Raw genomic sequence first — 57671 nt, 5'->3', positions numbered from 1 at the left:
TCAAAGTCAACTTCAAAGTCAAAGGCTTTCGCTCCCCCGGAGCGACCTACTTTCTTTTCCCCGAAAAGAAAGTAGGCAAAGAAAGCGGGCTGCCTGGCCGGCAGGGGCAGAGCCGAACAGTGTTGCTGGTTGTTGGTGGTTTCGTGGTGGGGGTGGTGGTTCTGCTGGGGTTCTGCCGGTACCGGTTTTGGTGGTCGCGTTCTCTCGGGTGGTGTTCGATTCGTGGTGGCGCTGCATGATGGCGGTGGCCCAGGCCCTTCGGGCTGCTGCCGCGACCGGGGCGGAGAGGATCGTCGTAGGGGCGGTGCTGGTTTCGTGGTGGGCGTGGTGGCCCCCATTCGATCTCAGTGCCAAACGGTTTTGACTTGAGAGGCAATCCGATTCAAAGCAACCCCGCGCCCCCGCGCCGGGTCCACCACGCCCACCACGAAACCAGTGCCGATGCTATGTCGTGGCCGCCCGAGTCGGTGGCGGCAGATGTCCGAACCAGCAGTGCGCTCGCCATCATAGGTCTGACACCGAAACCCATACCGCCAGCCAGATCGTGGCCAGCCGAACCGGTACCGGCAGGATGCCAGCAGAACTACAGGCCCCACCACGAAACCAACAACAACAAGAAACCCCAACGTTTCTGCCCCTGCCGGCCAGGCAGCCCGCTTTCTTTGCCTACTTTCTTTTCGGGGAAAAGAAAGTAGGTCGCTCCGGGGGAGCGAAAGCCTTTGACTTTGAAGTTGACTTTGACTTTGAAGTTGACGTTGACTTTGACTTCGAAGTTGATTTTGACGTGGATTCTGAAGTTGAATTTGAAGCTTGAAATAACCTCCAACAACCCATCCCCTACGCCGCACACCCCATCATCTGCCGCTGCCGGTATTCCCCTGGCGCCACGCCAGTCCATTTCTTGAACGCCCGGTGAAACGTGCTCGGCTCCGAAAACCCCACCCTTAACGCCACCTGCTGCAACGGCAGGTCGGTATGTTCGAGAAAGCCGATGGCGGCGTCGCGCCGCAGGCTGTCCTTGATGCTCTGGTAGCCGCGGCCTTCGTCGCGCAGGCGGCGGCGCAGCGTCTGTGGGGTCAGGCGCAGGGTTTCGGCCATCTGTTCGAGCGAGGGGAGTTCGCCGTCGAGGTGGCCGCGCAGGTGGCGGCGGATGCGCTCGGCGAGGCAGGAGTCGTCGCGGTAGCGGGTCAGCAGGTTGCGCGGGGTGTCGCGCAGGAAGGCTTGCAGGCTGGCGGCGTCCTGCACCACGGGCAGGCGCAGCCAGGCGGCGTCGAAATGCAGCGCGGTGTGCGGCTGGCCGTAGCGGACCTGGGTGTTGAAGACGCGCTCGGTGTCGCTGCGCCGCGCGCTGCCGCGTGGCGCGGGCGGCGGCGCGGCGAGGTCGACGCCGGCCAGCGGGATGCGCCGGGCGGCGAGCCAGTTGGCCACGCCGTAGGCCTGGAAGGCGAAGGTGGATTCGGCGTAGAGGCGGCATGGCGTGGCGGGCGCGCGCGGCAGCAGCAGCAGGGTGGCGCGGCCGTCGTGCTGCTGCAGGCGGGGCACGAAGTCGTGCAGGTGCAGCCGGTATTGCTGCAGGCCGACGCGCAGCGCGTCTTCGAGCGTGGCGCAGTGGATCAGCGCGCGGCAGGCCTGGGCGAACACGCCGGGCGCCAGCGGCCGGTTCAGCAGGCCCCAGAACTCGTCGCGCGTGACGCGGCGCATGGCGCGCATCAGCGCGGCGAACTGGTCTTCGCTCACGCGCGCGCTGGGCGATTGCAGCAGCGCGGCGGGGATGCCGGCGCGGCGCAGCAGGGCGTCGATGTCGCAGCCGAGGCGGCGCGGGCCCAGCAGAATCTGCTCGACCTGGAGCACGGCGATGGTGTGGCGGGCCGACGGGCCGTGCGGCGCCGCCCGCAGCGGGCGGGAAGCGGCCGGCACCGCTGGCGGCACGGACGCGCCCGCGCCGGAAGCGACGATATGCATGGTCTCCTCGTCCTCGTTGCCGCTGCCCTGGTGGCCGGATGCTGCGGCGCGGCATGAGCGCGCGGGCTGGCGGGTCTGGCGGGATGCCGGGTCTGCGCCGGCTTATGGTGGCTTATGGCGGCTCATGGTGAGCCTGTCGCGCCAGTTAGCCCGATGCGCCGGCGCCGCGCAATCCGGATTTACCAAAGGCAGGCTTTTCCCTGAGCGATTCGGCCAATCATTTTGGGCCGAATGGTCATTGTCCACGCAGCGCAGCATCGCGCAATCTCGTTGCCTGGGCATGGGACCGGGGGAGGGAGCGGGATGCAGGCTGATCGTCGCAGGATCTTGTCGTGGCTGGGTGCGGCGCCGCTGGCGGCCGGCGGCATCGGGCCGTGCGGCCCGGCGCTGGCGCAGGGCGCGGGCGGCAACTGGCCGGGCCGGCCGGTGCGGTTGGTGGTGCCTTACCCGGCCGGTGGCGCCACCGACGTGCTGGCGCGCGCGCTCGCCGAGCCGCTGGGCAGGGCGTGGGGCAAGCCCGTGGTGGTGGAGAACCGCCCGGGCGCGAGCGGCATGATCGGCGCCGACGCGGTGGCCAAGGCCGAGCCCGACGGCCACACCGCGCTGCTGACCATCACCACGCTGGTCCAGGCGCCGAGCCTGTACGCGAAGGCGCCGTTCGACCCGGTGCGCGATTTCGCGCCGGTGTCGCAGCTCGGCACCACCAGCCTGGTGTTCGCGGTGCACAACTCGGTGCCCGCGGCCACGCTGGCGGAGTTCATCGCGCTGGTGAGGTCCCGGCCGCGCCAGTTCAGCTACGGCTCGTTCGGCACCGGCTCGAGCGGGCATCTGTACGGCGAGGTCTTCAACGACGCGGCCGGGCTCGACCTGACCCATGTCTCGTACAAGGGCGAGGCGCCGGAGCTCAACGACCTGCTCGGCGGGCAGGTACCGGCGGCCGTGATTTCCGTGATGGGCGCGCGCCCGCACGTGGCCAGCGGCCGGCTGCGCGCGCTGGCCGTGACCGGCCCGGTGCGCGCGCCGCAGTTGCCGGACGTACCGACCTTCCGCGAAGGCGGCATCGCGGGCATGGATTCGATGGGCTGGTTCGGCCTGCTGCTGCCCGCCGCGGCGCCACGCGCGGTGGTGGAGAAGTTTTCCGCCGACGTCAACCGCGTGCTGGCCGCGCCGGCCGTGCGCGGGCGCATGAGCGAGATGGGCGTGGTGCTTTCGGGCAGCACGCCGGACGCCTTCGCCGACACCATGCGCAGCGACTACGCGCGCTGGGGCCAGGTGATCCGCACCCGCAACATCCGCCTCGACTGATGCCGCGCCGGCGGCGGCCGGCGCCTTTTTCTCCTACCTGTGTTGCCATGATGCAAGCCGATTCCTCTTCCATGCCTCCCTGCCGCTCGCCGTTCTGGCCACCGGGCCTGCCGGCGCAGATCCAGGTGCCGCGCACCAGCCTGGCCTACAACGTGGAAGTCGCCGCGCGGCGCTACCCGGACAAGACCGCGATCCGGTTCTTCGGCAACGCCATCAGCTACGCCAGCCTGCAGGCGCAGATCGGGCGCATGGCGGGCTACCTGCAGCAGGCGTGCGGCGTGGCGCCGGGCGACCGCGTGCTGCTGTTCAGCCAGAACTGCCCGCAGTTCATCGTGGCCTACTACGCCATCCTGCGCGCCGGGGCGGTGGTGGTGCCGGCCAATCCGATGTGGCTGACCGCGGAGCTCGAGCATGTGGTGGCGGACAGCGGCGCGGTGGCGGCCTTTGTCGCCGCCGAGCTGTACGCGCGCATCGCGCCGCTGCACGGCGCGCGGCTGCCGCACGTGATCGCGCACCAGTACGGCGACATGCTCGCCGCCGCCGACCGTGCCGACCGCGCCGACCGGACCGACGCCGGGGTGCCGGCGTGGCTGCACGAGCGCGCGCCGCTGCCCGCCGGCGCGCCGGCCGGCGCCACGCTCGTGCCGTGGACGCAGGCCGACGCCGCCGGCCTGAGCCCCGGCCCCGACGAGGCCGGCTACGACACCTTGTGCATGCTGGCCTACACCTCCGGCACCACCGGCCATCCGAAGGGCTGCATGCATACGCACGGCACGCTGATGAGCGCGGCGGTGGGTTCGCAGCGCTGGCGCGGCGCCCTGCCGGACAGCGTGACCTTGTCGGTGGCGCCGATGTTCCACCTGCTCGGCATGCAGAACGGCATCCACGCGCCGCTCTACCTGGGCGCCACCATCGTGCTGCTGCCGCGCTGGGACCGCGCGCTGGCAGCAGACCTGATCGAGCGCTACCAGGTGACCACCTGGGGCGCGCCGCCGGCGATGCTGGTGGATTTCTTTTCCCAGCCCGGCATCGCCGGGCGCGACCTCTCCAGCCTGTCCTACCTCGGCGGCGGCGGCGCGGCCATGCCGGACGCGGTGGCGTCGATGCTGCAGGAGCGCTTCGGCCTGCCTTACGTGGAGGCCTACGGCCTGACCGAGAGCGCGGCCTTCCTGCTGTCCAACCCGCGCCACCGGCCCAAGCGCGAGTGCCTGGGCATCGCCACCTTCGGCGTGGACGCGCGCGTGATCGACCCGCACACGCTGGCCGGGCTGCCGCAGGGCGAGCTGGGCGAGATCGTCACGCACGGCGCGCAGATCATGCTGGGCTACTGGCGCAATCCGCAGGCCGACGCCGAGGCGTTCGTCGAGATCGACGGCAAGCGCTTCCTGCGCACCGGCGATCTGGGCTTCATGGACGAGGAAGGCTATTTCTTCATGCGCGACCGCCTCAAACGCATGATCAACGCCTCCGGCTTCAAGGTCTGGCCCGCCGAGGTGGAGAACCTGCTGTACGGCCATCCGGCCATCCACGAAGCCTGCGTGATCGCCGCGCGCGACGCGCGCCGCGGCGAGACCGTCAAGGCGGTGGTGGCGCTCAAGCCCGCCGCGCGCGGCACGCCCGAGGCCGGCGCCGAGCAGATCATGGCGTGGTGCCGCGAGCGGCTGGCGGCCTACAAGGTGCCGCGCATCGTCAGCTTCGTCGACGCGCTGCCCAAGTCGGCCACCGGGAAGATCCAGTGGCGGGCGCTGCAGGAGCAGGAACAGGCGGCGCCGGTCCGGCCGGCGGACTGAGACGCGCGGCAGGACAACGCACCGGAAAGCACACCAGAGCACACCAAGCGAATGGGGGAGACAACGATGAAGACAACGCGGCGAGCCTGGCTGGGCCAGGCGGCGGCACTCGGCGGCGGCGTGCTGCTGGGCGGCTGGCGGCGGCCGGCGCGGGCGCAGGGCGGCTATCCCGCCAGGCCCATCCGCATGGTGGTGCCGTACCCGGCCGGCGGCGGCACCGATACCGTGGCGCGCATGATCGGCCAGCGCCTGGCCGAGGCCTGGGGCCAGCCCGTGGTGGTGGACAACAAGCCCGGCGCCAGCGGCATGCTCGGCAACGACATCGTCGCCAAGGCGGCGCCGGACGGCTACACGGTGCTGCTCGGCATCACCGCCATGATCCAGTCGCCAAGCCTGTACAAGCGCATTCCTTACGACGTGGCGCGCGATTTCCAGCCGGTCTCGCTGCTGGCGCGCTCGTCCGACCTGTTCGTGGTGCCCAACCGGGTGCCGGCCGCCACGCTCGCCGAGTTCGTGGCGCTGGCCAGGGCCAGCCCCGGCAGGTTCAGCTACGGCTCCTACGGCAACGGCACGTCCTCGCACCTGCACGGCGAGCTGCTCAAGATGCAGGCCGGGCTGGACCTGGCGCACATCCCGTACAAGGGCGCCGCGCCGCTGATGAGCGACGTGCTGGGCGGGCAGGTGGACTCGGCCTTCGTCGATGTGACGTCCGCGAACAGCTATTTAAATAGCGGGAAATTCCGCATTCTCGCCATCACCGGAGCGCAGCGCTACAAGTCGATCGCCGCGGTGCCCACGTTCGCCGAGGCGGGTTTTCCCGGCTTCGAGCCGAGCGGCTGGTTCGCCGCGTTCCTGCCGGCGCGCACGCCGCGCGAGGTGGTGGCGCGGATGTCGGCCGAGGTCGGGCGCATCGTGCGCCAGCCGGACATCGCGCAGAAGCTGGCGGCGATGGGCCTGCAGCCGGTAGGGTCGTCGGCCGAGGAACTGGCCGCCGTCATCGCCACCGACACGCCGAAGTGGGCCCGCATCGTCCAGGACGCGCACATCCAGCTGGACTGAGCGCCGGCGCCTGCGTCAAAGAGCATCAATCGATACATCGCAGCTGCCGTGCTTCCTGCCGCGGCCGAACCCCGGCGCCGCGGGTGTTGCGGCGCAGCACCGGCGGCTTCCGCCCCGACGACATTTCCCGGAGAACACCAAGATGAAGAGCACGGACAAGAACATGGCGATGGCGGCCCGCAAGGTGCCCTGGATGAACGAGGAACTGACCCTGTTCCAGGACACCGTGCGCCGCTTCGTCGAGCGCGAGCTGGTGCCGCACGAAGCGCGCTGGGCCGAGCGCGGCTACATCGACCGCGAGGTCTGGAACCGCGCCGGCGAGGTCGGCCTGCTGTGCGCGAGCATCCCCGAAGCGTACGGCGGCGGCGGCGGGAACTTCGCGCACGAGGCCGTGATCTGTAACGAAATGGCGCGCGCCATCGCCACCAGCCTCGGCAATGGCGTGCACAGCGGCATCGTGGCCCATTACTTGCTCAACTACGGCACCGAGGCGCAGAAGCGCAAATGGCTGCCGCAGATGGCTTCCGGCGCGATGGTAGGCGCGATCGCCATGTCGGAGCCCGGCGCGGGCTCGGACCTCAAGTCGGTACGCACCCGCGCGGTGCGTGAAAAGAACCAGAACGGAGACGTCTATCGCATCAACGGTGCAAAGACCTTCATTACCAACGGCTACCACGCCGACCTGGTCTGCGTGGTGGCCAAGACCGATCCCGGGGCCGGCGCGCGCGGGGTCTCGCTCATCATGGTCGAGACCCGCGACCTGCCGGGCTTCCGGCGCGGCCGCATCCTGGAAAAAATCGGGCAGAAAGGGCAGGACACTGCCGAGCTGTTCTTTGACGACGTGTGCGTGCCGGCGGAAAACCTGCTTGGCGCCGAGGAGGGACAAGGCTTCTATCAGCTGATGCAGCAGTTGCCGCAGGAACGCATGATCATCGCGCTGGGCGCGGTGGCGAGCATGCAGCGCGCCATCGAGCTCACCACGGACTACGTGCGCGAGCGCCAGGTGTTCGGCAAACCGCTGATCGATATGCAGAACACGCGCTTCAAGCTCGCCGAGTGCAAGACCGAGGCAACCATCGCCGCGACCTTCGTCGACGACTGCATGATGCGCCTGCTCGCGGGCGAGCTCGATGCCCCCACCGCGGCGATGGCCAAGTGGTGGTGCGCGCAGAAGAACTGCGACATCATCGACGAATGCCTGCAGCTGCATGGCGGCTACGGCTACATGCTCGAATACCCGATCGCGCGGATGTACGCCAACGCCCGCGTGAGCAAGATCTACGGCGGCTCCAACGAGATCATGAAGGAGCTGGTGGCGCGCACGCTGTAGGGCGTGCGCCGCCGCGCGGATGCGTGCCGGATGCGCAGCGCGCGGCGGCCCCTCATGCCGACGCCTTAGGACGTTGGCGGTAGTGCTGTCCGCAATGCCGCGCGGGGCGTGCGTTGCAAAACCGCAAGCGTGGTTGTGGTTACAAAACCATCTATGCACGCGGCGCGGGAAAGGTGTAATGTGTGTCACAAGACATGGTCCAAATGCCCGTCGCGAGTGGGGCCTGGAGCAGCAGTACGGAGACCTGCCTGTCGTCGCGCGGTTGCACGCGCATCTGCAAGACACAGGCGTGAAGTTGGTCAACCGGCTCTTAGCCTTCGCCGTTATTTGACTATGATGAAGTAAAGGCCTCGCAACATGGCCAGCACCGCCAAGCCGGGGTGGCGGAGTTGCAAACGCTGGCGCGGGATCTTTTGATGCAGCAGATGTGCCTTCGCCTCGGACGGGAATCTGACGGGAGTGAGGTATGGACATTTTCGGCCACTACGCCACACGCTTCGAAGCTCGCAAGGAAGAGGAATACAGCATCCAGGAGTACCTGGATATCTGCAAGAAGGACCCCTCCGCCTACGCGACCGCCGCCGAGCGCATGCTCGCCGCCATCGGTCAGCCCGAACTGGTGGATACCCACCACGATCCACGGCTGTCCCGCCTGTTCTTCAACAAGGTCATCAGGATCTATCCGGCCTTCCGCGAGTTCTACGGCATGGAGGACACGATCGAGCAGATCGTCTCGTTCTTCAAGCATGCCGCGCAGGGACTCGAGGAACGCAAGCAGATCCTCTATCTGCTCGGGCCTCCCGGCGGCGGAAAGTCCTCGCTGGCGGAGAAACTCAAGGTGCTGATGGAGCAGATCCCCATCTACGCCCTGAAGGGCTCGCCCATCCACGAATCTCCGCTCGGGCTGTTCTCGCCCGAGGAAGACGGCAAGATCCTGGAAGAGGACTACGGCATCCCGGTGCGCTACATCAACACCATCGCCTCGCCGTGGGCGGTGAAGCGCCTGCACGAGTTCAACGGCGACATCACGCGCTTCCGCGTGGTCAAGCTGCGCCCCTCGGTGCTGTCGCAGATCGCCATCTCCAAGACGGAGCCGGGCGACGAGAACAACCAGGACATCTCCTCGCTGGTCGGCAAGGTCGATATCCGCAAGCTCGAGGATTTCCCGCAGGATGACCCGGACGCCTACTCGTATTCCGGCGGGCTGTGCCTGGCCAACCGCGGCCTGCTCGAGTTCGTGGAAATGTTCAAGGCGCCGATCAAGGTCCTGCACCCGCTGCTGACCGCGACGCAGGAAGGCAACTACAAGGGCACCGAGGGCTTCGGCGCGATCCCGTTCGACGGCGTCATCCTGGCGCACTCGAACGAGGCCGAGTGGCAGACCTTCAAGGCCGACAAGAACAACGAGGCTTTCCTCGACCGCATCTACATCGTCAAGGTGCCGTACTGCCTGCGCGTGTCGGACGAGGTGAAGATCTACGACAAGCTGCTGCGCAGCAGCTCGCTGGCGGCCGCGCCGTGCGCGCCCAACACGCTGAAGATGATGGCGCAGTTCGCCGTGCTCACGCGCATCAAGGAGCCGGAGAACTCGAACATCTTCTCCAAGATGCGGGTGTATGACGGCGAGAGCCTCAAGGACGTCGACCCGAAGGCCAAGTCGTACCAGGAATACCGCGACTACGCCGGCATTGACGAAGGCATGAACGGGCTGTCCACGCGCTTCGCCTTCAAAGTGCTGTCCAAGGTCTTCAACTTCGACAACACCGAGGTGGCGGCCAACCCGGTGCACCTGCTCTACGTGCTCGAGCAGCAGATCGAGCGCGAGCAGTTCCCGCCGGAGCAGGAAGCCAAGCTGCTGTCGTACATCAAGGAGTACCTGACCACGCCGTTCGTGGAGTTCATCGGCAAGGAGATCCAGACCGCCTACCTGGAGTCCTATTCCGAATATGGACAGAACATCTTCGACCGCTACGTGGTGTTTGCCGACCTGTGGATACAGGACCAGGAATATCGCGACCCGAATACCGGCGAGATTCTCGACCGCAACGCGCTCAACGACGAACTCGAGAAGGTGGAAAAGCCCGCGGGCATCTCCAACCCCAAGGACTTCCGCAACGAGATCGTCAACTTCGTGCTGCGCGCGCGGGCCAACAACGCGGGCAAGAACCCCGCGTGGACCAGCTACGAGAAGCTGCGCATGGTGATCGAGAAGCGCATGTTCTCCACCACCGAAGACCTGCTGCCCGTGATCTCGTTCAACGCCAAGTCCTCCCGCGAGGACCAGGACAAGCACGCGAACTTCGTCAACCGCATGGTTGAGAAGGGCTACACGGCGAAGCAGGTCCGCCTACTTGTGGAGTGGTACTTGCGCGTCAGAAAATCATCGTAACGGCGCCTGGACGAGGCCTCTCCAAGAGGGCAAGCATATGGCCACGGTCATCGATCGGCGCGAGAACGGCGGCAACAAGAGTGCCGTCAACCAGCAACGCTTCATCAAGCGCTACCGCGAACAGATACGCCAGGCGGTAGCGAAGGCGGTGTCCGGCCGGAAGATCATGGACATCGAGCAGAGCGGGCAGGTGTCCATTCCGGTCAAGGACATCTCCGAGCCAGCCTTCCACCACGGCCAGGGCGGCCGGCGGGAGTGGATCCACCCGGGCAACAAGAAGTTCGTGCGCGGGGACAGCTTCGACCGCCAGCAGCAGGGCGCGGGCGGAGGCGGCTCGAAGGCCAGCGACTCGGGCGAGGGCGAGGACGATTTCGTCTTCACGCTGTCGCGCGAGGATTTCCTCAATTTCTTCTTCGAGGACATGGCGCTGCCCGACATGGCCAAGCGCCACCTTGCCAAGATCGCCGAGGTCCGCAAGGTGCGCGCCGGCTTTTCCATCGACGGCACGCCTTCCAACCTTTCCATCCTGCGCACCATGCGCAGCTCGCTCGGGCGCCGCATCGCGCTGTCCAGCCCGTACCAGAAGAAGCTCACCGTGCTCGAGAAGGAGTACGGCGAGGTGCTGGAGCAGGACGGCCCGTATTCCGCGCGCGCGCTGGAACTGATGAAGGAGATGCGCCACCTGCGCGCCTGCGTGGAGCGCGTGCCCTTCATCGAGAAGCTCGACCTGCGCTACAACAACCGCGTGCTCAAGAAGCGCCCGCAGGCGCAGGCGGTGATGTTCTGCCTGATGGACGTCTCCGGCTCGATGGACGAGAGCCGCAAGGATCTCGCCAAGCGCTTCTTCATGCTCTTGTACCTGTTCCTCAAGCGCAACTACGAGCGCATCGACGTGGTGTTCATCCGCCATCACACGGTGGCCAAGGAAGTCAACGAGGAGGACTTCTTCCATTCGCGCGAGTCCGGTGGTACGGTTGTGTCCAGCGCGCTCAAGCTGATGGTCGAGGTGATCCACGACCGCTATCCCGCCAGCCAGTGGAACATCTACTGCGCGCAGGCGTCGGACGGCGACAACTGGGCGGGCGATTCGGAGTTGTGCGGGCGCCTGCTGCGCGAGTCCATCCTGCCGCTGGTGCAGTACTACGCCTACGTCGAGGTGGCCTCCGAGGAGCCGCAGAATCTCTGGGAAGAGTATCTGTTGGTAAGGGACCGGCATGAGAACTTCGCCATGCAGCGCATCATCGGCGCGGAGGAAATCTATCCCGTGCTGCATGACCTGTTCCAGAAGAAGGCGGCCTGGCCGGCGGGCGTGCGCTGAAGCGCGCGCGCCGTCGTTGCCACTGCCCGCGCGGGAGAGGCGCGCCGCGCGAGGGTTGATGAGGTCGATGAGGCTGACAAGGCCGGCAAGGCCGACGAAGCCGACAGGCAGGTTTTCGTTTCACCCGCAACGGGGGTCGTAAATGGCTTATCTCTCCACCGGCTCGGAGTGGACCTTCGAGCTGATCAACCGCTATGACCGCGAAATCGCCCGCATTGCCGGCGACTTCGGCCTCGACACCTATCCCAACCAGATCGAGATCATCACCGCCGAGCAGATGCTCGATGCCTACGCATCGTCCGGGCTGCCGGTAGGCTACAACCACTGGTCCTACGGCAAGCACTTCCTGGCCTCGGAGCGCAGCTACCAGCGCGGCCACATGGGGCTGGCCTACGAGATCGTCATCAACTCGAACCCCTGCATCGCCTACCTGATGGAGGAGAACACCATGCCCATGCAGGCGCTGACCATCGCGCACGCCTGCTACGGCCACAACTCCTTCTTCAAGGGCAACTACCTGTTCCGCACCTGGACCAACGCGGACGCCATCATCGACTACCTGCTGTTCGCCAAGAACTATGTGGCCGAATGCGAGCAGCGCTACGGCGAGCAGGAAGTGGAGCTGCTGCTCGACTCCTGCCACGCCTTGCAGAACTACGGCGTGGACCGCTACAAGCGGCCCAAGAAGCTCTCCATCGCCGAGGAGCAGGCGCGCCAGACCGAGCGCGAGAACTACCTCCAGATGCAGGTCAACGACCTGTGGCGCACGCTGCCCAAGCACCGCGCCCACGCGCTCGAGGACGACGAGGGGTTCGAGCGCGAATCGGCCTTCCCGCCCGAGCCGCAGGAAAACCTGCTGTACTTCATCGAGAAGAACGCGCCCAAGCTCGCGCCGTGGCAGCGCGAGATCGTGCGCATCGTGCGCAAGATCGCGCAGTACTTCTATCCGCAGCGCCAGACCAAGGTCATGAACGAAGGCTGGGCCACGTTCTGGCACTACACCATCCTGCACCAGCTCTACGAGGAAGGCCTGGTCAACGACGCCTTCATGATGGAGTTGCTGCAGGCGCACACCAACGTGATCTACCAGCCGCCGTACAACAGCCCGTACTACAGCGGCCTGAACCCGTACACGGTCGGGTTCCTGATGTTCCAGGACCTGCGCCGCATGTGCGAGAACCCGACCGAGGAAGACTACCGCTGGGCGCCCGAATTCGCCGGCAGCGACTGGCGCAAGACGCTCGACTTCGCCATGCGCAACTTCAAGGACGAGAGCTTCCTGCTGCAGTTCCTGTCGCCGCGCGTGATCCGCGAGCTCAAGCTGTTCTCGGTGCTCGACGATGACCGCGAAGGCAAGCTGCGCGTGACCGCGATCCACGACGACGAGGGCTACCGCAACATCCGGCAGTTGCTGGCCAACCAGTACGACCTGTCGAACATGGAGCCCAACATCCAGATCACCAACGTGGACGTCGGCGGCGACCGCTCGCTGACCTTGCGGCACCTCCAGAACGAGCGCCGCCCGCTGGCGCAGAACTTCGACGAGGTGATCCGCCACGTCACGCGGCTGTGGGGCTTCACGGTGCGGCTGGAGGTGGCCTACGAGGACGGCCGGCGCGAATCCAAGTTCGAGTGCAAGCCGGAGCGCCGGCACCGCAAGGCGGCCTGAGAAGTCGTTTCAAAAAGATCCTGGCGTCGTTGCGCGGCACGGCAAGTACTACTTGTACTGTCTGCGGCCGCGCGCCTAGCCAGGACCGCTTCGCTTCATGTTGAAACAACGTCTAAAGCGGTTTGAGATGGTGGCGGCGCCCGGGACGGATGGTCAGAACTGGTAATTGACCGACAGGTCCGCCGAGAACGTGGTGGGCCGCTGCACGACCGGGCTGTCGGCGGCGGCGCCGACCAGTTGCGAGATGCTCGCGTCGGCGGTGATGAACCAGTGCTTGTGCAGGAACCACATCGCGCTCAGCCCCGCGCCGTAGGACTTGATGCCGGCGCCGACATGGTGCTGCGCGAAGCCCGAGCGCGCCGACTGCGCCGCGCTCACGCCGAACCACGTGTCCATGTAGCGCGAATCCGCGAAGCTCACGCTGGGCCCGGCGAACCAGTAGAAGTGCTCCGAACTGCCCGGCAGCGGCAGGTAGGCGCCGAGATCGCCGATCCAGCCGTCGGACCCGCCCAGCGCGCGCCGCGCGTTGGCGCGGATCACCAGCGGGAATTCCTTCGAGACCACGTAGTCGACGAACAGCTTGGCCTCGGGCGCGAAGTTGATGTTGCCCATGCCGTGCAGGTGGGCGTGGTCGTCGGCCTCGCGCCGCCCGAGGTTGTAGGTGATGGCCAGGCCGGCGCGCAGGTGCGGCGTGCTGACCGCGTTGACGCCGATGCCCTCGCCGGTGGAGGCGAAGAACAGGTCGCGGTAGCGCACGTCGAGCGTGGCGCCCGCGAGCACGTGGTAGCTGGAGGCGCCATCGTAGCGCGGCCGGTAGATGGCCGCCGCGCCGACGCGCACGGCCCATTCCGGTATCTCGGGCTCGAACATCTTCTCCAGCGGGATGCCGGCCGAGTACTGCCACTCGGGCGCGGGCGAGGGCGTCTGCGCCCGCGCGCCGGCTGCCAGGACGGCCAGCGCCAGCAGCAGGAGGAGCAGCAGGAGGGTTCGCCGCCATGCCGCGGCACGCGCGGGCGTTGCTCGAAATGTTGACACATCAGCCTCCGTATCCCGGCCAGCGGGAGACACCGAATCCGTGGATGGGCCGCAACGGCGGCGCCGGCGCCAGGCGGCAATCAGCGCGGTGGTGAATACGCCAATGATATGCCGCCAGCCCATCCTTTCATCGTCCGGAGGCCTGCAAAATCGCCTCGAATCCCACGCGCGTGTAGGAGGAAAGCTGATTCGCACGCCGGCCCACGCCCGGACCGCGCGGTCCGGGCGTGGGCCGGGCGTGGGCTGGCGCGTCGCTACGCCACTACGCCACTACGCCGCCTCCCCGCTCCAGCGCCGCGCCAGCGCGACCGCGCCGTCGGCGGGCCCGGCGCAGACGGCTTCGCCCACCACCCGCCCCCAGTAGGTCTCGGAGCCGTCCGCCAGCCGCCACGCATGCAGGCGGCGCGTGTAGAGCTGCAGGTCGTATTCCGCGGTGATGCCGATGGCGCCGTGCACCGCGTGCGCGATGGCCGTCACCGGCGTGACCGCCTCGCTGGCGTTGAGCTTGCCGATGGCCGCGCGCAGCGGGTCCGGCTGCCAGGCGTTGAAGCGGCCGCCGCCGGCGCAGGCCAGCTGCGCGGCCATGCGCGCGGCGGCGACGTGCTCGGCCATCACGCTGATCTGGTGCTGGATCGCCTGGAACTTGCCGATGGCGCGGCCGAACTGCTGGCGGTCGTTGGCGTATTGCAGTGTGAGCTCGAACACCCGGGACATGGCGCCGGCCATCTGCGCGGCGTGCACGCAGGCGCCGATCTCGCGCAGCGCGCCGGCCGGCAGCGCGAACGCGCCGGGGCCGTCCGGCGCCGGGCGCGCCAGCGCGACGGTCAGGTCGGCCGGCACGCCGGTGGCGGACACGCGCGCCTGCGCGCGCGGCAGCAGCACGCAGCGCGTGCCGTCCTGCACCAGGAACCATGCCGCGTGCGCGCCGCCGGCGGCCAGCGCGGTTTCGGCGCCGTCGTCGAAGGCGGCCAGCGCGACCGGCTCGGCCGGCACGGCGTGGCCGGCGGCGTGCAGCAGCGCGCGCGCGAACATGGTCTGGCCCAGCGGCAGCGGCAGCGCATGGCGGCCGAGCGCGAACAGCACCGGCGCCAGCTCGGCCAGCGGCAGGCCGGCGCCGCCGGCTTCCTCGGGCAGCAGGCAGTCGGCGAAGCCGCTGTCCCGCAGGGCCTGCCACAGCGGCAGGGGATCGCCGCCGTGCTCCACGGCGCGCACCACGGCGGGCGTGCAGCAGTCGCGCAGCAGGGTGTCGAGCGCGTCGGAATAAGCGTTGTGCATGGAGGGCTCCGTGTCAGCGCAGGCCGAGGCCGCGCGCGATCATGCCGCGCAGGATCTCGCGCGTGCCGCCGCGCAGCGAATAGGACGGCGCCACCTGGCTGACGTAGGCCAGGGTGCGGTACAGCGCGCCGTCGGCGGCGAGGTGGGCGTCGTCGCCCAGCGCGGCCTCCGCCAGCGCGGGGATGGACTGCTCGAATTCGGTGCCGAGGTCCTTGACCAGCGCGGCCTCCACCACCGGGCTCTCGCCCGCGGCCAGCCGCGCCGTGACCGCCAGCGACATGGTGCGCAGCACCGCCAGCCGCGCGGCCAGCCGGCCGATGGTGGCGGTGTCGCGCCGCGCCGCCGGCGCGCGCCGCAGCGCGGCGATCCAGGCGTCGAGCAGCACCACGCTGGAGTACAGGCGCTCCGGCCCGCTGCGCTCGAAGGCCAGCTCGGCGTTGACCTGTTCCCAGCCGCTGCCCTCCTTGCCCACCAGCGCGTCGGCCGGCAGCAGCACGTCCTCGAAGCTGACCTCGGAGAAATGCGCGTCGCCGGCGAGGTCGTGGATCGGGCGCACCGTCACGCCCGGCGCGGACAGGTCCACGATCACCTGCGACAGGCCGCGCTGGCGGTCCTCGGCGGCGCCGGAGGTGCGCACCAGCGCCAGCATGTAGTGGCAGCGGTCGGCGTTGGTGGTCCAGATCTTGCGCCCGTTCAGGCGCCAGCCGCCGTCGGGCTGCGGCACCGCGCGCGTGGCCACGCTGGCCAGGTCCGAGCCGGAATTGGGCTCGCTCATGCCGATGCAGAAGAAGGCCTCGCCGCGGCAGATGCGCGGCAGGTAGAAGGTTTTCTGCGCGTCGCTGCCGTAGCGCAGGATCAGCGGCCCGCTCTGTCGGTCGGCGATCCAGTGCGCCGACACCGGCGCGCCGCAGGCCAGCAATTCCTCCACCAGCACGAAGCGCGAGAACGGATCGAGCCCGGCGCCGCCATACTGCGCTGGCAAGGTGATGCCGACCCAGCCGCGCCGCGCCAGCGCGCGGCTGAAGCCGGCGTCGAAGCCCATCCACGAGCGTGCCCGCCGCTCGGGCGGCAGCGGCGGCAGGTACTCGGCCAGGAACGCTTGCACCTCGCGCCGGAAAGCCGCCGCCCCGGGGGGCAGGGCGGTGAGCTCAAAGGTATCGATCAGGGAAGTCAAGGTCGGTCTCCGTGGATGCGCGAAGGCGGCGCCGCGCTCAGTCGAGCGTCACGCCGGAGTCCTTCACCACCTTCTGCCAGCGCTGGATCTCCTGCGCCAGGTAGCGGCCGTAGGCGTCCGCGCTGCTGCCGCGCGGCTCGGCGCCCTGCGCCGCCAGGCTGGCGCGCACGTCGGGCGCGGCCAGCGCCTTCTGCGCGGCGGCGTTGAGCTTGTGGATCACCTCGGGCGGGGTCTTGGCCGGCACCAGCATGCCTTGCCACGCGCCCACCTCGAAGCCGGGCATGACGGTCTCGGCCACGGTCGGCACGTCCGGCAACTGCGAGCTGCGCGACATGCTGGTGACGGCCAGCGCCTTCATGCGCTTGTCGCGGATGAACGGCAGCGAGGAATTGATGGTGTCGGTCATGAACTGCACCTGGCCGCCGGCGAGGTCGGTCAGCGCCGGCGCGCTGCCCTTGTACGGCGCGTGCACCGCCGACAGCCCGTTGGCCTGCAGGAACAGGAAGGCCGCCAGGTGCGTGACGTTGCCGTTGCCGGCCGAGCCGTAGGTCAGCTTGCCCGGGTTGGCCTTGAGGTAGCGGATGAACTCGTCGAGGCTGGCCGCCGGCACCTGCGCGTTGACCTCCAGCACCAGCGGCACCATCGCCGTCATCGCCACCGGCGCGAAGTCGCGCTTCACGTCGTAGGACAGCTTCTTGTACAGCGCCGGGCTCAGCGCGATCGACGAGGTGTTGTACAGCACCGTGTAGCCGTCCGCCGGCGACTTGGCCACCAGCTCGGCGGCGATGTTGCCGTTGGCGCCGGGGCGGTTGTCCACCAGCACCTGCTGGCCGAGCTCCTCCGACATCTTGCGGGCGATCACGCGCGACACCAGGTCGGTCGGCCCGCCCGGCGGGAACGGCACCACCAGCCTGACCGGGTGCGCGGGATAGCCGTCCGCCGCCCCGGCCGCGTTCGCCGCGCCGGCGGCCATGCCGAGCGCCAGCAGCGCGGCCGCCAGCGGCAGCGCCAGGCGCGCCAGCCGGTTGCGGCGCTTGTCGTGGTGGGTCTTGTGGTCTTGTTGTTGTGATTTCATCTGTCTCCTCCGGTGCGGCCGCTACCGCCCGGCCAGCAGGCGCCGGGCGGTATAGGTCATGACGCGCTCGTTGCGCTGGTTGAATACCTCGATGGTCGAGTCCACCACCGCGCGGCCGTTGCGCGAGGTGGGGCGGATGCCGTCCACGGTGACGGTGGCCCAGATCGTGTCGCCCACCACCACCGGCGCCAGGATCTTCTGCGTGAGCTCGAGCATGGCCAGCCCGGTGCCCTGGATCATGGTCTGCAGGATGAAGCCCTCGATCAGCGTGTAGGTCAGCGCGGCCGGCACGGGCCGGCCCTGGATGGCGCCGCCCTCGTAGCCTTTCTCGATGAAGATGGCCTCCAGCATGCCCGTGACCGAGACGAAGTTGACCAGGTCGGTCTCCGTCAAGGTGCGGCGGAAGGTCTGGAAGGCCTGGCCTTCCTTGATGTCCTGCCAGTAAAAGCCCTGGCCCAGGCGGGGGAGTTGGGTATGCGGCACGGCGTCTCCTGGTGATGGCCGGCGCGTATGGCCGGCATGCCTAATGTTAGAAGTGGCTGGTGTGGAAAGCAGGCAGGCGCCGTCCGGGCGGCGCCGCGGGTCCGGCGCCGGGGCGCGCCACGGCATTCACGTCCCGGTGCCCGGCGCGCAGTAGGCCGCGCCGGCCTGCGCGAGCGCGTCGATCTGCGCGTCGTCGAGGCCCGCCTCGGCCAGCAGGCCGCGCGTATGCTCGCCCAGGCGCGGCGGCATGGCCGGCCGCGCGCGCTCGCCGTCGAAGCGCACCGGCGCGCCGGCAAAGCGCAGCGTGCCCATGACCGGGTCGTCCAGCGTGGCGAAGAAGCCGGTGGCGCGCAGGTGCGGGTCGTCGACGAGGTCGGCCAGCTCGTTGACGCGCGCCACCGGGATCTGCAGCGTCTCGCACAGCGCCAGCCAGTCCTCGGTGGTGCGCGCGCGCACGATCTCGCCGGTCAACTCGTAGAGCGTCTCGATATGCCGCGTGCGCGCGGCGATGCCGTCGAAGCGCGCGTCCGCCGCCAGGTCCGGGCGGCCGGCGGCGCGGAAGAAGTCGCGCCAGTGCGCATCGGTGTACGGCATCATGCAGACGTGGCCGTTGGCGGTCTGGTAGGGCCGGCGCAGCGGCGCCAGCACGCGCGGGTAGCCGGTCGGGCCGCGCGGCGGCTCGAACTGCTGGCCGTACAGGTGCTCGACCAGGTTGAAGGCCGCCATCGACTCGAACATCGGCACTTCCACCAGCGCGCCCTTGCCGCCGTTGCGCTCGCGCCCGGCCAGCGCCGCCGCGATCGACAGCGCCGCCACCAGCCCGCTGGTCTTGTCGGCGGCGATGGTGGGGAAATAGCGCATGGTGCCGGTCTGCGCGGCCATCAGCGCGGCATTGCCGGACAGGCCCTGGATGATGTCGTCGTAGGCCGGGCGGCCGCCGTAGGGGCCGTCCTCGGCGAAGCCGAGCAGGCTCACGTAGACCAGGCGCGGATGGCGCGCCATCACGGCGGCGGGGTCCAGCCCCAGCCCGGCCAGTTTCTGCGGGCGCATGCTGTGCACCAGCACGTCGGCGCCGGCCAGCAGCCGCTCCAGCGCGGCCTGCGCGGCGGGCTGCTTGAGGTTGAGCGCCACGCTCTTCTTGCTGCGGTTGACGCCGAGGAAGATGGCCGACATGCCGTCCTCGGCGGCCGGCCCCGTGCGCCGCGTGGAGTCGCCCTCGGGCGGCTCCACCTTGATCACTTCGGCCCCGAGGTCGGCCAGCCACTGGCTGGCGTAGGGGCCCATCACGACCGTGGAAAGGTCGATCACGCGCACGCCTGAAAGGGGCAACATGCTGGGCGGTCTCCTGATCTGTCTTGTTCTGTTCTTGTATTCGCGCCGCCGGGGCGGGCCGGCAGCGGATGGCACAGAGTAGATCAGCGGGGCCTTTGCGTCTAATATTAGATTTTTAGTATCCGATATTCAGAACATATCAACGTGGATCTCCGCCAGCTACAGCAGTTCGTTGCCCTCGCCGAGACCGGCAACTTCCACCGCGCGGCCGAGCGCCTGCACATGGCGCAGCCGCCCCTGTCGATCTCGATCCGCAAGCTGGAGGATTCGCTCGGCACGCCGCTGTTCGTGCGCACCTCGCGCGGCGTGCGCCTCACGCAGGCCGGCGAGGCCGCGCTGCACGACGCGCGCCGCGCGCTGTTCCATGCCGCGCAGGCGCGCGCCGCGGCGGTGGCCGCGGCCCACGGCGAGCGCGGCGCGCTGCGCGTGGGCTTCGTCGGCTCGGCCACCTACGCGCTGCTGCCCCGACTGATTCCCGCCTTCCGCGCGGCCCATCCCGGCATCGAGCTGATCCTGCACGAGTCCACCTCGGCGTCGATCCTGGACCGGCTCGAGCGCCACCAGCTCGACGCCGGGCTGGTGCGCTTCCCGATCCTGAACGCGGGCGGCTACGCGCTGATGCCGCTGGAGACCGACGAGTTCGTCGCCGCGGTGCCGGCCGACAGCCGCTTCGCGCAGCACGACGCCATCGCCCTCAAGGCGCTGGCCGGCGAGCCCTTCATCATGCATCCGAGCGCGGACGTGCCCAACCTGCAGGCCATCGCCATGCTGCTGTGCCAGCAGGCCGGCTTCGTGCCGCGCGTGACGCAGGAGGCGGTGCAGGTGCAGACCATCATCAGCCTGGTGGAAAGCGGGCTGGGCGTGGCCCTGGTGCCCAGCGTGGCGGCACGCTACGTCAACCGCCGCGTGCGCTTCCTGCGCCTGAGCAGCCCGCGCCCGGCCGCGCGCATCGGCATCGCGCTGGCCACGCCGGCCGACAGCGACGACCGCCAGGTGCAGCGGCTGATGGCGGTGGCGCGGGAGACGGCGGGGGCGGGGACAGGAACCGGAACCGGGACAGGAATGGGCGCAGGGGCGGGCGCGGCGGCCTAGGACTGCCGCACGACCCGCTCCAGCGCCACGCCCGGCAGCAGGTGCAGCAGCCGCACCAGTTCGCTCTGGCGATGCGTGCCGGTCTTGCGCAGGATGTCGCGGATGTGCACGCGCACGGTGTGGGGCGAGACGAACTCGCGCTCGGCGATCTCGTTGAGGGTCGCGCCGGCGGCCAGCCGGATGGCGACCAGGCTCTCCTTGCGCGACAGGCCGAACAGCGAGGTCAGCACCGCGCTGTCGAGCACCGAGCGCGACTCGGAATTGCCCATCAGCACCATCGCGAACGGCAGTTGCCACGGCCCTTCCACCGGCTGGCGCGAGACCAGCGGCAGCACGATGATGGGCACCGGCTGGCCGCCCGAGGTGATGTGCATCCACGAGCCCGCCGCCGGCCCGCCGCCGTGGGGCTGCATGGCGCGCTCGAGCAGCCTGCCCAGCGTGGCGTGCAGCGCCGGCTCGCGCGCGTGGAACACGCCGTTGTCCAGCGCCAGGTGGCTGTCCGCCTGCACCAGCGCCTCGGCCCAGACGTTGGCGTAGCGCACGCGCATGTCGGCCTGCAGCACCATCACGCCGAAGTCGAGCGTGTCGAGCCCGGCCAGCCCGAGCGCGGCCAGGCCGCTGAGCTCCATGTTGCGCTGCTGCATGCGCGCCGCGCGCGCCCAGTGCGGCAGCACCCGCGCGAGGCGGCTGCGGCGGCGCGCGGCGCCGTCGGCGCTGTCGAAGCGTCCGTCCGGGCGCGGGCCGGCGCCGGCGCCGCCCATCAGCACGCACACCTCGCTGGTGTCGAGCAGCCGCACGCCGCGCTCGAGGTCGGCGCCGTGGGCGGGCACGTAGCACGACGCGCCCTGCGCGCCGCAGGCATGCGCGTCCGCGAGCGCGCGCGCGGGCCGGCTGGCCAGCACGCGCAGCGGCTCGGGCACGTAGGCGCCCTGCGCCGAGAAGCAGCCGTGCGGGGTCACGCCGAGGCGCGCCTGCCCGGCAAGCTTGTCCCAGACCAGGTAGTGCGGGCTTTCGGTGCCGGTATAGCGCGAGAACAGGCCGAGCGCCGCCGGCATGGCCGTGACGTCGAGCGCGGACTCGTAGATCGAATCGATCAGGCGGTGGAAATCCTCATCCGCCGACGGCTGTTCTCCCATGTTGTTCTCCCCGGTGGCTATTGCCAATGCGACGGATGCGTCCTGGCGCTTTATTTTTGGTTCTCCGGCAGGGCTGGCTCGTGCTGGCCGGCTCCGGTGCAATGCGGGTTGCCCGGACGGGTGCGGCCCGTTTCGCCCCGGGGTTTTCGTCCCGGGCGAAGGCTGGGCAGCCCCGCGTTACCGCGTTGCGGCATTATGCGCATCGGTGCATGACTTCGCAAACGGCGACTGTTGTTTCCCGATGCGCGGCGTGGATTTTCAGCGCTGAAATGTATCCCCGGGCGAACATCGGCGCCGCCGGCCGGGGCCATGCGTACCCGTTTCTGCGTGCCCGCGCCGGCGCGCTTCAGCCCGGCCCGGGCGCGCCCGCCGCTTCCGCTGCCCCCGCCACCACGCCCGCCGCCCCTGCCGCCCCTGCCGCGCCGGCCTGCGCGGCCCCGGCGCCGTCCGCCGGCGCGCCGCCTTCGACCTGCACCGTCACGCGCTGCGTCGCCATACTGATGCCGTTCTGGTCGAACTTGCGTTTGAGGCGCAGGTTGAACGCGCGCGTGATGTCGGCCTGCATCAGCGGCCGCGTCTTGAACTGCGCCAGCACCACCGAGCCGTTCGGGTCGAAGCGGTCCAGGCCGAGCACGTCGAGCCCGGACAGCAGGTTGCGCGCATGGCGGAAATCGCGCGCAATCTCGTTGCCGGTCTCGCGGATCAGCTCCAGCGCGCGGTCGAGATCGCTGCCGTAGGCCACGCCGATGCTGAACACCGCGTAGGCGTAGCCGCGCGACAGGTTCTTGATGGCCTTGATCTGGCTGTATGGCAGCGTGTGCAGCGCGCCCTTGCCGTCGCGCAGCTTGACGGTGCGGATGGTCATGGCTTCCACCGTGCCGGCGTGGTCGGGCAGCTCCACCGAGTCGCCGATGGCGATGGAGTCCTCGATCACGATGAACAGGCCGGTGATCAGGTCCTGCACCAGGCTTTGCGCGCCGAAGCCGATCGCCAGGCCGACCACGCCGGCGCCGGCCAGCAGCGGCGTCACGTTGACGCCGAGGTTGGCCAGCACCACGATCAGCGTGAGCACCAGCAGCGTCACGAACAGCGCGTTGCGCACCAGCGGCAGGATGGTCTTGGCGCGCAGGCTCGGCTGCGCGCCGCGGCCGTGCGCCGGCGCCAGCGTCTGTGTGATGGCGGTATCGATGATCAGCCACAGCAGCCACGCCAGTAGCACCGTGGCGGTCACGCTGAACACCGCCTCGCCGATGCGCCGGCCCAGCGGCGACGACTCCGCGATCGCCAGCAGCGAGGTGCCCCAGATGCGGCTGCCGAGCTCGAAGTACGCCACCCAGATCAGCACCCGCACCACCGCGGTGGCAAAGCGCCAGAAGCGCGCGATGTAGGCCGAGCGCTGGCGGTCGCGCAGGCGCGGCGCGCGCCGCGAGGCCTTGGGCGAGCGCCCGCTCACCAGCGTCAGCAGCAGCGCCGCCACGAACAGCGCGACCGAGGCCACGGTGCGGCGCAGGAACACGTCGGCGTTGCCGGTGGCCATGATGGTGCCTGCCACCGAGGCCAGCACCACCGCCAGCACCGGCAGGTGCCAGGTCGCGCCCACCACGCGCAGCAGGTCCATCACCGTGGGGTGCGCCTGGCGGAAGACCAGCGGCCGGTTGGCGATGATCTGCCCGACCTGGCGCCGGAAGCGCAACGCGAAGCAGCCGATCAGCAGCGCCGCGGCGATGTTGGCCACGGTGGAGACCAGCGCCGACAGGTTGGTGCCGAGCGCGCCGACCACGCGCGCGTCGTTGGCCACGTCGCCCAGCGCGGCGAGCGCGCCGGTGGCGAACAGCAGGCCACGCGAATGCCGCAGCAGGTCGCGCACCGCGTGCGCGCGGTGGGCCGAGCTGAACAGCGCGAAGATGACCTGGCACACCGCGCCCAGCACCGCGCCGGCCACCACCGAATAGGCGAGCACCATGCCGGCCACGCTGGCCGGCGAGCGCTTGAAGACGCTGATGGACAGCAGCATGGCCAGGCCGAAGGCCAGCGCCCACGGTATCACCCGGCGCAGCATGTACAGCGCCACGTCGATCCACGACGGCACCGCCGGCAGCTCGGCGCGCGGGGTGTGCTGCGCGAGCCGGTGGCGCACGCGCTTGCCGAGCTCCCACAGCAGCCAGCCGGCCACGAACCACGCGGCCAGCACGGTGGCGAATTCCCCCAGCGACCGCGAGGCCGGCCGGCTGCCGCCCACGGTCAGCGCCGTCCGCCATTCCTCGTCGGCGAAGCCGGCGCGCCAGCGCCAGTAGTGCCACGGGCCCCGGTCCTTGCGCAGCTTGTCGTCGAGATGGTCGACCACCTCGGCCAGCGCGCCCAGCAGGCCCGGCTGCGGCGCCGAGGCCGCGCTGGCCGGCGCCACGCCCTGGCGCAGCACCTGCAGCTGCTCGACCAGCGCCGTGCGGTCCTTGTCGCTCTGCAGCGTGGTGATGACCTGGTCGAGCGACTGCGCGAGCGGCTCGCTGGCCGCCGGCTGGGACGCCGGCGCGGCGGGGGTCGCCACGGCCGCCGCCAGCGCGGCCAGCGCCGGGTTTGCCGCGCCCGCCGCCGGCAGCGGCCAGGCGCACGCCAGCGCCAGCCACAGAGCCGCCAGCAGCCGTGCCGCGAGGGGGATCGACAATCGGTTCGGGAACTTCATCGCCATGGCGTGAAAGCGCATGAAAGCGCGCGGAGGCGCGGGAAGGACGAGCGGCGTTGGGGGAGCGGCGGACATGGCTGACACTGTAGCGCATTGCCCCGCCGGCATGCCTTGCCGCCTGGGCCGCCGGCGTCACACCGGGCCGGCGTCAACGCAAGTGCCGCGCGGGCCGTTGAGTGGGGTATCGCGCATGGCCGGGCCATGCGCCGGACCATGCGCCGGGTTATGGCCGCGTGCCGTCTTCCGTGCAGTCGCCGCTTCGTTGTCCGCTTCGCTGTCGTTTTGCCGTCGTTTCCGCTGTTCCCAATGGCATTGTCATCGCAGGAGCCCGTCATGTCCGCCACGAAAGCCAGGAAGTCCGCCGTCGCCGTTCCCGCCCGCGCAGCGCGGCAAGCGCTGCTCATGCGCCTGGGCCTGCCCATGCTGCTGGCCGCCGCCTTCTGCGTTTCCGTGCCGCTGCTGGCGCGCGCGCAGGCGCCGGCCGGGCAGGCGCCCACCGGCGTGTGCAAGGACGGCAGCAATTATTTCGGCGCCAGCAAGAAGGGCGCCTGCGCCGGCCACGGCGGCGTGAAGGAATGGCACGGCCCGGCTGCCGCCAGCGCGCCGGTGGCGGCAGCGCCCGCGCCGGCCGCCGCGCCCGCGCCTGCGCCCGCACCCGCGCCCGCCGCGGCCAGGCCGGCGCCGCCCGCCGCCGCCGCTCCGGCCGGCGCGGCCGGTCAGGTCTGGGTCAACAAGAGCTCCAAGACCTATCACTGCGCCGGCTCGCGCTGGTACGGCAAGACCAAGAACGGCGCCTACATGAGCGAGTCGCAGGCCACCGCGCAAGGCTTCCACGCCGACCACGGCAAGGCATGCGGCTGACGCCGCGGGAGCCGGGGCCATGCATCTGATCTGGGTCGTCCTGATCGGCTTTCTCGCCGGGCTGGCGGCGCGCATCCTCACGCCCGGGCGCGGGCCGCGCGGCTTCATCCTGACCGCCGTGCTCGGCATCGTCGGCTCGCTTGCCGCGACCCTCCTCGGCCAGGCGCTCGGCTGGTACCGGCCGGGCCAGTCGGCGGGCTTCGTCGGCGCCGTGCTCGGCGCCGTCATCCTGCTCGCGCTCTACCACCTCGCCACCAGGCGCGACTGACGCCGCCGCGAGGCGCGCACCACGCATCTACGCATCCACGCATCCACGCATCCACGCATCCACGCATCCGCGCATTCGTCGCTTCCGACGATGCGTGCGATGCCGTCATCCCCGAATCTCCATACCACGCCGCGCGGGCCGCATCGCCGCTCGCCGGGCCGATGCTTGCGCGCCGCCGCGCAAGCCTTTCGCAGGACAGCAGACAACGTGGAGACGAGATGGAACTCGATGCATCGGTAACGGCAGTGATCACGGGCGGCGCTTCGGGCCTGGGCGAGGCGACCGCGCGCGCGCTGGCCGCGCAGGGCGTGCGCGTGGCGCTGTTCGACCTCAACGCGGAAAAGGGCGAGGCGCTCGCGCGCGAGCTGGGCGGCGTGTTCTGCCAGGTCAACGTGACCTCGGAGTCCGAGGTCGAAGCCGGTTTCGCCAGGGCGCGCGCCGCGCTCGGGCAGGAGCGCATCCTGGTCAACTGCGCCGGCATCGGCAACGCCATCAAGACCGCCTCGCGCGCCAAGGAAGCGCCGGACCAGATCCGGTTTTTTCCGTCCGATGCGTTCGAGCGCATCATCCAGATCAACCTGATCGGCTCGTTCCGCTGCCTGGCGCGCTCGGCCGCCGGCATGCTCACGCTCGACGCACGCGACGGCGACCGCGGCGTCATCATCAACACCGCCTCGGTGGCGGCGCAGGACGGCCAGATGGGGCAGGCCGCGTATTCCGCGTCGAAGGCCGGCGTGGTCGGCATGACGCTGCCCATCGCGCGCGACCTGGCCGGCGAAGGCATCCGCGTCAACACCATCCTGCCCGGCATCTTCAACACGCCGCTGCTGCAAGGCGCGCAGGAGCACGTCAAGGCCGCGCTGGCCGCCTCGGTGCCGTTCCCCAAGCGGCTCGGCCAGCCCGCGGAATTCGCCTCGCTGGCGCTGGAGATGTGCCGCAACAGCTATTTCAACGGCGAGTCGGTCCGGCTCGACGGCGCCATCCGCATGGCGCCGCGCTGAGCGGCCGCGCGCCACGAGAAAAAAACCGGAAGCGCACGCCGCTGGCGGCAACGGCGCGCGCGCCCGGCAAGACCGGGAGAAGGAGACGCCGATGGACTTCAGTCATCTGAGCACCCTGCCGCACGCCGTGCGCCATTTCGCGCGGCGGCGGCCGGACGCGGTGGCCTATGCGTTCGAAGGCCGGCTGACCACCTACGCCGAGTTCGAGCGCCACACCGACAGCGTGGCGCAGGCGCTGATCGCGGCCGGCGTCGTCCCGGGCGAGCGCATCGGCTACGTCGGCAAGAACAGCGACCACTACTTCGAGTTGCTGCTCGGCGCGGCCAAGGCCGGCGCGGTGATGGCGCCGGCGAGCTGGCGCCTGGCGCCGCCCGAGGTGGAATACATCGTCGGCCACGCCGATGCCGTGCTGCTGTTCGTGGGGCCGGAGTCGGCGCCGATGATGCGCCAGCTGCTGCCGTCGCTGCCGCTGGTGCGCGGCGTGATCGCGATGGAAGGCGGCGAGCCCGGCTGGCCGGCCTACCCGGACTGGCGCGACGCGCACGCGCCCGTGCCGGTGGCGCACCGGCCCGCCGCGCACGACGTGGTGCTGCAGCTCTATACCTCAGGCACCACGGGCCGTCCCAAGGGCGCCATGCTGACCCACCGCAACCTCACCTACGGCACCGAGGCCAGCGAGCGCGCCGGCCTCGCGTGGTCATGCTGGACCGACGACGACGTTTCGCTGGTGGCGATGCCGGTGGCGCACATCGGCGGCTCCGGCTGGGGCCTGCGCAACCTGCTCGCGGGCGCGCGCGGCGTGGTGGCGCGCGAGTTCGATCCCGCCGCGGTGCTCGATTTCTTCGAGCGCGAGCGCATCAGCAAGCTGTTCCTGGTGCCCGCCGCGATGCAGTTCGTGCTGCGCGACCCGCGCGCGCGCAGCGTCGACTACGCGCGCCTCAAGACGCTGCTGTACGGCGCCGCGCCGATCCCCGCCGCGCTGCTGCGCGAAGGCATCGCAGTGTTCGGCTGCGGCTTCGCGCAGCAGTACGGCATGACCGAGACCACCGGCACCGTGGTGGCGCTGCCGCCCGAGGACCACACCACCGACGACGTGCCGCGCATGCGCGCCGCCGGCAAGCCGCTGCCCGGCGTGGAAGTGGCGGTGGTGGACTGGGAAGGCCGCCGCCTGCCGCCCGGCGAGGTGGGCGAGCTGATGATCCGCTCGCCGCAGAACATGGCCGGCTACTGGAAGCAGCCCGACGAGACCGCCCGCACCATCGACGCCGACGGCTGGCTGCGCACCGGCGACGCCGGTTATCTCGACGCCGACGGCTACGTCTACATCCACGACCGGGTCAAGGACATGATCATCAGCGGCGGCGAGAACGTCTACCCGGCCGAGGTGGAAAGCGCCATCTACGGCCACCCGCAGGTGGCCGACGTGGCCGTGATCGGCGTGCCCGACGAGAAATGGGGCGAGGCGGTCAAGGCCATCGTCGTGCCGCGCGCGGGCGTGGCGCCCGAGCGCGACAGCATCGTGGCGTGGGCGCGCGAGCGGCTGGCCGGCTTCAAGGTGCCCAAGAGCATCGAGTTCGTCGACGCGCTGCCGCGCAATCCGTCCGGCAAGCTGCTGCGCCGCAAGCTGCGCGAGCCCTACTGGGAAGGCTACAGCCGCCGCGTCAACTGAAGCCGCCGGCGCCGGGAGTGACGTACCGCTCCCATTTCGCGCCGCGCAGACCCGGCATCGGCGGAACACGTTACGTAACGCGTAACGCCGCGCGCGTGCCGGCCGGCCCGTGGCGCCCATGCCGGCGCCGCGCGCCGGATCTCCCCCATCCCCGCAATGCCTTGCCCGTGGCCGCGCGCCGGCCATCCCGCGCGCGCGCCGCGGGGCGCCCGCGCATGGGCCGGCCGTTGGCACACCGCTTGCAGAATCAGCTTCCGGCAGCGCCGCCGCAAATATCGGTTCAACCGGAATGGCCCGCTGCTTTCAACGGAAGCAGATGAAAGCGGAAACCATGATGAGCGGCAATGACCGGGGCGGCATGACCGCCTTGCTGATGGAAGACAACCCGCTGTTGCGGCTGGGCCTGCAGCGCACGCTCGGCAACGTCGCGGCGCTGGGCGAGGTGATCTGCGTCGAGCCGGCGGAGCTCGCGCTGCTGCCCCGGCGGCTCGACGACATCGCGCTGGTGGTGCTGGGCATGCCGCCGGACCCAGAGCGCGCGCACGCGCTGCTCAGGACCGCGCGCGCGGCGGTCTCGGCGCAGCGCCTGCTGCTGCTCGGCGACGGCGCGCTGCCGCGGCAGGCGCCGCCGCCGACGCAGGACTGGGGCATGTGCGGCTGGCTCGCGCGCACGGCCACGCCGGCCGCGGTGGAGGCGGCCGTGAGCCAGATGCTGGCCGGCGTGCCCGGGCCGCCGGCGGCCCGGCCGGAACCATCCGCTGCCGCGGCGCTGCGCCCGGGCTTGCGCGAGGCGCGGCTGCGCGAGGCGCGCATGCTGCACCTCACGCCGCGGCAGTACGAAGTGCTGGTGTTGCTGTCGCGCGGCTATCCGCTCAAGACGGTGGGGCGGCTGCTCGACATCTCGGTGACTACCGTCAAGAGCCACGTGGCGCTGCTGTACCAGCGTCTGCAGGTCAGCAGCAAGGCCGAAGCGATCCACGCCGCGCGCGAGCGCGGCGCCCGCTTCCCGGCCCTGCGGGGCAGAACCGGCCAGGGCCACCGGCCGGCCCATTGAGGAGAGCCGCATGCGCAACCACATCGTCCGGGACGCGGACATCGCCGCCGCCATCGACGCCACCCTGCTGCGCCGCCGCCAGCAGTTCGACGGCCAGCCCGCCGCCTGGCACGTGCTGTGCGAAGCGGCCCACGTCGCCACGCTGGACGAGCGCGCGCGGCGCGCCTTCGTCGCGCGCGTGGCGGCCAGCCGCGGCGCCGACATCGCCCTGCGCCTGCTGATCAAGGCCGAATCGATCCGGGCGGCGGTGATCGACGCGCTGGAGGCCGGCGCCGAGGTGGAGGGCGGCCAGCCCGCCGCGCCGTTCGCCGAATGCGCCGGCTGCACCGACTGCGAAGACCGGCCGGCGCCCGCCGCCGCCACGCACCTGCCGCCGGGCACCGTGCTGCACTGAACGGCGCTGGCCGCCACTCGCGGCGGCCTGTCTTGCCGCACCGCACCACCGCGTTCGCCGCCGGTTTGTTCATCCCTGGTCTGCTGCTGGTTCTGCGCCGGTTCGTCGCTTCCGACGATGCCCGCGCGGCGCGCCTGTCCCGACAATGGCGCAGCCATGCCGTGCCGCGCGGTCCCACCGCGCCGGGCCGGCCGTCACGACAGCCAGGAGGGACAAGCCATGCATCCGTACGTCCACGCGCAGCGCTCGCCGGACAAGCCGGCCGTCATCATGAGCGGCGGCGCCGTGCTCACCTACCGCGAGCTCGACGAGCGCTCCAACCAGGTGGCGCGGCTGTTCCGCGACCACGGCCTGCGGCCCGGCGACCGGGTCGCCTTCCTGCTGGAGAACCACGCGCGCCTGTTCGAGCTGTGCTGGGGCGCGCAGCGCTCCGGCCTGGTCTACGTGTGCATCAGCACCCGGCTCAACGTTGAGGACGCGGCTTACATCGTCAACGACAGCGGCGCGCGCCTGCTGGTCAGCTCGCGCGCGCAGGCCGAGGTGGCGCAGGGCGTGGCGGCGCGGGCCCCGGCGCTCGGCGCGCGCCTGATGATGGACGGCGCCGCGCCCGGCTTCGCCGCCTACGAGACCACGCTGGCGCAATATCCCGGCTGGCGCATCGACGACGAATGCGCCGGCACCGACATGCTGTACTCGTCCGGCACCACCGGCCGCCCCAAGGGCGTGTTCACGCCGCCGGCCGGCCAGCCGATCGACGCGCCGGGCTCGCTGGTGCCGGTGTGCCAGTCGCTCTACGGCTTCGGCCCCGACATGCGCTACCTCTCGCCCGCGCCGCTCTATCACGCCGCGCCGCTGCGCTACAACATGGCCGTGCAGCAGATCGGCGGCACCTCGGTGGTGATGACGCATTTCGACGCGGAGGCGTTCCTCGCGCTGGTGGCCCGGCACCGCATCACCCACACGCAGGTGGTGCCAACCATGTTCTCGCGCCTGCTCAAGCTGCCCGAGGCGGTGCGCCGCGCCCACGACGTCTCGTCGCTGCGCTTCGCCGTGCATGCCGCCGCGCCGTGCCCGGTCGCGGTCAAGGAACAGATGATCGACTGGTGGGGACCCATCATCTGGGAGTACTACGCCGGCACCGAAGGCAACGGCTCCACCGCGGTCGGCTCGCCCGACTGGATCGCCCACAAGGGCACCGTGGGCCGCGCCTCGCTCGGCGAGCTGCGCATCTGCGACGACAGCGGCGCGCTGCTGCCGCCGGGCCAGCCCGGCACCATCTACTTCGCCGGCGGGCGCCGGTTCGTCTATCACAACGACCCCGGCAAGACCGCGCAGTCGCGCCACCCGCAGCACGACGACTGGACCACGCTCGGCGACATCGGTTACGTGGACGAGGAAGGCTATCTCTACCTGACCGACCGCAAGGCCAACATGATCATCTCCGGCGGCGTCAACATCTACCCGCAGGAAGCGGAGAACCTGCTGATGACCCATCCCAAGGTGATGGACGTGGCCGTGATCGGCGTGCCGAACGAGGATTTCGGCGAGGAGGTCAAGGCGGTGGTGCAGCCGCTCGACATGCGCCTGGCCGGCCCGGCGCTGGCCGAGGAACTGATGGCTTTCTGCCGGGAGCACCTGTCGGGCATCAAGTGCCCGCGCTCGGTGGACTTCGCCCATGAACTGCCGCGCCTGCCTACCGGCAAGCTGCTCAAGCGCCTGCTGCGCGAGCGCTATTGGGCGGGGCGGGAGAACAAGCTGGTGTAGCGGTGCAAGCGGAGCCAACGGTGTTGTCCCGCGTAGCGGCCGGAAACGAAGCCGATGGTTTTTTCCGGCACGCCAGCATTCGCAGGCCTCCGCCCTCTCCCCCAACCCCTCTCCCGCAAGCGGGAGAGGGGAGAAAACCCGGGGCGATGAACGAAGCCGCCGGGATGCACCCCCTTTCCCGCAAGCGAGAGAGAGGAGCGCGCGCGTCGGCACGCATGGGCCTTGCCCGCGTTTACGCCATAATCAGCCGTTCGATCCACGGCGCATGCGGCGCCGGCAGCCGGCAACCATAAGCCGGAGCGGATCGCGCGGCGTCCGCCTGCGCGGATGCCGCCGCCAACAGGATGACACGGCGAATGGCCACAATCGAGGAGACCAGCGCGGGGCGGCAAGGCGCGGCCCGTGCCGCCACACTGGTGGCGAAGCTGCGCCCGCCCATGCTGACGCCGTTCCAGGTGGAGCGGCGCATGATCTGCGACGCGGTGTGCGCGGCCGGCTTCGTCAAGCTGGTGCTGGTGCGCGCGCCGGCCGGCTTCGGCAAGACCACCGCCATGCTGCAGTGCCGGGCGCGGCTCGATGCCGACGGCGTCGCCACCGCGTGGCTGACGCTGGACCGCGCCGACAACGACGCCACGCGCTTTCTCGGCTCGCTCGAGGCGGCCTTCGCGCAGGTGCTGCGCAAGCGCGGCGAGGCACCGGCCGGGGCGCCGGCCGCGCCGCGCTCGCCGGGCGAGCACGCGCTGGCGCTGATCGACCGCATGGCCGCGCACGACCGGCCTTTCACGCTGTTCCTGGATGACTTCGAGGCGGTGCAGAACGCCGCCGTGGCGGGGCTGGTGTGGCAGGTGGTGGAGCACCTGCCGCCGGGCGGCCGCCTGGTGATCGGCACGCGCTGGGTGCCCGAGTCCGGCCTGGCGCGGCTGCGCGCGCGCGGCGAGCTGCTGGAGATCGAGCCCGCGCAGCTGCGCTTCACCGCCGAGGAGACCGAGGCCTTCCTGCGCGGCGCGCGCGGGCTGTCGCTGCAGCCGGCGGCGGTGTCCACGCTGCACCGGCGCACCGAGGGCTGGGCCACCGCGCTGTGGCTGGCCTCGGTGGCGCTGGAGCGGCGCGGCCAGCCGGATGCCTTCATCGCCGGCTTCTCGGGCTCCGACGCGGCCATCGCCGACTACCTGGTCGAAGACGTCTACCTGCACCTGCCCGAGGCCGTGCGCGTCTTCCTGCTGCGCACCTCCATCCTCGACCAGCTTGGCGGGCCGCTGTGCGATGCCGTGCGCGGCGCCGCCGACAGCGAGGAGATCCTGGCCTGGCTGGAGCGCGCCAACCTGTTCCTGATGCCGCTCGATGGCGAGCGGCACGGTGAGCGCCACGGCGGCGCGGACGGCGCGGCCCATGCCGGCGCGCGCTGGTATCGCTATCACAGCCTGTTCTCCAGCTTCCTGCGCGCGCAGCTCCAGCAGGCCATGCCGGCCGAGGTGCCGGCGCTGCAGATGGCCGCCTCGCGCTGGTACGAGGCGCAGGGCCGGCCCGTGCCCGCCATCGAGCACGCGCTGGCCGCCGGCGCGGTGGCGCACGCGCTGCCGCTGCTGGCCGCGAGCGTGGACGACCTGCTGGCGCAGGGCCGCATGCGCCTGCTCACGCGCTGGCTGGACGCGGTGCCGCCGGCGGAGATGGCGGCCTGGCCCAAGCTGCAGATCGCCCACGTGTGGGCGCTGTCCTTCACGCGCGGCCCGGCCGACGCCATCGCGCTGCTGCAGACCATCCCGCTGGACGGCGCCGAGGGCGACCTGCGCGCCCACGTGCGCGCGCTGCGCCATATGCTGCTCAACATGATGGACCGCTTCGAGGACGCGCGCGCGGCCAGCCGCGACGACCCGCTGCCGCTGCCGATGGGCTATCCGTTTCCGGATTCCATCCTCGCCACCTCGATGGCGCGCATGGCCGCGGTCACCGGCGACTACCGCGAGGCGAGGCGCCTGCTGGGGCTGGCGCGCCAGGTGGTGCGCCGCCCGGACAGCAACTTCAACAAGATCTTCTCCGAGTCGGTGGAGGGGCTGATCGACCTGCGCCAGGGGCGCCTGCAGCAGGCGCTGGCGCGCTTTCGCATCGCCGCCAGCACCATGTTGCCCAACCGCTACGGCCCCACCAACGGCAACGCGATGGCCTGCATCCTGCTGGCCGACGCGCTCTACGAGACCGACGAGCGCGAGCGCGCCGAGCGCCTGCTCAACGTCTACGTGCCGCTGGCGCGCGACCTGGGCCTGCCGGACCAGATCATCAGCGGCCATGTCGTGCTGGCGCGCATCGCCTGCGAGCGCGGCGACGTCGACGGCGCCCACGAATGGCTGGCCGCGCTGGAGCACCTCGGCCACCACCGCGGCCTGCCGCGCCTGGTGCAGGGCGCCATGCTCGAGCGCGCGCGCATCGCCCTGCTGCAAGGCAACGGCCACGCCGCCGGCGAGGCGATCCAGCATGCCGCCGACCCGGCGCTGTGGCGCAGCCGTCCCGGTGCGGGCACCGTCAGTTCCTTCGCCAACGACGTCGAGGACGTGGCCGTGGGCCGCCTGCGTCTGGCCGCCTTCGCCGAGCCCGCCGCGGCGACGCGCGCGGCCATTGCCGCGGAGCTGGCCGCGGCCGGGCAGGCGCAACTGATGCGGCGCGCGCTCAAGCTGCGCATCCTGCTGGCGCTGGCCTGCCAGCGCGCCGGCGAGGCCGCGCAGGCCCAGCAGGTCATGGCCGAGGCGCTGCGCTTCGGCGCGGCCGAGGGGTTCGTGCGCATCTTCGCCGACGAAGGCGCGCAGGCCCGCCGCCTGGCGGCGGAGACCGCCGCGCGCCTGGGCGGCGCGCTGCCGGCGGCCTACCTGGAGCGGCTGCTGCGCGCCTGCGGCGGCGCGCCCGAGACCGGCGCTGCCGGTCGGCCGGCGCGCGGCGACATCCTCGAGCCGCTCACGCCGAAGGAGCACAAGGTGCTGCAGCTGCTGGCCGAGGGCTTCTCCAACGTGGCGATGGCCGAGCGCCTGTTCGTCTCGGAAACCACGGTGCGCACGCATCTGCGCAACATCAGCGCCAAGCTGCGCGCCAGCAACCGCACGCAGGCGGTGGCCATCGCCCGGCAACTGGGCCTGCTGTAGCGGCTTGCTGCGGCGGCCCGCCGTGGCGGCCCGCTGTCGCGCGCCGGCCTCACCGGGCGACACCCCACTTCGCGGCACGCCACGGCCGCGGCCGGCGCCGTTACACTATGCGGCGCCCCCCCGCGCCGCCCGCTCGCGTCGGTGCCCGGCGGGCCGCGCAGCACGGGGAAGGCTCGTGTACCACCGGCGTGTGGGCGGGCAGCATCCCGGCAGAAAAACAACAGACAAAACAAACAAAACAAAGAAAGGAGAAAGGGATGTCCCCAGACCTCAGCGCGGACGCGCTCGCGGGGCAGGTGCGCACGCCGTTCCTGTCCAAGGAGCGGATCGTCGCCGCCCCCGGCTTCAACCGCTGGCTGGTGCCCCCCGCGGCGCTGGCGATCCACCTCTGCATCGGCATGGCCTACGGCTTCTCGGTGTTCTGGCTGCCGCTGTCGCGCGCCATCGGCATCGCCGAGCCGCTGCGCTGCGGCGCCGACGTCGGCTTCCTGCAGGAACTGTTCGTCACCGGCTGCGACTGGAAGGTCTCCACGCTGGGCTGGATGTACACGCTGTTCTTCGTGCTGCTGGGCAGCTCCGCGGCGATCTGGGGCGGCTGGCTGGAACGCGCCGGCCCGCGCAAGGCCGGCGTGGTCAGCGCGCTGTGCTGGTGCGGCGGCATGCTGATCTCCGCGCTCGGCATCCAGATGCACCAGTTCTGGCTGATGCTGCTGGGCTCGGGCGTGATCGGCGGCATCGGCCTCGGGCTGGGCTACATCTCGCCGGTCAGCACGCTGATCAAATGGTTCCCGGACAAGCGCGGCATGGCCACCGGCATGGCCATCATGGGCTTCGGCGGCGGCGCCATGATCGGCTCGCCGCTGGCGGCCGAGCTGATGGCGAAGTTCGCCTCGCCCACCAGCGTGGGCGTGGCGCAGACCTTCACCGTGATGGCGGTGGTCTACTTCGTGTTCATGATGGGCGGCGCGCTGGCCTACCGCGTGCCGCCCACCGGCTGGACGCCGGCCGGCTGGACCGCGCCGGCCAGCCGCGCCAACGTCATGATCACCCCGCACCACGTGCATGTGAAGCGCGTGTGGGGCATCCCGCAGTTCTGGCTGGTGTGGATGGTGCTGTGCATGAACGTGTCGGCCGGCATCGGCGTGATCGGCATGGCCAGCCCGATGCTGCAGGAAGTCTTCGGTGGCAGCCTGATCGGCGTGTCCGCGCGCTTCGGCGAGCTCGGCAAGAGCCAGCTCGCCGCCATCGCCGTGGTCGCGGCGGGCTTCACCGCGCTGCTGAGCCTGTTCAACATCGGCGGGCGCTTCGTCTGGGCCAGCCTGTCCGACAGGCTCGGCCGCAAGATGACCTACATGGTGTTCTTCGTGCTCGGCGGCCTGCTGTACGCCAGCATCCCGACGCTGGCGGCCAGCGGCCAGAAGCTGCTGTTCGTGGGCGCGGTCTGCGTCATCGTCAGCATGTACGGCGGCGGCTTCGCCACGGTGCCGGCCTACCTGGCCGATCTGTTCGGCACGCAGATGGTCGGCGCCATCCACGGCCGCCTGCTGACCGCGTGGGCCACGGCGGGCATCCTCGGCCCGGTGGTGGTCAACTACATGCGCGACTACCAGCTCGGCCTCGGCCTGCCGCGCGAGCAGGTCTACAACCAGACCATGTACATCCTGGTCGGCATGCTGGCCATCGGCCTGGTGTGCAACCTGCTGGTGCGCCCGGTGGACGCCAGGTACTTCATGACCGAGGCCGAGCTGGCCGAGGAAAAGCGCCTCGCCCATGACCGCGCCGCGGCCGGCAGCGCAACCGCGTCGGCACGCAGCGGCGGCCAGGCTGGCGGTGTCGTGACGTGGCTGGCCTGGGCCGCGGTGTGCGTGCCGCTGGCGTGGGGCATCTACCGCACCGCGCTGAGCGTGGCGACGTTCTTCCATTGAACGGCCGGGCGCGGCGCCTCCGGCAGGGAGCGCCGCGCCGCCGTCAGATCCCCATGAACTGCGCGAACTCGGCCAGCGGCGCGCGCGCCGCGCGCAACCGGTTGGCCGGCGCTTCGGGGTCTTCGTGGCCGATGGCCATGCCGCTGAACAGCATGCGCTGTTCGGGCAGCGAGAGGAATTCGCCGATGGTCCGCGGGTACATCGCCCAGCATTCCTGCGCGCAACTGTGCAGGCCATGCTCGCGCAGCAGCAGCATCACGGTCTGCAGGTACATGCCGAGGTCCGACCACTGCGGCGGGCCCATGCGGCGGTCCACGCTGCAGAACAGCGCCAGCGGCGCGCCGAAGAAGGTGAAGTTGCTGGCGAACTGCGTGATGCGCGCGCGCTTGTCCTCGCGCGGGATGCCGAGGCAGCGGTAGAGGTCTTCGCCGACCTGGAAGCGGCGCTCGCGGTAGGGCGAGACCAGCTCGCGCGGGTAGATGTCGTACTCGGTGCCTTCGCCGCCGGGCTGGCTGGCGATGCGCTCGCGCATGGTGGCCTTGAGCCGCGCGAGCGGCTCGCCGCCCACCACGTGGATATGCCACGGCTGCAGGTTGCCGCCCGAGGGCGCCCGCGCGGCCTGCTCCAGCACCTCGCGGATGATGCCCGGGTCCACCGGCGTGGCAAGGAAGCCGCGCACCGATCTGCGGGTCTGGACTGCGGTACTGACGTTCACGCTGGACTCCCGTGGAATGTGGATGGCGCGCGTGGATGGCGCGCGTGGCGCGTTTCAGATGAAGGGCGGCTCGCTGCCCCAGTCGTAGAAGTCCGGCATGTCGCGCGAGACGCGCTCGGGGAAGCTGGCCGGGCGCTTTTCCAGGAAGGCGTCGACGCCTTCCTTGACGTCGGCCGACTGCCCGCGCGACTGGATCGCGCGGCTGTCGAGCCTGTGCGCTTCCATCGGGTGGCTGGCGCCGGCCATGCGCCAGATCATCTGGCGCGAGATCGCCACCGAGACCGGCGCGGCGTTGTCGGCGATCTCGCGCGCCAGCGCGCGGGCGGCCGGCAGCAGGTCCTCGGGCGCGTGCAGCGAGCGCACCAGCCCGCGCTCGAGCGCTTCCTGCGCGCCGAACACGCGGCCGGTGTAGCACCATTCCAGCGCGGTGGAGATGCCCACCACGCGCGACAGGAACCATGACGAAGCCGCTTCCGGCGTGATGCCGCGGCGCGCGAACACGAAGCCGAAGCGCGCGTCGGTCGAGGCCAGGCGGATGTCCATCGGCAACTGCATGGTCACGCCGATCCCGACCGCCGCGCCGTTGACGGCGGCGATCACCGGCTTGAGGCTGCGAAAGATGCGCAGCGTCACGCGCCCGCCGCCGTCGCGGTGCGCGCTGCCCTTGCCGGTGCCGTAGCGCTTCTCGTAGTCGAAGGTGGCGCCGCCCGAGGCCAGGTCGGCGCCGGCGCAGAAGGCGCGCCCGGAGCCGGTCACGATGACGGCGCGCACGTCGTCGTCGGCGTCGGTGGCGTCGAAGGCGGCGATCAGCTCCTCCATCATCCTGGGGGTGAAGGCGTTGAGCCGGTCGGGGCGGTGCAGGGTGATGGTGGCGACGCCTTGCTCGACGGCGTATTGCAGGGTCTCGAAGCTGGGAACGGGAGTGCTCATGGCTGGCCTTGGCTGCGCCTGGTTGTGCTGGTTGCGCGGAAGGGTTGGTGGAAGTGGCGGGTGAATTGGCTGCTGAACTGGCTGCTGACAAGGTAGTGCAGAATCATGTGCCTGCAATCGTCGCATCCGACGAGGCGGGCCGCGGCCCGGCGCCGTAGACTGGCGCCAGGTCGCCTGGCGGCATCGGCGGCGCACGCATGACGCGCCGGGCCGGACGCCGGCAACGACGGGGAAACAGGAAACGAGAAGGAAGACAGAGACATCATGAAGACGCGCATCACCGAATTGCTGGGCACCCGCTACCCGATCATCCAGGGCGGCATGCAGTGGGTAGGCTACGCCGAAATGGCCGCCGCCGTGTCGAACGCGGGCGGCCTTGGCGTGCTCACCGCGCTGACCCAGCCCACGCCGGAGGCGCTGGCCGCCGAGATCCGCCGCTGCCGCGAGCTGACCGACCAGCCGTTCGGCGTCAACCTGACGCTGCTGCCGTCGATCAACCCGCCGCCGTATGCGCGCTACCTCGACGTGGTGATCGAGAGCGGCGTCAAGGTGCTGGAGACCGCCGGCAACAACCCGAAGGAGCACATCGCGCGGGCCAAGGCGGCGGGCATCAAGGTGATCCACAAGTGCGTGGCGATCCGCCACGCGCTGTCGGCCGAGCGGCTGGGCGTGGACGCGGTGTCGATCGACGGCTTCGAGTGCGCGGGCCATCCCGGCGAGGACGACGTGCCCGGCATGGTGCTGATCCCGCTGGCGGCGCGCCGGCTCGGCATCCCGGTGATCGCCTCGGGCGGCATCGCCGACGGGCGCGGCATGGCGGCGGCGCTGGTGCTGGGCGCCGAGGGCGTGAACATGGGCACGCGCTTCTGCGCCACGCGCGAGGCGCCGATCCACCACAACATCAAGCAGGCCCTGGTGGAGGCGACCGAGAGCGATACCAACCTGATCTTCCGCACGCTGCACAACACCGCGCGCGTGCTCAAGAACGCCGTCTCCGACGAGGTGGTGACGATCGAGCGCCAGCCCGGCGGCGCGCAGTTCGAGGACGTCAGGCACCTGGTGGCGGGGACGCGCGGCAAGGCGGCGCTGGCCGCCGGCGAGACCGACGGCGGCATCATCAGCGCGGGCCAGTGCGTGGGGCTGATCGACGACATCCCGAGCTGCGCCGAGCTGATCGAGCGCATGGTGGCCGAATGCCGCGAGCGGCTCGGCGTGGCGTCGCGCTATTTCACGGCCTGAGCGGGAGCATTCATGGCAGAGGCCAACGAACCCGCCGACGACGATGCGGCAGCGGTGCCGCCCGGCTTTGTCGCATTGCGCGGCGCCAGCGGCTATCTCGAACACTTCGGCCAGATCTACGTGGACCGCGCGCGCCGCGTGGTCGCCGTGCGCATCGGGCCGCAGCACCTGAACCCGCTCGGCATCCCGCACGGCGGCATGCTGGCGACGCTGGCCGACACCGCCATCGGCATGATGATGATGCTCGAGGCCGGGCGCCAGCATCCGGCGGTGACGGCCAGCCTCAGCCTCGACTACTTCGACGCCGCGCGCGTGGGCGACTGGGTGGAGGCGCACGTGACCTTCGACAAGATGGGCTCGCGGCTGCGCTTCGGCAGTTGCCGCCTGCTGGCGGGCGAGCGCTGCCTGCTGCGCGCCACGGCGATCTTTTCGGTGCTGCCGCCGCGCGCCTGACTCCGCGTTCACCGCGTGATCGTCGCGTGATCGCCGCGCAATCGTCGCTTCCGACGACGCCACGCTCCTGCCTCCCGCGCCAGAATCCGCCTCAGGATAAACAGGGTTTGCCTGTAACGACAAGAGGAGAGCACATGGCAGAGGCATACATCGTGGCGGCCGCGCGCACCGCGGGCGGGCGCAAGGGCGGCAGGCTGGCGGGCTGGCATCCGGCGGACCTCGCCGCGCAGGTGCTGGACGCGCTGGTCGCGCGCAGCGGCGCCGATCCCGCGCTGGTCGACGACGTCATCATGGGCTGCGTCGGCCAGGCCGGCGAGCAGTCCGGCAACGTGGCGCGCAACGCCGTGCTGGCCTCGCGCCTGCCCGAGAGCGTGCCCGGCACCTCGGTGGACCGCCAGTGCGGCTCCTCGCAGCAGGCGCTGCACTTCGCCGCGCAGGCGGTGATGTCCGGCGCGATGGACATCGTCATCGCGGCCGGCGTGGAAAGCATGACGCGCGTGCCGATGGGCCTGCCCGGCTCGCTGGCGGCCAAGAACGGTTTCGGCACCTCGATGAGCCCGGCCATGCAGGAGCGCTATCCCGGCGTGAAGTTCAGCCAGTTCACCGGCGCCGAGATGATGTCGCGCAAGTACGGCCTCACGCGCGGCGACCTCGACCGCTACGCGCTGGCAAGCCACCGCCGCGCCATCGCCGCGACCCAGGCCGGCCGCTTCAGCCAGGAGATCGTGCCGGTCGCCGTGCGCGCCGCCGACGGCCGCGCCAGCGGCGAGCTGCACACGGTGGACGAAGGCATCCGCTTCGAGGCCAGCCTGGAGTCGATCGGCAGCGTCAAGCTGATCGAGGAAGGCGGCACCGTCACCGCCGCCAGCGCCAGCCAGATCTGCGACGGCGCCGCCGGCCTGATGGTGGTCAACGAAGCCGGCCTGAAAAAGCTCGGCGCCAGGCCGCTCGCGCGCATTCACCACATGTCGGTGCTGGGGCACGATCCCGTCATCATGCTCGAAGCGCCGCTGCCCGCCACGCTGCGCGCGCTGGAGAAGGCCGGCATGAAGATCGGCGACATCGACCTGTTCGAGATCAACGAGGCGTTCGCGCCGGTGCCGCTGGCATGGCTGCAGGCCACCGGCGCCGATCCGGCGCGCATGAACGTGCACGGCGGCGCGATCGCGCTGGGCCATCCGCTCGGCGGCTCGGGCGCGAAGCTGATGACCACGCTGGTGCATGCGCTGCACGCGCATGGCAAGCGCTATGGCCTGCAGACCATGTGCGAAGGCGGCGGCATGGCCAACGTGACCATCGTCGAGCGGCTGTAGGAGACGCGGCATGGCACGGTGCCCGCGCGGCGCCGTGCGCCGCTACGCGAACGTGATCGCCTGCCGCCGGTCCGCGCGCTCCAGGTGCGGCAGGCTGTTGAAGCTCAGCAGCCGCTGCGTGCCGCGCCCGGCGATGATCTCGCAGAAGGCGGTGTTGCGGAACTGCAGGTTCAGCTCGATGGCGGTCTGCGCCGGCGCGCCGAGCAGGTCCGCCACGGCGCGCCCGATGGCGCCGCCCGAACTCACCACCAGCAGCGCGTCCTCGCGCGTGGCGCCTTCGGTGGCGTGCGCGAGGCCCGCGCGGATGCGCCCGCCGAAATCGCGCCACGACTCGGGCATGCCGGCGAGCTGGTCCAGCGTCCAGGCCTGGTAGGCCGCGCGGAAGGTGCGCCAGTAATCGTTGTAGTCCTCGTTCTGGTGGGCGCGGTGGTCGCGTCCGGCGGTATGGCTGCGGTAGAGCGCCTCGCCGTCGTATTCGTTGAGGCCGGGGTGGGTTTCCACGCGCGCCCTGGGCGCTTCCTCCGCTACCGTGGCTAGCGCTTCGGCGGGTGCCCGCGGCGCGGTGCCGGGCGGCACGCCGGGCGTGCCCATGCCGGCCAGGATTTCCAGCGCGGTGTCCTGCTGGCGCACCAGCGAGCCGGCGATCACGCGCGTGAAGGCGACGCCGCGGTCGCGGAAATACTCGCCGAGCCAGCGCGCCTGCTGGCGGCCGGTGGCGGAGAGGCAGTCGTAGTTGGCGGCGCCGAAGGACGCCTGGCCGTGCCGTACCAGGAAAAGCGTTGCCATGAGATGCGGTGAGTGATGCGGCGAGGCGCAGGTGGGGCGGGAATGGGCACGCGGCGCGCCGGGCGCCGCATGGGTTGCAGCCATTGTATGGACGGGGCCGGCGGCGGCCAAGGCATGCCGCACCGGATTCATAGCGGTCATTTCCGCGCTGCATGCCGCGGCGGCTGCGCCACCGCGCCGGGTTGCCCGCGCCCGCGCGGGGTCAGGCCGGCTGCGCCAGGTAGGCGGCCACCATGCGCGTCATCTCGCCGGGCAGCCGTTCGTCGTCCAGCGACAGCGGGCCGGACTCGTTGAGGATGGCGTTGACCACGATGCTGAACACGGACTGCATGGCGAAACGCACGCGCAGCTCGGCCTGCGCCGGCGGCAGCGGCAGGCGCGGCACCAGCAGCGCCACCATGCGCTCGACCACCGCCTCGCCGCTTTCGCGGTGCGGCAGCCATTCCTCGGGGCGGATCGAGGCGTGCTTGAGCGACGCCCTGATCACGCCGCGGTTGGCGTGGCAGCCCAGCACCACGAAGCGCATCGCCTTTTCCAGCAGCACGTCGGTCGGCACGTCGTCCCAGCGCTCCACGCGCAGATAGCGCGAGATGGACTCGCCGGTCTCCTGCATCACCAGCGTGCGCAGTGACTCGAAGAACGCTTGCTTGTCGCGGAAGCGCCCGTAGAAAGCCCCGACCGACACTTCGCACGCCGAGGCGATCTGCGCCACCGACACGGCGGAGAAGTCGCGCTGCGCGAGCAGTTCGCGGCCGGCTTCGAGCAGGGCCTGCTCGGTCTCGCGGGCGCGGCGCTGGCGCGGCGGATGGAGGATCGAAGGGGTCGCCACGGTGGGGAACGCGGAGGTCCCCTTGGTGGGCTTGCCGGCGGGCGCGGCAGAAGATGACGCGGGCATGATGTCTCCGTTTTCGAATTTGTATTCGGTTTCGTGAACCATATGGGCACCACGGTGTTTCGTCAAGCGTGGAACCGCGCGCGGCAGTTGCTGCCGGTGCCGCGTCCGGCTCGCCGCCCGATACCCCCGGGATCGACCCGTTCGTTGCCGGCGCGGCCATTGCCCCGCGCGCCGGGAGCCTCCCGCCAGCCCTTGTTGTATCCGGCATACGATTGCGGCGCGGGGCCGCCCACGGTGCTGCGCCGCGCACTTGCCGCCGATGGCCGGCCTTCCGCGCCATAGCTCGCGATACGGGCGGCGGGGCAGGCGGCGGGCGCGGGGCGGACGCGCCCGCCGGCCAGGCATCGGTGCACGTGCCGCTGTTCAAGGCGGGGCAATTGCCCTATCGTGACGTCCTTCCCCTGCCGAACCGGCGCGGGTTGCGCCGCCGGGCCGCATGCCAAGCGGTCTTGCATGTTGTGGTCATCCCGTTGCTGCCCCGTTCCGCCCCCGTTGCCTCCATGTTCCGCTCTCTCTCAAGCGTGGCCCGCCGCCTGTGGCCGCTGGTACACGGTTTTCCCGCGCTGCGGCTGGCGCTGGCGGTGATGCTGGCGGCCGTGCCGCGGCCCGCGCAGGCGGCCGCGGAGCAAGGCACGCAGCCAGACGCGCGGCACGGCGCCGCGGCCAAGCGCCCGCGCGTGTGCCTGGTGCTGTCCGGCGGCGGCGCGCGCGGCTACGCGCATATCGGCGCGATCAAGGCGCTCGAGCAGATGCACGTGCCGATCGACTGCCTGGCCGCGACCAGCATGGGCGCGGTGGTGGGCGGGCTGTACGCCAGCGGGCTGCCGGCCGGCGAGCTGGAGGCGCGCCTGTCGCACATCAACCTGAGCGACATCGCCTTCGACCGCAACGAGCGCGCCGAGCTGCCGCAGGCGCAGCGCGAGGACGACCTGCAATACCCGATCGGCATCTCGGCCGGCTACGGCGGCGGCAAGCTCAAGCTGCCCACCGGACTGGTGCAGGGCAACCGCCTGCTGGCGCTGCTGCAGAACTGGACCGCGCAGTTGCCGGCCGACGCTTCGTTCGACAAGCTGCCGACGCCGTTCCGCACCATCGCCACCGACCTCGGCACCGGCAAGCCGGTGATCCTGGACCACGGCTCGCTGCCGCGCGCGATCCGCGCCAGCGTGGCGGTGCCGGGCCTGTTCGCGCCGATCGACGTGGGCGGGCGCGTGCTGGTCGACGGCGGGCTGGTCAGCAACCTGCCGGTGCAACTGGCGCGGGACATGGGCGCGGACGTGATCATCGCGGTCAACGTGGGCTCGCCGCTGGACGATCCCGCCACGCTGGATTCGCCGGCGGCGGTGACGCAGCAGATGGTCACCATCCTGATGAACCAGAACGTGGACGCGCAGAAGGCGCGGCTCAAGCCCGGCGACGTGCTGATCGAGCCGCAACTGGGCGACCTGTCGTTTACGGATTTCTCGCGCGCCAGCGACGGCATCCAGGGCGGCGCGGCGGCGGTGCGCGCGGCGGCGCCCGCGCTGGCGGCGCTGGCGCTGCCCGACGGCGCCTGGCAGACCTACCTGGCGGCGCGCCAGGGCAGCCGCACGGTGGCCGGGCCGGCGCGCATCGACGCCATCCAGATCGACTCGAAGGGCCGCATCCCGGCCAGCTTCGTGCGCAAGTACCTGGGCGTGAAGGAGGGCGACACCTACGACGCGGTGGCGCTCAACCGCGAGATGGCGCAGTTGTCCACCTCGGGCGATTTCGAGAGCGTGACGCAGGAGCTGGTCAGCGAGAACGGCGCCAACGTGCTGAAGGTGCAGGCGCAGCAGAAATCGTGGGGGCCGCAGTTCCTGCTGTTCGGCTTCGGCGTGTCCAACACCTTCAACGGGCAGGGCGGCTTCAACCTGAACCTGGGGCACCGCTATCCGTGGATCACGCCGGGCGGGCTGGAGTGGCGCAACGACATCGTGCTCGGCAGCAACCAGGCCCGGCTGCACACCGAGCTGCGCCAGCCGGTGTTCGACCGGCTCGGCTTCTACGTGGCGCCCTACGCGGAGTATGGCCGCAAGCGTGTGGACCTCTACGGCGACAGCGCGCCCAACCGCAACACCACGCCGCTCACCGCCTACCAGATCGACACCGCGGTGGCGGGGCTGGACCTGGGCGTGCCGCTGGGCCGGCTGGGCGAGTTCCGCACCGGCATCAACTACCAGCAGGTCAACTACTCGGCGGCCTACAACCTGCCGGTGGGCAGCGGGCGGCTGTTCCCGCACGGGCGCGTGCGCCAGCCCACGGTGCGCTCGCAGCTCACCATCGACCAGCTCGACGACCCGCTGTTCCCGCGCACCGGCTATTACCTGCTGGCCACCAACGAGCTGGCCTTCGGCGGCGCCGACAACCGCTTCAACGATGCCCACGCCAAGGCGCTGTGGGCCACCAGCTACGGCCGCCACACGCTGAACCTGGCCGCCGAGGCGGCCACCACCTACGGCGACCACCGCAGCGACAACAGCGTCAGCGGCGGGCTGGGCTTCACGCTGGGCGGCTTCCAGCATCTTTCGGCCTACGCGCAGGACCAGTTCTCCGGCAACTACCTGCTGTACGGCCGCGTGACCTACCTGAACGACCTGCGCGAGTTCATCCTGCCGGGGCTGCGCAGCACGGTGGTGGGCGCGAGCCTGGAGGCCGGCGACGTGTGGCTGCGGCGCAGGAATTTCGGCAACGGGCCGTACAAGTCCAGCGCCAGCCTGTTCATCGGCGGCAACAGCGCGATCGGTCCCCTGTACTTCGGTTTCGCCGCGGCGCCGCAGGGGGTGTGGAACCTGTACCTGCAACTGGGCCGGGTGTTCTAGGCGCGCGGGCCGGCCCGCGCGCCGCGCCGCTCACTGCGCGGCGGCCGGGGCGTCGGCGGCGATCGCGCCGGCGCGGCGGAACGTGACCGCCGCGATGCGGCCGTTGCGCAGGCGCAGGGTCTGCGTGCCGCGGCTGTGGCGCGGCACGCCTTCCATCACCGAGCTGGCCTCCAGGTCGATCTCGACGCTGGCGCCGTCGATGCGCGGCGGCGCGCCGACGGCGACGCGCACGGTCTTGCCCGCGAGCGCGTCGAGCCGGGCGAACATGGCGATCACCGCGTCGCGGTCGTCGTAGCTGCCCGCCAGCGGCGGCTCACCGTGGTGGCGCCAGCGCACGCCGGGCTCGAGCAGCGGGAAGATCGCCTCGAAGTGGCCGCTGGTGAGCGCCTGCAGGTATTCGCCGACCACCGCGGCGACGGCTTCCCCGCTCATCGGCACTTCCACGGTGGCGCGCGCGCGGCGGCGCGCGCGCTCGGGATCGAAGCCGAGGAAGGCCAGCACGCTGGCAACCACCTCTTCGCGGTCGTTGTCGACGCAGATCATGTGGTAGCTGTTCTCCACCACCACCTTGCGCACGTCCGGCACGGTGGCTTCGAGGAAGTCGGCCGAGCGCACGCTGGTGAGCTCGTCCTCGCGCGCGTGCACCACCAGCGTGGGGCAGGCGATGCGGCCGGCGCCGCGCAGCACCCAGCCGCGCAGCCGGTCCACCTGGTGGATGCAGGACAGCGGCACCCAGCGGTAGTGGAAGTTGTCGCCGCGCTCGAACTTGGCCTTGACGATGGCGCGCACCAGGTCGTTCTTGATGCCGAACGGCTCGTCCTCGTCCACGCGCATGCGCGCGGGCAGCATGGGGATGCGGTAGACCACGTGGCGCAGCGCGCGGTACCACGGCGTGGACCAGCCGTCGATGTAGACCGGCGCGGCCAGCATCACCAGGCGGCCCTTGCGGTGCTGGCGGCGCTCGCACACGGCCAGCGCCAGCAGCGCGCCCATGCACATGCCCAGCACGTGGAAGGTCTCGTATTGCGGCGCCAGCTCGTCGTAGGCCTGCGCGACCGCGTCGAGCCATTGCTCGGCGCGCACCGGCACCAGGTCCTCGGGGCTGCCGGCGTGGCCGGGCAGCGTCACGGCGTGGGTCTCCACCCCGGCGCGCCGCAGGGCCTTGTGCATCGGGCCGAGGTCGAACTGGGTGCCGCCCAGGCCGTGGATGAGCAGCGCGCCGGTGCCGCCGCCCGCGGGTGCCGTCATGCTGCGTCGCGCTCCTCGAGCACGTCGGCGGGCTGCAGGCGCCACGCGCCGGCGATCACCGCGACCGACTCGTCGCCGTCGAGCAGCGGGCCGCTCATGTCCAGCACCAGGGTGCTGCTGCCGGCCGGCAGCATCAGCTTGAACAGCATGTCGGTGCGCTGCTCGCCGTCGCTCTCGCGCAGCCAGCGCCCGCGCACCTGCGCGCGGTCGTCGTCGTGCACGTGGGCCAGCACGTCGTCGAGGTTGCGGAAGGCGTCCTCGCGCACGCCCAGCAGGCCGGCGAGGTCGCCGCTCCAGCGCAGCGTGCCGCTGCGCGGGTCGAGGCAGTAGACCAGCTGCGCGCTGGCGGCCAGCGCCAGCTTGACGTCGTTCTGGCTGCGCGCCGATTGCGCCAGCAGCTGCTCGCGGCTGGTGCGCAGCGTGCTGATCAGCAGCGTGAGCAGCGCGGCCACGGCCAGGTAGAGCTGCGCCTCCAGCAGCGAGCGGCCGTGGTTGAGCGAGCGCTCGGCGAACGGGCCGTCGCCCTGGCTGGTGTTGTAGAGCACGAACAGCGCCAGGATGGCCACCGCCACCGAGCCGCCCCGGCCGCCCCACAGCAGCGTCACCACGGCGGCGAGGAACAGCGGGATATAGGTCAGCGCGAAGGCCACGCCGCTTTGGACCGGCAGCAGGATGCGGTGGTCGAAGATGAAGAAGGCGGTCAGCGCCAGCGCCGCGAAGGCGCCCAGGCCGGAGAGGAAGTCGGCGCGGCTCATGCCGCCCGAGCGCGCGGCGCGGAAGCGCGACCAGCCCGCCAGCACCGGCAGCACGATCAGCACGCCGACCAGGTCGGCCGCGGCCCACACGCGCCAGGTGCGCCAGAACGGCACGTCCTGCAGCAGCAGGAACCACGCCGCGCCCACCGCCGCGCTGGCCGCGCTGCTGGCCACGCCGGCGATCAGCAGCGCGCGCACGAACACCAGCCCCTCGAGCGAGAACTGCGCGCGCCGCACCAGCGCCACGCCGAGCGCGGCAAAGCCGATCTCGTCGAGCGAGAACAGGACCAGGCGCAGCGTGTCGCGCCCCTCGACCCAGCCCAGCAGCAGTTGCGCGGCGAAGAAGGCCAGCCCGACCGGCAGCCAGCGCGGCATCGGCCGCAGCATGAACGCGGCCGTGGTCACGCCGGCCGGCAGCCAGATGTAGCCGGTGGCGTAGAACGGCCCGTTGAGCTGGTGCGAGACGTAGCCCGAGCAGAAATAGAGTGCCGCCCACAGGAACAGGATGACGGCGCGGTTGCTTGCATTCACGTTGGCTTTCCTTGGCTTTGGCCCGGGCACCGATGGGGGGATGCCGACAGGGGAGCGGGGCCGGCCGGACTGGCGCCGCCGTGCCCTGCACGGCGGCCTGCCGCTACCTGAACGCGCCAGGCGCGCGGATGGCTGACGCGCCCGCGCATCCGCCGGGCGGTTCATCGGGCCGGAATGCACTGTCGGGACCGGCGGATTGTCATAAAATCGTCACATTAGCGGGCGGGCGCTGCCCGGGAGGGGCGGCGCCCGCCGCGCTTTTTCGCGCCGTTCCGGCGCAGGCACAGGCTGACAGACCGAGGCCGAAATATAAACGAGGAGAAACGACAAAATGGCAAAATTCGCGGCAAAACCACGATTCCTGTCCCATAGGTTGGCGCTGCCTGTTCTACTGCCTGTCCTGCTGGCTGGCGCGCTGGCCGCGGCGCCGGCCGCGGCCGCGTGGCCGGACAAGCCGATCCGGCTGGTGGTGGGCTTCCCGCCCGGCGGGCCGGTCGACACCCATGCCCGCATCCTGGCCGAGAAGCTCCAGCCCATCCTGGGCCAGTCGGTGGTGCTGGACTACAAGGCCGGCGCGGCCGGCAACCTCGGCTCGGACGCCGTGGCCAAGGCGGCGCCGGACGGCTACACGCTGCTGCTGGCCAATACCGGCCAGATGGCCATCAACGGCTCGCTCTACCCGAAGCTGCCCTACGCCATGCCGCGCGACTTCGCCCCGGTGGCGCGCACCGCGCTGATCCCGCTGGTGATGGTGGTCAACAACAACGTGCCGGCGCGCAACCTGAAGGAGTTCATCGCCTACGCGCGCGCCAACCCGGGCAAGCTCAACTTCGCCTCGGGCGGCAACGGCGGCATCTCGCACCTGATGCCGGAGATGTTCAAGCAGGCCTCCGGCACCTTCATCGTCCATATCCCGTACAAGGGCAGCGCGCCGGCGCTGACCGACGTGATGGGCGGCCAGGCGCAGATGATGGCCGACTCGATCCCGCTGTTCACGCCGTACATCAAGGCCGGCAAGGTGCGCGCGCTGGCGGTGACGTCGCGGCAGCGCTCGCCCGCGCTGCCAGACGTGCCGACGATGGACGAGGCCGGCCTGAAGAACTTCGAGGTGGTCGGCTTCTACGGCATGCTGGCGCCGGCCGGCACGCCGAAGGAGGTGGTGGCGAAGATTTCCGGCGCGCTGCAGACCGTGCTGGCCGATGCCGACACCCGCGCCAAGCTCGAGCAGCAGGGCGCGGAGCCGGCCTGGCAGGGGCCGGAAGCCTTCGGCCAGACCATCGCCGCCGAGCAGAAGCGCTGGGGGCAGGCGGTCAAGGCCTCGGGCGCGAAGATCGACTGAGCCGCGTCACCACGCGGCGGCCGCGCTGCCGAGCGCGCCGGCCGGGCGCGCCCAGTGCACCGGGGCGCCCGCCACCGTCACCGGCGGCCGGACGCGCCGCGCCGGGCCCCAGGAGGTGGCTTCCACCTGCCCGGCCATGTCGGCCTCGCTTTCCGGGGCCAGCGGCGCGGTGTCGCGCGCCAGCCCGGCGTTCGACAGCAGCAGTTGGGCGGTGCGCGCCAGCGAGGCGCGCACCTGGCAGCCGGCGCCCGTGGCCAGCCGCCGCGACAGCCCGCGCACGGCCGCGGTGGCCAGCAGGTAGCCGGTGGCATGGTCGATGGCCTGCACCGGCAGCGGGCCCGGGCGGTCCAGGCCGCGCTGGCGCATGCCGGCCTCGGCGATGCCGCTGCTCATCTGCACCAGGCTGTCGAAGCCGCGCCGGTGCTGCCACGGGCCGCTCCAGCCGTAGGCGTCCAGCGAGATGTCGACCAGTCCCGGGTTGAGCTCGCGCCGCCGCCGCGCGTCGAGCCCCAGGCGGGCCAGCGCGTCGGCGCGGTAGCCGTGCACCATCACGTCGGCCTGGCGCAACAGGCCTTCCAGGATTTGCAGGTCTTCGCCGCGCTTGAGGTCGAGGCGCGCGCAGCGCTTGCCGAGCACCACCTCGGGCACGGTGTTGGGTTCCTCCCAGCCGGGCGGGTCGATGCGCAGCACGTCGGCGCCGAAGCCGGCCAGGAAGCGCGTGGCGACCGGGCCGGCCAGGATGCGGGTCAGGTCCAGCACGCGGATGCCCTGCAGCGGGCGCTCGCGCGTGAACGCGTGTTGGCGCGCGGCGCCGGCGTCGAAGTCGGTCCAGTGCAGCAGCGGCTCTTGGCTAATCGCCAGCCCCTGCGGGTGCGTGGCCCAGTCCGCGGCGGAACGCATGGCCGCGGCGCAGCCGCCGTTGCCGACCACCGCCGCTTCGAGCGCGTTCGCTTCCCAGCCGGCCACGGCCTTCGCCACCGCCGCCTTGTCGGCGGGCACGCCGAGCACGCCCAGCGCCGCCGCGCGGTGGTGCGGCGCGTTGGTGTGCAGGCGGATCCAGCCGTCCGCGGCACGGTAGTCGCCGGCCACGGTATCCCATTGCGGCGGCACTTCCCAGCCTTGCGGGCGCAGCGAGGTGCCGAACCACAGCGAAGCCAGGCGCTGGTCGACGCCGGCCCGCGGCGCCTGCCCGCTGGCCGCGTGGATCAGTTCGGCCACCGCGAGGCTGGCGGCGCCGGCGGTGGCGGCGGCCAGTTCGGTGACCGGGAAGACCGACGGCAGGCTGCCGCCGCCGCTCCAGTCCAGCCGCTCCAGCCAGGCGGGGTCGCCGTGCACGCCGGCCCAGGTCTCGCGCAGGATGGCGGCGGCGGCCGGGCCGGGGGCAAGGTTGGAAGAGGTGGAAGAAAGCGCGGCGGAAGTTGCTGCGGCGGGCGCGGCAGGTGCGTGTGAAGACATGACGGGAGTCACTCTGATGGATCGTTGCGGATCGTTGATCGGGCTGGCGGCCAGTGCCTTGCAGGATAGGCCGCTTGTTTTAATAGTCAATATTGATTAACTTAATCAAGTCATTGTCCATCGCCGCCCGTTCACCCCCCATTCACCCCCATTCACCCCCGTTCACGCGCCACATGTCCCGCTACCTCTCCTCGGCCGAGGCCGCCGCCCGGCTCGGCGTGTCCCGCCAGACGCTCTACGCCTACGTCAGCCGCGGCCTGCTGCACGCGCACGACGGCGAGACCCCGCGCGAAAGCCGCTACCTGGCGGCGGACGTGGAGCAACTGGCCGGCCAGCGCACGCGCGGGCGCAAACCGCGCGAGGTGGCCAAGGCCACGCTGAGCTGGGGTTTGCCGGTGTTGGAGTCGGGCATCACGCTGATCGAGGACGGCTGCCTGTATTACCGCGGCTGCGATGCCGCGGCGCTGTCGGAGTCGGTCACGCTGGAGGCGCTGGGCGCGCTGCTGTGGCAGTGCCCGGAGCCGGCCGCCTTCGGTGCCGCCGCGCCGGCCGCGCCCGCGCATCTCGCCGCGCTGCGGGCGGCCTTCGCCGGGCACCGCAGCGAGGAAGCGCTGCTGCCGCTGTTTACCGTCGCCAGCCATGACGACGACACCGCGCAATGGCAGAGGTCGCCGGCGCGGCTGGCCGCGGGCTGCGGCGCGCTGGTGCGGCTGCTGGCGGCGTGCCTGCTGGGCACCGCGCCGGCCGCCACGCCGGTGCACCGGCAATGCGCGAGCGCCTGGGGCGTGGACGAGGCCGGCGCCGACCTGATCCGCATGGCGTTGGTGCTGTGCGCGGACCATGAGCTGAATGCGTCGAGCTTCACCGCGCGCTGCGTGGCCTCGACCGGCGCCAGCCTGCGCGCGTCGGTGGTGGGCGGGCTGGCCGCGCTGACCGGCGGCCGGCACGGCGGCGCCACCGCGCGCGTGGAGGCGCTGTGGGACGAACTGGCCGGCGCGCCGCCCGAGGCCCGGCTGCGCGAGCGGCTGGCGCGCGGCGAGGACCTGCCGGGCTTCGGCCACCATCTCTATCCCGCCGGCGACGTGCGCGCGTTCGGCCTGCTCGCGCGCACGCTGGCGCATCACCCCGAATGGCAGGAGATCATCGACGTGGCCTACGGCCTGTCCGGCCAGCGGCCCTCGGTGGACTTCGCGCTGGTGGCCGTGCGCCGGCATCTGCGGCTGCCGCCCGGCGCCGCGTTCGGCATGTTCGCGCTGGGCCGCTCGGTCGGCTGGATCGCGCACGCGCTGGAGCAGCGCGCCGGCGATGCGCTGATCCGCCCGCGCGCGGCCTATGTGGGGCCGCGCCCGGAAGCCGCCAGCTAGACGGCGGTGGACCGGATGCGCCGGCCCGGCGTGCGAGGGGCGCGGGCGTTCAGGTGCCGGCCGATTTCCTGGCCAGCTCCGCGCAGCGGCCGATGGCGGCGGTGAGGCAGCAGGCATTGCCGGACCAGTCGCCGCCGATGACGAGGCCGTTCGGGCCGGCGATCAGGCGGCGCTGGCACTGGCCGGGCCGCGGCACCGGCTCGGGCGAGGCGGGCACGCGGGCGTCGCGCGGGCCGCTCCCGGGCGGGTGCGGCGGCGGCACTTCCTCGGTCCACAGGTAGGCGGTGCCGCCGGGCACCGCCTGCACGGACTGTGGCGGGCCCCACTGTTCCTTGGCCTGCTCGATCGGCGCGGACTGCCAGGAATCCAGCATGCGCTGCATGGCCGCTTGCTCGAGGCTGGCGCAGGCGCCCAGCGCGAGCGCCGCGAAAGCCGCGAGGGCCGCGCCGGAACGCGCCGCCGGGCGGCGGGGCAAGGGTGGGGCAAGGGCGCGGCGGACGGCGGGCATGGCGGCTCCACGGGGGCAGGCGTGTCCCCCCGTTGCGCAGACTAGCGCAGCGCCGTGCCCGCCGGCAAGCGGGCGCGCGCGCGTTATGCGGGCTTGCCCACAGTCGGCGCCAGCATGGCCCGGACGGGCTCGGCCGGCGGCTCGTGCTCGCTGTCGCCGCCACCGGCCTGGCCCAGGTCGATGCCGCTGGTTTCCGGCAGCAGCAGCGCGGCGCCCATCACCAGCGCGTAGCCCACCCCCGCCACGATGGCGATGGCCAGCGGCAGCGAGGTGCGGCCGGTGCTGAGCCAGCCGACCGACAGCGGGAACAGCGAGCCGATCACGCGCCCGACGTTGTACGAGACGCCGTAGCCGGTGGCGCGGATATCGTTGGGATAGGACTCGGAGATGGTGGCGCCGATGCCGGCGAACACGCCCTGCATCAGCACGCCGAGCGGGAAGCCGAGGAACAGCATCGAGGTGTTCGAGACCGGGATCACCATGTAGACCAGCGCCATGACGAAGGCGCCCGCGGCGAAGGCCACGTAGGTGGTGCGGCGGCCCCAGCGGTCGGTGGCATAGGCGCCGGCCACGTAGCCCACCAGCGAGCCGAAGATGGTCATGGCCAGGTAGGAGCTGGTGCCGAACACCGACAGGCCGCGCTCGGTCTTGAGGAAGGTCGGCAGCCAGGTGGCGATGGCGTAGTAGGCGCCCAGCATGCCGCCCGACAGCAGGCTGCACAGGATGGTCTTGCCCAGCAGCGGCCGGCGGCCCAGCCGCGCGAGCTGCTGCCATGCCGACGGGGCGTCGTGCGCGGCGCGCTCGGCCTGGCTCTTGACGAAGATTTCCGGCTCTTCCAGGTTGCGCCGCAGGTAGATCACCACCAGCGCCGGCAGGATGCCGAGGAAGAAGCAGACGCGCCAGGCGGTCTCGGCCGGGAACAGGCTGAAGGTGACGGCGTAGGCGATGGCCGCCGCGCCCCAGCCGAACGAATAGCTGCTGGCCGCGAAGCCGGAGTATTTGCCGCGGTGCGCCGGGTTGCGGATCATCTCCGTCACCAGCACCATGCACAGCGAGGATTCGCCGCCGAAGCCCAGGCCCTGCAGCATGCGGAAGAGCATCAGCTGCTCGGGCGAATTGGCCAGCCCGCACAGGAAGCAGGCCAGCGCGAACACCACGATGGTCCAGCGCAGCACGCGCACGCGGCCGTAGCGGTCGGCCAGGATGCCCGCGCCGATGGCGCCCACCAGCGACGACACCAGCGTCCAGGTGACGATGGCGCCGGCCGTGGACTTGCTCATGCCCCACTGCGCGAGCAGCGTCGAGATGAGGAAGGAATAGATCATGAAGTCGAACACGTCGACTGCATGGCCGAGGAACGCGCCGTAGAAACCCTTGCGCTCCATCTTGGATAGATCCTTGAACCAGTCCAGCATGCTCGCTCCTTGTCTGTGCCTGTCTTTGCTTATTGGTGGATGGGGGTCGTCAGTCTTGTCGCGCCGGAGCGCGCGGCACCGTGCCGGAATGCGCCGGCGGCGACCGGAAGGCGAAACCCGCCGCTTCGAGCAGCCGGGCGAAACGCAGCGAGGTCAGGTCGGCGAAGCGCCCGGCCACGATCTGCACGCCTACCGGCAGGCCGCTGCTGCCCGGGCCGATCGGGGCCACTGTCGACGGCAGGCCGCACAGGCCGGAATGGCCGGCCCAGAACAACTGGCTGGTGAGCGGCAGCGCGCGGCCGTTGACCTGGAGCGTGCGCTGCCACGGCTCGCCGGCCTCGTCCAGCGCGAAGGCGGTGGTGGCGGCGGCCGGGCACAGCAGCACGTCGAAATCGTCGAAGAAACGCTGCCAGGCCTGGGCGAAGCCGGCGCGCGCCTGCTGCAGCTGCAGCCACTGGCGGTGGCGGATGCCGGCGCCGGTGAATTGCAGCGTGGCGTAGTCGTGGTTGTCCGGCGCGCTGGAGGTCACGGCGGCGGCGCGGGCCAGCGCGGCGTCGAAGGCGGCGTCGTCCATGTGGACCGAGGTGGTGGCGCGCAGCATCAGCACGTAGGTGTGCCACAGGGCGGCGGCGTCGAAATCGGGACGCACGTTCCAGCGCACGTGGGCGCCTTGCGCCTCCAGCCAGCGGCCCAGCGTCTCGATCTGGCCGCTGACTTCGGCATCGGCCTCGCACAGCGGATGGCTGGGCAGCACGGCGACGCGGAAATCGGCCAGCGCGCGCTTGTCGCAGGGCGGCAGGCTGAGCCGGTAGGCCAGCGCCTCGCTGCCGTCGGGGCCGGCCAGCGCGTGCAGCAGCAGTTCCAGGTCGCGCGCGCTGCGCGCCAGCGGCCCGGCCACGTTGATGTCCTGCTCGCCATAGGTGCGGCCGATGCCGTGGCCGCGCAGCGGAATCAGGCCGTGGCTGCTCTTGTGCGAGAACACGCCGCAGTAGTGCGCCGGGTTGCGCAGCGAGGAGCCGATGTCCGAGCCCACGTCGAAGAAGCTCATGCCGGCGCAGACCGCGGCGGCGCTGCCGCCCGAGGAGCCGCCCGGCGTGCGGGCGGGGTCGTGCGGGTTGCGCGTGGTGCCGTAGATGGCGTTGTAGCTCTGCCAGTCGCGCAGGCCGATCGGCACGTTGGTCTTGCCCAGCAGCACGGCGCCGGCCGCGCGCAGGCGCTCGACCACGGCGGCGTCGCCGGTGGCGATGTTGCCGCGCTGGGCGGGGCTGCCGCAGGTGGTCGGCCAGCCGGCCACGTCGAAGGATTCCTTGACCGAGAACGGGATGCCGTCCAGCGCGCCGAGCGCGCGGCCCTCGCGGCGGCGCTGGTCGCTGGCCCGCGCCGCGGCCCGCGCGGCGGGAAAGTCCGTCAGCACGATGGCGTTGATGCCGGCATGCCAGGCCTCGTAGGCGGCCTCGCACGCGTCGACCAGGTCCTCGGCGCTGGCCTGGCCGCCGGCCAGCAGCTCGGCTGCCCGCCAGGCCGGCAGGAAGCGGAGGTCCGCCGGGTCGGGGTCGATGCTCGCAATGTCTTGCCGCGTCACGCTGTACTCCGTCTTGTAGACCCGCGGATGGCTGGCGCGGGTTGGGGGCTTGGGGAGGTTATGGCGAAAATCGGTATACTATATTCACAGAAATGCGAAGCGCAAGACGAATGTGGAATGCGGCGGAACGGGCCGCGTTTTGGTGCAATGCGGGATCTGGCGGCACAAAAACGGGGTTGGATGCGCGCGTGCAGGCCATCGCATGCCCCGCGATTGGGCGCGATTTCGGCTTATTTGGTATACCGTTTGACTGTGAGGTCAGCGCGGCCAGATCGGCCGGCGCCGGCACCGCAACCGCGCGGGGCGGCCGTCGTGCGTTGCCGGGCTACTACTTATTGTTCGGGGAAGGACAGGGTTTGCTGGTCCGGGCTGGCCAGTTTGCGGCGGCGCGGGCCGGCCGCCGGCGCGGTGCCGCGGTCGGAGGAGATCCGTGCCGGCGGCGCGGGCGGCTCCAGCGTGAATTGCCGCACGGGCTCCAGCGCGATGGCGCCGGCCAGCAGGTCCGCCAGCCTTGGCGCCAGGATCTGGTAGGTATCGAGGTCGAAGCGGGCCGGCCCGGCCAGCAGCGCGGGCGCTTCTTCGAGCGTGGATACCGAGCCGAGATAACACCAGTTCTCCAGGACATGCCACCAGGAGCGCGCGCTGTCCTGCTCGCGCCATGCCACCGCGCCGGCAAACGGCCAGGGTTGCAGCGCGAGGCCGGCGAGCGCGGTCGCCATCCGTTCGCGATGGTCCGCCAGCGCTTCCTCGCCGGTGCACGCGCCGCGGCAGCGGTGGAGCTGGCGGGCGAAGCAAGGCAGGCCGCGCCGGGCCGGTTTTTCCAGCGTCAGCGCCGCCTGGCAGAGTTCGTGGTCCTGCGCCAGTTCGGTCAGGCGCGCCTCGGCGCCGGCGCGGCTGGCGAACGCGCCATACAGATTGGGGTGGCGGGCGAAGTCGGTATCGCGGTCCGAGCGCAGCAGCGGCGCGCTCAGGCCCGGCGGCAGTTCCCAGGCGAACAGCGCGGTGTTCTGGCGCAGCATGCGATTGTGCAGCGGCTGCATCTGCTTGATGAGCCGGGCTTCGAGCAGCAGCGCCCCGGTTTCGTCGCCGGTCTCGCGCCATTCGACGCGCCGCACCGCGCGGGCCAGGCGCATTTCCAGCGCGGCGCGGTGGTCGCCCGAAAAATGCGCGCCGATGCGCTGGCGCAGGTGGATGCTCTTCCCTATATAGAGCGGCAGGTCCTGGTCGCCGTAGAAGAGATAGACGCCGGGGGTGTCGGGCACGTCGTCCAGCGCGGTTTCCTCCAGGCCGGCGGGCAGGCTCGCGCGCTTGACCAGCGAGCGCACGGCGGACTCGACCAGCGCCACGCTGTACAGGCCGTGGATCTTCTGCCAGAACTGCCACAGCAGTTCGGCATCGGCCAGCGCGCGGTGGCGGCCCTTGGGTTCCAGGCCGAAGCGGGCGATCAGCGCATCGAGGCCGTGGCGCGTCACCGACGGGAACAGCGAGCGCGACAGGCGCAGCGTGCACAGCACGTCGGCGCGGAAGGTGATGCCGGCGCGGCGGAACTCGTTCTTCAGGAAGCCATAGTCGAAGCGCGCGTTGTGGGCGACGAAGAGCTTGCCCTGCAACCGCTCCGCCAGGTCTTCCGCGAGATCCTCGAAGCGCGGCTGGCCCTGCACCATGACGTCGGTGATGCCGGTGAGCTGCTGGATGAAGGGCGGAATGCCGACGCCGGGCGCGACCAGCGTATCCCACTCGACAATGCCATCCGGCCCGACCTCGACCACGCCGATCTCGGTGATGCGGTCGCGGGTGGCGTCCGCGCCCGTGGTCTCCAGGTCGACGAAGACGATGGGACGGGAGAGGGCGGCGGCCAGGGCCTGCGCATCCAGGTGCTGCGGCGTGCCGGCCGGCTGGTCTGGCGGTTCGGAGGAGGAAAGGGCTTGCATCCGGCGATTCTAATGGAAGGGGCTGCGCGGCAGCGCCCGGGCCGGCGGCCGGCACTTCGGCACTTCATCACGGCGTCACAAAGAATCTTGTGGAATTTGCAGAAAACGCTTGCCAAGGCTCGATTGGGGCCTTAATATTCGCTCCCTCGCAACACGAAGCTTGTCTGCAAAGGCAGACGGGACAAGGGCTGCGGGGGAATGGGT

At 71.1% G+C, this 57671-nt stretch carries 44 protein-coding genes; 24 read left to right on the top strand and 20 right to left on the bottom strand.

From position 1 onward, the window contains the following. Positions 1–571: 571 nt before the first annotated feature. The gene (locus AC3WXD_RS20720; protein ID WP_492324587.1) at positions 572–814 is read left to right on the top strand and encodes a hypothetical protein; all 243 of its coding nucleotides are present in this window, start codon (positions 572–574) and stop codon (positions 812–814) included. 23 nt (positions 815–837) lie between these two features. On the opposite strand, the gene AC3WXD_RS20715 is transcribed toward AC3WXD_RS20720, so the two are convergent. Then, positions 838–1962, bottom strand: coding sequence for an AraC family transcriptional regulator (locus tag AC3WXD_RS20715; protein ID WP_492324586.1), 1125 nt, complete (start codon positions 1960–1962; stop codon positions 838–840). Positions 1963–2265: 303 nt separating this feature from the next. Here AC3WXD_RS20715 and AC3WXD_RS20710 point away from each other — a divergent pair, with 303 nt between their 5' ends. From AC3WXD_RS20710 to AC3WXD_RS20680, 7 genes are all read left to right on the top strand, one after another. Then, a complete protein-coding gene (locus AC3WXD_RS20710; protein WP_492324585.1) occupies positions 2266–3267 on the top strand; it encodes a Bug family tripartite tricarboxylate transporter substrate binding protein in 1002 nt (333 codons plus the stop codon). A 71-nt stretch (positions 3268–3338) separates the two neighbouring features. Continuing rightward, the gene (locus AC3WXD_RS20705; RefSeq protein WP_370552891.1) at positions 3339–5057 is read left to right on the top strand and encodes a long-chain fatty acid--CoA ligase; all 1719 of its coding nucleotides are present in this window, start codon (positions 3339–3341) and stop codon (positions 5055–5057) included. 66 nt (positions 5058–5123) lie between these two features. After that, complete coding sequence (locus AC3WXD_RS20700) at positions 5124–6116, top strand: tripartite tricarboxylate transporter substrate binding protein (RefSeq protein WP_492324584.1); 993 nt, start codon at positions 5124–5126, stop codon at positions 6114–6116. A gap of 142 nt (positions 6117–6258) precedes the next feature. Beyond that, positions 6259–7446, top strand: coding sequence for an acyl-CoA dehydrogenase family protein (locus AC3WXD_RS20695; RefSeq protein WP_492324583.1), 1188 nt, complete (start codon positions 6259–6261; stop codon positions 7444–7446). A 466-nt stretch (positions 7447–7912) separates the two neighbouring features. After that, positions 7913–9835, top strand: a complete 1923-nt coding sequence (locus tag AC3WXD_RS20690; protein ID WP_020205986.1) for a PrkA family serine protein kinase — start codon at positions 7913–7915, stop codon at positions 9833–9835. A 37-nt stretch (positions 9836–9872) separates the two neighbouring features. Continuing rightward, entirely contained in the window at positions 9873–11153 is a 1281-nt protein-coding gene (locus AC3WXD_RS20685; protein ID WP_020205987.1) for a YeaH/YhbH family protein, read from the top strand. Positions 11154–11295: 142 nt separating this feature from the next. Continuing rightward, on the top strand, positions 11296–12822 hold the full coding sequence (locus AC3WXD_RS20680) for a SpoVR family protein (RefSeq protein ID WP_020205988.1): 1527 nt from the start codon (positions 11296–11298) through the stop codon (positions 12820–12822). Positions 12823–12975: 153 nt separating this feature from the next. On the opposite strand, the gene AC3WXD_RS20675 is transcribed toward AC3WXD_RS20680, so the two are convergent. The 6 genes from AC3WXD_RS20675 to AC3WXD_RS20650 all read right to left on the bottom strand — a co-directional run bounded on the left by AC3WXD_RS20675 (position 12976) and on the right by AC3WXD_RS20650 (position 19196). Further along, positions 12976–13857, bottom strand: a complete 882-nt coding sequence (locus AC3WXD_RS20675; RefSeq protein ID WP_492324582.1) for a MipA/OmpV family protein — start codon at positions 13855–13857, stop codon at positions 12976–12978. A gap of 270 nt (positions 13858–14127) precedes the next feature. Continuing rightward, positions 14128–15132 carry an acyl-CoA dehydrogenase family protein gene (locus AC3WXD_RS20670; RefSeq protein ID WP_454733862.1) on the bottom strand — a complete coding sequence of 335 codons (1005 nt, stop codon included), beginning with the start codon at positions 15130–15132 and terminating at the stop codon, positions 14128–14130. Between the two features lie 13 nt (positions 15133–15145). Then, positions 15146–16306 (bottom strand): acyl-CoA dehydrogenase family protein, encoded by a 1161-nt coding sequence (locus AC3WXD_RS20665; RefSeq protein ID WP_492324581.1) that lies wholly within the window; start codon positions 16304–16306, stop codon positions 15146–15148. A gap of 37 nt (positions 16307–16343) precedes the next feature. Beyond that, the gene (locus AC3WXD_RS20660) at positions 16344–17381 is read right to left on the bottom strand and encodes a tripartite tricarboxylate transporter substrate binding protein (protein ID WP_492324580.1); all 1038 of its coding nucleotides are present in this window, start codon (positions 17379–17381) and stop codon (positions 16344–16346) included. 21 nt (positions 17382–17402) lie between these two features. Continuing rightward, the gene (locus AC3WXD_RS20655) at positions 17403–17864 is read right to left on the bottom strand and encodes a MaoC family dehydratase (protein ID WP_059416084.1); all 462 of its coding nucleotides are present in this window, start codon (positions 17862–17864) and stop codon (positions 17403–17405) included. 126 nt (positions 17865–17990) lie between these two features. Beyond that, the gene (locus AC3WXD_RS20650) at positions 17991–19196 is read right to left on the bottom strand and encodes a CaiB/BaiF CoA transferase family protein (RefSeq protein WP_059416079.1); all 1206 of its coding nucleotides are present in this window, start codon (positions 19194–19196) and stop codon (positions 17991–17993) included. A gap of 144 nt (positions 19197–19340) precedes the next feature. Here AC3WXD_RS20650 and AC3WXD_RS20645 point away from each other — a divergent pair, with 144 nt between their 5' ends. Then, positions 19341–20288, top strand: a complete 948-nt coding sequence (locus AC3WXD_RS20645) for a LysR family transcriptional regulator (protein ID WP_454733860.1) — start codon at positions 19341–19343, stop codon at positions 20286–20288. Here the strand turns inward: AC3WXD_RS20645 and AC3WXD_RS20640 are convergent. Both AC3WXD_RS20640 and AC3WXD_RS20635 read right to left on the bottom strand, forming a co-directional pair. After that, a complete protein-coding gene (locus AC3WXD_RS20640; RefSeq protein ID WP_020205996.1) occupies positions 20285–21424 on the bottom strand; it encodes a helix-turn-helix transcriptional regulator in 1140 nt (379 codons plus the stop codon). The genes AC3WXD_RS20645 and AC3WXD_RS20640 overlap by 4 nt on opposite strands. Positions 21425–21770: 346 nt before the next feature. Next, positions 21771–24125: a mechanosensitive ion channel family protein gene (locus tag AC3WXD_RS20635; protein WP_492324579.1), complete on the bottom strand. Its 2355-nt coding sequence runs from the start codon at positions 24123–24125 to the stop codon at positions 21771–21773. A 381-nt stretch (positions 24126–24506) separates the two neighbouring features. On the opposite strand from AC3WXD_RS20635, the gene AC3WXD_RS20630 reads away from it, so the two are divergent. The 9 genes from AC3WXD_RS20630 to AC3WXD_RS20590 all read left to right on the top strand — a co-directional run bounded on the left by AC3WXD_RS20630 (position 24507) and on the right by AC3WXD_RS20590 (position 36168). Beyond that, a complete protein-coding gene (locus AC3WXD_RS20630) occupies positions 24507–24965 on the top strand; it encodes a DUF3761 domain-containing protein (RefSeq protein WP_492324667.1) in 459 nt (152 codons plus the stop codon). A gap of 19 nt (positions 24966–24984) precedes the next feature. Then, positions 24985–25233, top strand: coding sequence for a GlsB/YeaQ/YmgE family stress response membrane protein (locus AC3WXD_RS20625; RefSeq protein WP_020205373.1), 249 nt, complete (start codon positions 24985–24987; stop codon positions 25231–25233). Positions 25234–25451: 218 nt separating this feature from the next. Further along, positions 25452–26234, top strand: a complete 783-nt coding sequence (locus AC3WXD_RS20620; RefSeq protein ID WP_492324578.1) for an SDR family NAD(P)-dependent oxidoreductase — start codon at positions 25452–25454, stop codon at positions 26232–26234. Positions 26235–26325: 91 nt separating this feature from the next. After that, on the top strand, positions 26326–27903 hold the full coding sequence (locus AC3WXD_RS20615) for a fatty acid--CoA ligase (RefSeq protein WP_492324577.1): 1578 nt from the start codon (positions 26326–26328) through the stop codon (positions 27901–27903). A 316-nt stretch (positions 27904–28219) separates the two neighbouring features. Then, complete coding sequence (locus AC3WXD_RS20610; protein ID WP_059416064.1) at positions 28220–28957, top strand: helix-turn-helix transcriptional regulator; 738 nt, start codon at positions 28220–28222, stop codon at positions 28955–28957. A 10-nt stretch (positions 28958–28967) separates the two neighbouring features. Then, positions 28968–29351, top strand: a complete 384-nt coding sequence (locus AC3WXD_RS20605; protein WP_020205377.1) for a DUF7696 family protein — start codon at positions 28968–28970, stop codon at positions 29349–29351. 219 nt (positions 29352–29570) lie between these two features. Continuing rightward, positions 29571–31115 carry an AMP-binding protein gene (locus AC3WXD_RS20600; RefSeq protein WP_020205378.1) on the top strand — a complete coding sequence of 515 codons (1545 nt, stop codon included), beginning with the start codon at positions 29571–29573 and terminating at the stop codon, positions 31113–31115. Positions 31116–31471: 356 nt separating this feature from the next. Next, the gene (locus tag AC3WXD_RS20595) at positions 31472–34243 is read left to right on the top strand and encodes a winged helix-turn-helix domain-containing protein (protein ID WP_492324576.1); all 2772 of its coding nucleotides are present in this window, start codon (positions 31472–31474) and stop codon (positions 34241–34243) included. Between the two features lie 257 nt (positions 34244–34500). Next, positions 34501–36168 (top strand): OFA family MFS transporter, encoded by a 1668-nt coding sequence (locus tag AC3WXD_RS20590; protein ID WP_492324575.1) that lies wholly within the window; start codon positions 34501–34503, stop codon positions 36166–36168. A gap of 43 nt (positions 36169–36211) precedes the next feature. Here the strand turns inward: AC3WXD_RS20590 and AC3WXD_RS20585 are convergent, their stop codons facing one another. Both AC3WXD_RS20585 and AC3WXD_RS20580 read right to left on the bottom strand, forming a co-directional pair. Further along, positions 36212–36883 (bottom strand): nitroreductase, encoded by a 672-nt coding sequence (locus AC3WXD_RS20585; RefSeq protein ID WP_492324574.1) that lies wholly within the window; start codon positions 36881–36883, stop codon positions 36212–36214. A 54-nt stretch (positions 36884–36937) separates the two neighbouring features. Next, on the bottom strand, positions 36938–37813 hold the full coding sequence (locus AC3WXD_RS20580; protein WP_059416057.1) for a crotonase/enoyl-CoA hydratase family protein: 876 nt from the start codon (positions 37811–37813) through the stop codon (positions 36938–36940). 264 nt (positions 37814–38077) lie between these two features. Here AC3WXD_RS20580 and AC3WXD_RS20575 point away from each other — a divergent pair, with 264 nt between their 5' ends. The 3 genes from AC3WXD_RS20575 (at position 38078) to AC3WXD_RS20565 (ending at position 40818) form a co-directional block, all read left to right on the top strand. Continuing rightward, a complete protein-coding gene (locus tag AC3WXD_RS20575; protein ID WP_492324573.1) occupies positions 38078–39052 on the top strand; it encodes an NAD(P)H-dependent flavin oxidoreductase in 975 nt (324 codons plus the stop codon). Positions 39053–39064: 12 nt separating this feature from the next. Continuing rightward, the gene (locus AC3WXD_RS20570; protein ID WP_020205384.1) at positions 39065–39505 is read left to right on the top strand and encodes a PaaI family thioesterase; all 441 of its coding nucleotides are present in this window, start codon (positions 39065–39067) and stop codon (positions 39503–39505) included. 134 nt (positions 39506–39639) lie between these two features. Further along, a complete protein-coding gene (locus AC3WXD_RS20565) occupies positions 39640–40818 on the top strand; it encodes an acetyl-CoA C-acetyltransferase (protein ID WP_454733855.1) in 1179 nt (392 codons plus the stop codon). Between the two features lie 42 nt (positions 40819–40860). Here the strand turns inward: AC3WXD_RS20565 and AC3WXD_RS20560 are convergent, their stop codons facing one another. Both AC3WXD_RS20560 and AC3WXD_RS20555 read right to left on the bottom strand, forming a co-directional pair. Continuing rightward, positions 40861–41604 (bottom strand): histidine phosphatase family protein, encoded by a 744-nt coding sequence (locus AC3WXD_RS20560; RefSeq protein WP_492324572.1) that lies wholly within the window; start codon positions 41602–41604, stop codon positions 40861–40863. A 202-nt stretch (positions 41605–41806) separates the two neighbouring features. Then, positions 41807–42499, bottom strand: a complete 693-nt coding sequence (locus tag AC3WXD_RS20555) for a TetR/AcrR family transcriptional regulator (protein ID WP_029044120.1) — start codon at positions 42497–42499, stop codon at positions 41807–41809. 500 nt (positions 42500–42999) lie between these two features. Here AC3WXD_RS20555 and AC3WXD_RS20550 point away from each other — a divergent pair, with 500 nt between their 5' ends. Continuing rightward, positions 43000–45339: a patatin-like phospholipase family protein gene (locus tag AC3WXD_RS20550; RefSeq protein ID WP_492324571.1), complete on the top strand. Its 2340-nt coding sequence runs from the start codon at positions 43000–43002 to the stop codon at positions 45337–45339. Between the two features lie 30 nt (positions 45340–45369). On the opposite strand, the gene AC3WXD_RS20545 is transcribed toward AC3WXD_RS20550, so the two are convergent. Then, complete coding sequence (locus AC3WXD_RS20545) at positions 45370–46587, bottom strand: alpha/beta fold hydrolase (RefSeq protein WP_492324570.1); 1218 nt, start codon at positions 46585–46587, stop codon at positions 45370–45372. After that, on the bottom strand, positions 46584–47873 hold the full coding sequence (locus AC3WXD_RS20540) for an MASE1 domain-containing protein (RefSeq protein WP_059416050.1): 1290 nt from the start codon (positions 47871–47873) through the stop codon (positions 46584–46586). The genes AC3WXD_RS20545 and AC3WXD_RS20540 overlap by 4 nt, the downstream gene beginning before the upstream one ends. Before the next feature lie 331 nt (positions 47874–48204). Between AC3WXD_RS20540 and AC3WXD_RS20535 the strand changes: the two genes are divergently transcribed. Next, positions 48205–49212 (top strand): Bug family tripartite tricarboxylate transporter substrate binding protein, encoded by a 1008-nt coding sequence (locus tag AC3WXD_RS20535; RefSeq protein ID WP_492324569.1) that lies wholly within the window; start codon positions 48205–48207, stop codon positions 49210–49212. Positions 49213–49218: 6 nt separating this feature from the next. On the opposite strand, the gene AC3WXD_RS20530 is transcribed toward AC3WXD_RS20535, so the two are convergent. Then, positions 49219–50667, bottom strand: a complete 1449-nt coding sequence (locus AC3WXD_RS20530; protein WP_492324568.1) for a CoA transferase — start codon at positions 50665–50667, stop codon at positions 49219–49221. Between the two features lie 173 nt (positions 50668–50840). Between AC3WXD_RS20530 and AC3WXD_RS20525 the strand changes: the two genes are divergently transcribed. After that, complete coding sequence (locus tag AC3WXD_RS20525; RefSeq protein WP_492324567.1) at positions 50841–52031, top strand: citrate/2-methylcitrate synthase; 1191 nt, start codon at positions 50841–50843, stop codon at positions 52029–52031. Positions 52032–52080: 49 nt separating this feature from the next. Here AC3WXD_RS20525 and AC3WXD_RS20520 read toward each other — a convergent pair whose 3' ends face one another. From AC3WXD_RS20520 to AC3WXD_RS20505, 4 genes are all read right to left on the bottom strand, one after another. After that, a complete protein-coding gene (locus tag AC3WXD_RS20520; protein WP_492324566.1) occupies positions 52081–52539 on the bottom strand; it encodes a hypothetical protein in 459 nt (152 codons plus the stop codon). Between the two features lie 83 nt (positions 52540–52622). Next, the gene (locus AC3WXD_RS20515; protein WP_454733848.1) at positions 52623–53954 is read right to left on the bottom strand and encodes an MFS transporter; all 1332 of its coding nucleotides are present in this window, start codon (positions 53952–53954) and stop codon (positions 52623–52625) included. A 49-nt stretch (positions 53955–54003) separates the two neighbouring features. Continuing rightward, positions 54004–55536, bottom strand: a complete 1533-nt coding sequence (locus AC3WXD_RS20510; RefSeq protein ID WP_492324565.1) for an amidase — start codon at positions 55534–55536, stop codon at positions 54004–54006. Between the two features lie 332 nt (positions 55537–55868). Continuing rightward, the gene (locus AC3WXD_RS20505; protein WP_492324564.1) at positions 55869–57467 is read right to left on the bottom strand and encodes a 3'-5' exonuclease family protein; all 1599 of its coding nucleotides are present in this window, start codon (positions 57465–57467) and stop codon (positions 55869–55871) included. Between the last annotated feature and the right edge of the window lie 204 nt (positions 57468–57671).

Source organism: Cupriavidus sp. FW216-B1 (genome assembly GCF_058789195.1).
Note: the sequence above shows the minus strand (reverse complement) of the source record. Positions and strands in the feature narration are given on the sequence as shown.

Excerpts from the sequence above, each read along its gene's own strand:
- AC3WXD_RS20720 (WP_492324587.1), top strand. The coding sequence starts at position 572 with ATGCCAGCAGAACTACAGGCCCCACCACGAAACCAACAACAACAAGAA.
- AC3WXD_RS20715 (WP_492324586.1), bottom strand. The coding sequence starts at position 1,962 with ATGCATATCGTCGCTTCCGGCGCGGGCGCGTCCGTGCCGCCAGCGGTG.
- AC3WXD_RS20710 (WP_492324585.1), top strand. The coding sequence starts at position 2,266 with ATGCAGGCTGATCGTCGCAGGATCTTGTCGTGGCTGGGTGCGGCGCCG.
- AC3WXD_RS20705 (WP_370552891.1), top strand. The coding sequence starts at position 3,339 with ATGCCTCCCTGCCGCTCGCCGTTCTGGCCACCGGGCCTGCCGGCGCAG.
- AC3WXD_RS20700 (WP_492324584.1), top strand. The coding sequence starts at position 5,124 with ATGAAGACAACGCGGCGAGCCTGGCTGGGCCAGGCGGCGGCACTCGGC.
- AC3WXD_RS20695 (WP_492324583.1), top strand. The coding sequence starts at position 6,259 with ATGAAGAGCACGGACAAGAACATGGCGATGGCGGCCCGCAAGGTGCCC.
- AC3WXD_RS20690 (WP_020205986.1), top strand. The coding sequence starts at position 7,913 with ATGGACATTTTCGGCCACTACGCCACACGCTTCGAAGCTCGCAAGGAA.
- AC3WXD_RS20685 (WP_020205987.1), top strand. The coding sequence starts at position 9,873 with ATGGCCACGGTCATCGATCGGCGCGAGAACGGCGGCAACAAGAGTGCC.
- AC3WXD_RS20680 (WP_020205988.1), top strand. The coding sequence starts at position 11,296 with ATGGCTTATCTCTCCACCGGCTCGGAGTGGACCTTCGAGCTGATCAAC.
- AC3WXD_RS20670 (WP_454733862.1), bottom strand. The coding sequence starts at position 15,132 with ATGCACAACGCTTATTCCGACGCGCTCGACACCCTGCTGCGCGACTGC.
- AC3WXD_RS20660 (WP_492324580.1), bottom strand. The coding sequence starts at position 17,381 with ATGAAATCACAACAACAAGACCACAAGACCCACCACGACAAGCGCCGC.
- AC3WXD_RS20650 (WP_059416079.1), bottom strand. The coding sequence starts at position 19,196 with ATGTTGCCCCTTTCAGGCGTGCGCGTGATCGACCTTTCCACGGTCGTG.
- AC3WXD_RS20640 (WP_020205996.1), bottom strand. The coding sequence starts at position 21,424 with ATGGGAGAACAGCCGTCGGCGGATGAGGATTTCCACCGCCTGATCGAT.
- AC3WXD_RS20635 (WP_492324579.1), bottom strand. The coding sequence starts at position 24,125 with ATGCGCTTTCACGCCATGGCGATGAAGTTCCCGAACCGATTGTCGATC.
- AC3WXD_RS20630 (WP_492324667.1), top strand. The coding sequence starts at position 24,507 with ATGCGCCTGGGCCTGCCCATGCTGCTGGCCGCCGCCTTCTGCGTTTCC.
- AC3WXD_RS20625 (WP_020205373.1), top strand. The coding sequence starts at position 24,985 with ATGCATCTGATCTGGGTCGTCCTGATCGGCTTTCTCGCCGGGCTGGCG.
- AC3WXD_RS20620 (WP_492324578.1), top strand. The coding sequence starts at position 25,452 with ATGGAACTCGATGCATCGGTAACGGCAGTGATCACGGGCGGCGCTTCG.
- AC3WXD_RS20615 (WP_492324577.1), top strand. The coding sequence starts at position 26,326 with ATGGACTTCAGTCATCTGAGCACCCTGCCGCACGCCGTGCGCCATTTC.
- AC3WXD_RS20610 (WP_059416064.1), top strand. The coding sequence starts at position 28,220 with ATGAAAGCGGAAACCATGATGAGCGGCAATGACCGGGGCGGCATGACC.
- AC3WXD_RS20605 (WP_020205377.1), top strand. The coding sequence starts at position 28,968 with ATGCGCAACCACATCGTCCGGGACGCGGACATCGCCGCCGCCATCGAC.
- AC3WXD_RS20600 (WP_020205378.1), top strand. The coding sequence starts at position 29,571 with ATGCATCCGTACGTCCACGCGCAGCGCTCGCCGGACAAGCCGGCCGTC.
- AC3WXD_RS20595 (WP_492324576.1), top strand. The coding sequence starts at position 31,472 with ATGGCCACAATCGAGGAGACCAGCGCGGGGCGGCAAGGCGCGGCCCGT.
- AC3WXD_RS20590 (WP_492324575.1), top strand. The coding sequence starts at position 34,501 with ATGTCCCCAGACCTCAGCGCGGACGCGCTCGCGGGGCAGGTGCGCACG.
- AC3WXD_RS20580 (WP_059416057.1), bottom strand. The coding sequence starts at position 37,813 with ATGAGCACTCCCGTTCCCAGCTTCGAGACCCTGCAATACGCCGTCGAG.
- AC3WXD_RS20575 (WP_492324573.1), top strand. The coding sequence starts at position 38,078 with ATGAAGACGCGCATCACCGAATTGCTGGGCACCCGCTACCCGATCATC.
- AC3WXD_RS20570 (WP_020205384.1), top strand. The coding sequence starts at position 39,065 with ATGGCAGAGGCCAACGAACCCGCCGACGACGATGCGGCAGCGGTGCCG.
- AC3WXD_RS20565 (WP_454733855.1), top strand. The coding sequence starts at position 39,640 with ATGGCAGAGGCATACATCGTGGCGGCCGCGCGCACCGCGGGCGGGCGC.
- AC3WXD_RS20560 (WP_492324572.1), bottom strand. The coding sequence starts at position 41,604 with ATGGCAACGCTTTTCCTGGTACGGCACGGCCAGGCGTCCTTCGGCGCC.
- AC3WXD_RS20555 (WP_029044120.1), bottom strand. The coding sequence starts at position 42,499 with ATGCCCGCGTCATCTTCTGCCGCGCCCGCCGGCAAGCCCACCAAGGGG.
- AC3WXD_RS20550 (WP_492324571.1), top strand. The coding sequence starts at position 43,000 with ATGTTCCGCTCTCTCTCAAGCGTGGCCCGCCGCCTGTGGCCGCTGGTA.
- AC3WXD_RS20545 (WP_492324570.1), bottom strand. The coding sequence starts at position 46,587 with ATGACGGCACCCGCGGGCGGCGGCACCGGCGCGCTGCTCATCCACGGC.
- AC3WXD_RS20535 (WP_492324569.1), top strand. The coding sequence starts at position 48,205 with ATGGCAAAATTCGCGGCAAAACCACGATTCCTGTCCCATAGGTTGGCG.
- AC3WXD_RS20530 (WP_492324568.1), bottom strand. The coding sequence starts at position 50,667 with ATGTCTTCACACGCACCTGCCGCGCCCGCCGCAGCAACTTCCGCCGCG.
- AC3WXD_RS20525 (WP_492324567.1), top strand. The coding sequence starts at position 50,841 with ATGTCCCGCTACCTCTCCTCGGCCGAGGCCGCCGCCCGGCTCGGCGTG.
- AC3WXD_RS20520 (WP_492324566.1), bottom strand. The coding sequence starts at position 52,539 with ATGCCCGCCGTCCGCCGCGCCCTTGCCCCACCCTTGCCCCGCCGCCCG.
- AC3WXD_RS20515 (WP_454733848.1), bottom strand. The coding sequence starts at position 53,954 with ATGCTGGACTGGTTCAAGGATCTATCCAAGATGGAGCGCAAGGGTTTC.
- AC3WXD_RS20505 (WP_492324564.1), bottom strand. The coding sequence starts at position 57,467 with ATGCAAGCCCTTTCCTCCTCCGAACCGCCAGACCAGCCGGCCGGCACG.